Below are 54367 nucleotides of genomic sequence, written 5' to 3' on the forward strand. Positions count from 1 at the left end.
AGACACGTGTCGACCAAGGTCGACACCCACCAACAGCAGTGCAGTACGCAGTCCCGGCAGATCGCGGGAAGCTGTCGAAGGCGGGGTGGGTCCGGTTGCGGGGGCGTGAGCCGCATGGATGCGGCGACCGAGCTTACATGGACGTACTTGCAGCGTCCCCCGCAACCGGCCCCACCCCGCCATCCCACGGATAGCCCGCTTTTGACGTTGCTGTTGAAGCTGCCGGCCAGCGGCCGGCACTACCGCGGGTGCAGGGCGCAGCCCTGCAAACAAACCCCACCCTCAGTAACGAGGCCGGCCTTCTTCCAGCACCTGGCGCAGGAACGGCACGGTGATCCGCCGCTTCGCCGCCAGCGATTCGCGGTCCAGCCAGTCCAGCAGGGTGATCAATCCACCCAGCTCACGGCCGGTGTGCGACAGCAGCCATTCGATGGCCGCTTCGTCGATGGCCAGGCCACGTCGCAGTGCACGCTCGCGCAGCACCGCAGCACGACCTTCCTCATCCAGCGGCTGCAGCAGCACGCGCACGCACTGGCCCAGGCGCGAACGCAGGTCCGGCAGCACCAGGCCCAGCTCGCCCGGCGCCTTCTGCGCCGTGTACAGCACGGTTACACCTGCAGCGCGCGCGCGGTTGTGGAAATCAAACAGCGCGATCTCGTCCTCGCGATTGCCGGCAACCTCGTCCAGCCCGTCCAGCGCCACCAGTTCGCGTGCGTCCAGCCCATCCAGCGCTGCACGGACGCGGCCTGCTGCGCTGGCCAGTGGCACGTACGTCGGCAGGCGCCCGGCCTGCTCGGCGCTGGAGCACATCGCCAGCGCCTGGTGGGTCTTGCCGGTTCCCGCCGCACCTTCCAGGTAGACCCAGTCGTGGCTGGCACCAACCGCGATCGCGCGCAGCTGCGCCAGCGCGCCGTCCGGCGCGCCGATGAAGGTCTCCAGGCGCTGGTCCCGCGGGTAATGCAGGGCCAGCGGCAGTTGCGGCACACCCATCACTTCAGCTCGGGGCCCTTGTCGTTCGGAACGATGATATGGGGGGCGTCCACTACGCCATCAAGCACGATCGCCGGCTTCTCGCCCACGTACAGCTCGCTCTGGCGGTAGCGCTGATGCGCATAGCGCAGCAGCACGTTGGTCACCGCCGCCACCGGCAGCGCCAGCAGCATGCCGAGGAAGCCGAACAGCTGGCCGCCGGCCATCACCGCAAAGATCACTGCCACCGGGTGCAGGCCGATCTTGTCGCCGACGATACGCGGGGTCAGCACGTAGCTTTCCAGCAGCTGGCCCACGGTGAACACCACGCCCACCAGGATCAGCAGCTTCAGGTCGAAGCCCTGCGCCTGCACCAGTGCCGCGATCACCGCCATCAGCACGCCAGTGGTCGCGCCCAGGTATGGGATGAAGCTGATGAGGCCGGCAATCAGGCCGATCAGCAGGCCCAGCTTGAGGCCGACCAGCGACAGACCGCCGGCATAGATCACGCCCAGCGCCAGCATCACCAGGAACTGTCCGCGGATGAACGCCCCCAGCACCTCGTTGGACTCACGCGCCAACGCGCTGATGGTGCCGATGTGGTTGCGCGGAATCACCGACGCCACCCGCTCGACCAGCTTGTCCCAGTCGCGCAGGAAGTAGAACGCCAGGATCGGCAGCAGCAGGATGTTGACCACCCAGGTCACCATCGCAAAGCCCGAACGCGAGACGTAGCCCATGAATGTGGTGGCGAAGCCGCCGGCCTGCTGCCAGTGGCTGCGCACCCATTCGATCAGGCGGTCCGGATCCAGCCACTGCATCACTTCCAGGCCGGTCTTCTGCTCGAACCAGGGGATCCCCTTCTCCATCAGCCACGCCTGTGCCTGCGGCGCGACCGCGATCAGGGTGGTGATCTGGCGCTCGATCATCGGCACCAGCACCAGCAGCAGCGCCACGATCACCAGCACCATCGCCGCGAACACCAGCACCACGCCGGTCATGCGCGAACGGCCGGTGGCCTCGATGCGGTCCACCAGCGGGTCGCCCAGCCACGCCAGCGCCAGCGCCAGCACGAACGGGGTCAGGATCGGTGCCAGCAGCCACACCACCCAGCCGACCAGGCCGGCGAACAGGATGTACTTCAGGCGGCGCAGGAACTGCGCGATTTCGGCTTCCGGGGTCAGGGTCATCGCAAGCGGTACTCGTTGCTGACCGGCGCGGCCACCGGGGCACCGGTGGTGTCATCGATCGGGGTCGGCAGGGCCGGCAGCGTCGCGCTGGGCACCAGCACGCCATTGTCGCCCAGCATGCGGTTGAAGCCGGCCAGGCCGGTGGTCATCTCCAGGCTCAGCTCCAGCTGGCCGGCCGAAGCGTGCAGCGGGGTGACGTTGCGCACCACCGGCACCTCGCGCAGGCCGGCGGCAAGGCGCAGGTAGTCGTCGGCACTGTTGATGCCGGTGACCACCACGCGGTAGGTCCCGGCCTGACCGACGGCGGCACCCGCCTTGGCATAGCGCTTGACCAGCGCGTCGGCGGCGCCATCGGCACCGGCGGCCATCGCACGCATGGCGTTGGCGTCCTTGCTGGTCCACTTGTTCAGCTCGCGGCCGTTGTCGACGAACACCCAGTCCGCCTGCCAGCCGCCGTTGGCGCGGTAGAGCTTGCCGATCAGCTGCATCGGCGGCGAGTAGCGTGACGAGGCGCGGGCCACGGCGGCACTGTCCTGGCGCCAGATGGCACCGGCCAGCGCCTGTTCGGCGGCACCGCCGCTGGGCAGGCCCAGCTTGTAACCCCGCTCGATGGCGCGGTTCAGCAGCGGGCGGGCGGCGTTGGCCTGCTGCACGCTGACCAGGCGCGGGCCACTGCCGTCGTCGACGGCCAACCACACCACCGGTTTCGGCCGCGGCTGCGGCCACAGCGGCAGGCCCAGCGCCGAGACCAGCGAGTCGACGTCATCCTCGCGGAAGCGGGCCACCAGCAGGGTCCTGAAGCTCGGCGCGCCGCTGGCGCCCACGCTCTGGTCCTGCTTGTAGTCGTAGCTGGCCACGTAGTCCTTGGCGTTGCGCAGCGCCTGCACCACGCCGGGGCGGGACATCACGTTGCGGTCGCCCGACAGTTTGCCCAGCACCACGCTCAGGGCACGGGCCAGGGCGCCGTTGCGATCGGCTTCGGCCTGGCTGTTGACGGGCACTTCGGCCTCGTACGCACCCGAGGCGGTGGCAACATCTCCCTCGGTGCGCAGGCCGCTCTGGGCCATCGTGGCCACCGGCAGGCTCAGTGCAAGGAGCAGGGTCAGAATCAGGCTGCGGCGCATCAGGACATCCATTGGCTCGACGAATCCGGGGGAATTGTTGCCCGAATACGGCCTTTGCGCCAATGCGGCCTGTTAAAATCGCCCGTTCAACCCCTGCCAGCGCCGACGCCCGTGACCAACACCCCGTCTTCCGCCCCCTCCCCCCTCACCTACCGTGACGCGGGTGTCGACATCGACGCCGGCAACGCGCTGGTCGAGCGGATCAAGCCCCTGGTCAAGCGCAGCTTCCGCCCGGAAGTGATGGGCGGTCTGGGCGGCTTCGGCGCCCTGTTCGACCTGTCCAACAAGTACCGCGAGCCGGTGCTGGTGTCGGGTACCGACGGCGTGGGCACCAAGCTGAAGCTGGCCCATCAGCTGAACCGCCACGATACGATCGGCATCGACCTGGTCGCGATGTGCGTGAACGACGTGCTGGTGCAGGGCGCCGAGCCGCTGTTCTTCCTGGACTACTTCGCCACCGGCAAGCTGGACATCGATACCGCCGCGGCGGTGGTGGGCGGCATCGCCAACGGCTGCACCGAGGCCGGCTGCGCGCTGATCGGCGGTGAAACCGCTGAGATGCCCGACATGTACGCCCCGGGCGAGTACGATCTGGCCGGCTTCACGGTGGCTGCGGTCGAGAAGAGCGAGCTGAAGGACGGCGCCAGCGTGGCCGCCGGCGACGTGCTGATCGGCATCGCTTCGTCCGGCCCGCATTCCAACGGCTACTCGCTGGTGCGCCGCATCTACGACCGCGCCGGCCGCCCGGCCGATCTGGAACTGGAAGGTGGCGTGAAGCTGGTCGACGCGCTGATGGCACCGACCCGCCTGTACGTGAAGCCGATCCTGTCGCTGCTGAAGTCGCACGGCGATGCCATCCACGGCATGGCCCACATCACCGGTGGCGGCCTGACCGAGAACATCATCCGCGTGGTGCCCGATGGCCTCGGCCTGGACATCCAGGCCTCGTCCTGGACCCTGCCGCCAGTGTTCCAGTGGCTGCAGAAGGAAGGCGCGGTCGCCGACAGCGAGATGTGGCGCACCTTCAACTGCGGCATCGGCTTCGTGCTGATCGTGGCAGCGGACCAGGTCGCTGCCGTGTCCGAGGCGGTCCAAGCCCAGGGCCTGGACCACTGGACCATCGGCCAGGTGGTCACCGCCGAAGGCGCCGAACGCGTCCGCATCGGCTGAACCCGACCCCGAGGAGCCCGCATGGACGCAACGCCCCCCCTGGCACCCACCCCGGTACCGCCGCCGTTGGCGGCCGTGCCGGTCTTCAGCAGGCAGGACGCCGACCACCTGCGCGCGCTGTCCATCGCGCACTATGTGTTCGGTGGCCTGATCGCGCTGCTCTCGCTGTTTTTCATTCTGTACATCGTGCTCGGCATCAGTGCGCTGAGCGGCCATCTGCCGATGAACTCCGGGGGCCAGCCCTCGTCGCCGGCCGAACAGCGCCTGTTCGGCTGGGTGTTCACGGTGCTGGGGACCGTGTTCGTCGCCGGTGGCCTGGGCATGGCCGCATTCGTCATCCAGGCCGGACGCTGCCTGGCCCAGCGTCGTCGCCACCTGCTGTGCCTGATCGTGGCCGGCCTGCTCTGCCTGTGCGCGCCGCTGGGCACCGTTCTGGGGGTATTCACCCTGGTTACGCTGCTGCGCCCGCAGGTCAAGGCCGCCTTCGATGCAAGGGGTGCAACGACATGACGACACCCGGCGCACCACCGCCGCTACCACAGCAGACCCTGGCGCAGCTGCAGCTGGCCAGCCACCTGCAGACGCTGAAGGTGCTGTTCTACGCGCTGGCGGTTTTCCACTGGATGGCCGCGCTGGCGTTCCTCGGTTTCATCGGCCTGGTCGCCAGCTCACGCGGGCTGGCCGATGGCGCGGTACTGGCCACGGTGTACGGGGTCATTTCGCTGCTGGCTGCCGCGCTTGGCGTCGTGCAGCTGCGCACCGCACGCCTGCTGTCGCGCCGCACCGGGCTGGCCTGGTGCCAGCGCGCGGCCTGGCTGGCGGTACTGGCTGGCCCGCTGGGCATGGCCCTGACCGCCTATGCCTGGGTGTTCCTGTCCAAGCCTGACATGGCCGCACTGTTCGACCGTGGCGACCATCTAAGCGTCTGAGCTTGCCGGCAGACGCCCCCCTCCCCTGATCGACTCCCCATGTCCGCGCCTGCCCTCTCCACGACCGCCTCGCCTGGCGCTTCCCGTTTCACGGGCCCCAAGAAGCTGGCCTTCGCCGCCGTGCTGGCGGTGTTCGCGATCAGCTGGATCCACCCGCTGTGGCCCGCCGAGCAGGCCCTGCACAGCACCCTGACCGTGATCGGGCTGGCCGCACTGCTATGGGTCGACCGCCGGGGTGGCTGGCTGGGCAACGGTGCCTTCATCGCGATCTGCGGCTTCATTGCACTGCACTGCGTGGCTGCGCGCTGGCTGTACTCGAACGTGCCCTACGACGCATGGGCGCAGGCGCTGACCGGCTGGTCGCCGAATGCGGCGTTTGGCTGGCAGCGTAATCATTTCGACCGGCTTATCCACTTCCTGTTCGGCGTCTGCTTCACGCCTGCGCTGCTGCAGCTGGCACGCCATGCCTGGCCGGCGCTGCGCCGCGGCCAGGCTTTCACCCTGGCGGTGATGGCAGTGATGTGCGCCAGCCTGGTCTACGAGTGGTTCGAGTGGGCCATCGCGCTGGCCCTGTCGCCGGACGCCGCCGAGGCCTACAACGGGCAGCAGGGCGACATGTGGGACGCCCATGCCGACATGCTGCTGGCGACCGTGGGCAGCCTGCTGAGCTGGCCGTTGATCCGCCGGAGTGCCGCGCAATGACCGCGCCCACCCGCATCGCAGTGCTCGCCTCTGGGCGCGGCAGCAACCTGCAGGCCATCCTCGATGCCATCGCGGCCGGGCGCCTGCCCGCCGAGGTCGTCGGCGTGTTCTCCGACCGCCCGGCCGCCGCCGCGCTGCAACGGGTCGGCGCCAGCCTGCGCTGGGCACATGCGCCGAAGGAATTCGACGACCGCGCCGCCTACGAGCAGGCCTTGGGCGATGCACTGGCCGCGGCCGCGCCGGACTGGATCGTCTGCGCCGGCTACATGCGCATTCTCGGCGCCGCCTTCGTGCAGCGCTTCAATGGCCGCCTGGTCAACATCCACCCCTCCCTGCTGCCACTGCACAAAGGGTTGGATACGCATGCGCGGGCTTTGGACGCCGGCGATGCCGAGCACGGGGCCAGCGTGCATCTGGTCGTTCCCGAACTGGATGCCGGCGCCGTGCTGGCCCAGGTACGGGTACCGGTGATGCCCGGCGATGACGCCGACAGCCTGGCCGCGCGCGTGCTGGCGGTGGAGCATCCCCTGTTGATCGCCACCCTCCAGCTGCTGTGCGCCGGCCGCCTGACTGAACGGGAGGGGCAGCCGCACCTGGACGGTCACCCCCTGTTTAGCCCACTGGCCCTAGATTCCGCCGGGAACCTGAACCGGTAACGCCCACGCACACGCCCCGCTGACTGCGGGGCTGGCATCCTGCCCCCCTCCTGCAGCTCCTGTCCTCCATGAAGACCACGACCCTGCTGTCCACTTCATTGCTGCTGTCGCTTGTCGTGCTTCCCGGCGTGGGTTGGGGCCAGGTGCAAGCGCCTGCGGCCCCTGCGCAGCCGGCGCCTGCAGTTCAACCGCCTGCGGAACCGGCCGTGCCGATGCCGCCGGCGCTGGCCTGGGAGCCGCCGCCGCTGCAGCCGTTCACCGCGACCTACCAGGCCTTCTACAAAGGCAAGGAGGCCGGCGACGCCAGCATGCAGGTCACCCACACCGGCGGCAACCAGTGGCGGGTGGACATGCAGGTGGTCGGCCGCCGCGGCTTCGCCAGCGTGCTGGGCCTGAACATCGAGCAGAGCACGGTGTTCGAAGAGCGCAGCGGCGTCTATGCGCCGCTCAGCCAGAGCACGGTGCGCAAGGGCCTGTTCCTGGGCAAGAAAGCGGTCGGCACGTACAACTGGCAGGCCGGCACCGCGCAGTGGAGCGGCGACGTCAAGAAGGAACGTGCGCAACCGATCGCGCTGCAGCCGGGCGACCAGAGCGCGCTGCTGATCAATCTGGCGATCATGCGTGATGCCCGCCCGGGCGCCACCATGCACTATCGCTACGTGGACATGGGCAAGGCCCGCCAGCACGACTACCAGGCCGCGCCGCAGACCGAGAATGTCGAGGTCGGCGACCTGTCCTACAACGCGCTGCGGGTCTACCGGACCAACGGCGGCAACAACGAAACCATCCTCTGGATCGCCAACGGTGTCCCCACCCCGGTGCGCATCCTGCAACGCGAAGACGGCGAAGACCGCGTCGATCTGCGCCTGATCGAATACCAAGGAGTCTGAGCATGAGCACCCTGACCCGCCCCCTCACCTGGATCGCTGCAGCCGCACTGTCGGTGGCCAGCCTGCCGGCCATGGCCCTGCAGCCATTCAAGGCCGATTACCTGGCCAGCTACATGGGCATGCAGGCCAATGGCAGCATGACGCTGAGCAGCGAGGGAGCCAACAAGTGGCGCTACACGCTGCAGGTGAAGAACCAGCTGGCCGACCTGAGCCAGAGCACCGTGTTCGAAGAGGTGCGCGGCCAGCTGCGCCCGCTCAGCAGCCAGGACCGTTCGGCACTGCTGGTGAAGAAGCGCAATGTGCAGGCCAACTACAACTGGACCAGCAACCAGGCCACCTGGACCGGCGACATCAAGCCGGACCGTGCGGGCCCCATCGCGTTGAGGACGGGCGACATGGACGCGCTGCTGATCAATCTGGCGATCGCCCGCGACCTGGCCGCCGGCAAGCCGCTGACCTATCGCATGGTCGACGAAGGCCGCATCAAGAACATGACCTACCGCGTGATCGGCAAGGAATCGATCACCGTGGGCGGCAAGAGCTACGAGGCCACCAAGGTCTCGCGTGCCGACGGCAACAAGGAGCTGATCGCCTGGATCGTGCCGGAATTCCCGGTGCCGGCGCGCATGCTGCAGCGTGAGAGCGGCCGCGATGCGCTGGACCTGACCATCAAGGCGATGAACTGAGCGCCCGGGGTCGGATCCCTTCCCAACGGGAAGGGCTCTGACCCCGACAGCGACCCGGCGCCTTCATCCACGCATGGCGTGGATCTACCGTAAAAAAACGCCCGCTTTCGCGGGCGTTGTTCTTACTTCTTTTGCTCGGCCGCGGCCGGCTTGAACTCGGTGCGGCAGTCCACGCGGATCTGTTCGCCGGTGCTGCGCCAGACGAAGGTACGGCAATGGCGGTTGCCGTCCTGGCTGTCGTTCACCGCGACCGCGTAGAACGATTCGATGATCTCGTCACGCGAGACCGTGCCGTCGCCATTCCAGTCCATGTCCTTCTGCTCGATGCCCTGGGTGATGGCGATGTTGGCGTACCAGGCATAGCCCAGCCACGCCAGCACGATCAGCACCAGGGCCAGCAGCGCCTTGCGGCGCGGGCTGAACTTGCCGCGCAGGATCATGGCACGCGCCGGATGGTGGCGCCGAGCGAAGACAGCTTCTCTTCGATGTTCTCGTAGCCACGATCAAGGTGATAGATGCGGTCGATGGTGGTCTCGCCGCTGGCCATCAGGCCGGCCAGGATCAGCGAGGCCGAGGCACGCAGGTCGGTGGCCATTACCGGCGCACCGCTCAGGGTCTCGCTGCCACGCACGATGGCGGTGTGGCCTTCAACCTGGATGTCCGCGCCCAGGCGCAGCAGTTCATTGACGTGCATGAAACGGTTCTCGAAGATCGTTTCGTTGATCACGCCGACGCCGTCGGCCACGCAGTTGAGCGCCATGAACTGCGCCTGCATGTCGGTCGGGAATGCGGGGTACGGCGCGGTGGTCAGGTTGACCGCCTTCGGCCGCTTGCCCTGCATGTCCAGGGTGATGGTGTCTTCGGTGGTCTCGATCTTCGCACCGGCCTCGACCAGCTTGGACAGCACCGCGTCCATGGTATTCGGGCGCGCACGGTTGACCGTGACCTTGCCGCCGGTCATCGCCGCAGCGACCAGGAAGGTACCGGTTTCGATGCGGTCGGGCAGCACTTCGTGGCGGCCGCCGGACAGGCGCTCGACGCCTTCGATGACCAGGCGGGCAGTGCCCAGGCCTTCGATCTTCGCGCCCAGCGCGATCAGGCAATGCGCCAGATCGGTCACTTCCGGTTCCATCGCGCAGTTGTCGAGGATGGTGGTACCTTCGGCCAGCACCGCGCCCATCAGCACGTTCTCGGTGCCGGTGACGCTGACCATGTCGAAGGTGAAATGGCCGCCCTTCAGCCGCTTGGCGCTGGCCTTGATGAAGCCGTTCTCGACCACGATCTCGGCACCCAGCGCCTGCAGGCCCTTGATGTGCTGGTCGACCGGACGCGAACCGATCGCGCAGCCGCCGGGCAGCGACACTTCCGCCGCGCCGAAGCGGGCCAGCAGCGGGCCCAGCACCAGGATCGAGGCGCGCATGGTCTTGACCAGCTCGTACGGCGCAACGTGCTGGTTGACCGAACGCGGGTCGACCACGATCGCACTGCCACGCGACAGCGTGCCCTGGTCGATGGTGACCTTGGCACCCAGCTCGCCCAGCAGCTTCACCGTGGTGACCACGTCGTGCAGGTGCGGCACATTGGTGATCTCCACCGGCTCATCGGCCAGCAGGGTCGCGCAGAGGATGGGGAGGACGGCGTTCTTGGCGCCGGAGATGCTCACTTCACCGTGCAGCGCAGCGCCGCCGGTCACAACGATCTTGGCCATGTATTCGGGATCTTCTGCGGTTCAGCCGGCTTCGGCCGGGGTCACGGTTTTCAGCGCCAGCGCGTGGATCGCGCCGCCCATCAGGTCGCCCAGCGTGGCATAGACCATGCGGTGGCGGGCCAGCGGCATCTTGCCGGCGAACGCCTCGCAGACCACGGTCGCTTCGAAATGCACGCCATCATCACCCTGCACATCGGCGCGGGCGCCAGGCAGGCCGGTTTCGATCAGATTGCGGATGGTGTCGGCGTCCAACGGGCTTTCCTAATAAAATGTGCCTCCATTCTACTTCCGCTGCGTGGCGTCCGCATGGCCGAATCCCTGTTGCCCCCCCGTTCCGTCGACCCTGCCGGCCTGGTCGCCAGTGGCCGCCGCGTGTTCGAGATCGAGCGGCAGGCGCTGGATGCCGTCGCCGACCGCCTTGGCGAGGCCTTCCAGCAGGCCTGCGAGGCGATCCTGGCCAGCCGCGGCCGGGTGGTCGCCACCGGCATGGGCAAATCCGGCCACATTGCCCGCAAGATCGCCGCCACCCTGGCCTCCACCGGCACACCGGCGTTCTACGTGCATCCCGGCGAAGCCGGCCACGGCGACCTGGGCATGATCACCGAAGCCGACGTGGTACTGGCCCTGTCCTATTCGGGCGAGTCCGATGAGGTGCTGATGCTGCTGCCTGTGCTCAAGCGCCAGGGCAACGTGCTGATTTCCATGACCGGCCGCCCGCAGTCGAGCCTGGCCACGGCGGCCGACATCCACTTGGATGTGAGCGTGCCGGCCGAGGCCTGCCCGCTGGCGCTGGCGCCGACCTCCAGCACCACCGCCTCGCTGGCGATGGGCGATGCGCTGGCCGTAGCCCTGCTTGACGCGCGCGGCTTCACCGCCGACGACTTCGCCCGCTCGCACCCGGCCGGCAGCCTCGGCCGTCGCCTGCTGCTGCACATCACCGATGTCATGCACACCGGCGAGGACCTGCCCAGCGTGGGCGCCGATGCCAGCCTCAGCGAGGCGCTGGTGGAAATGAGCCGCAAGCGGCTCGGCATGACCGCCGTGGTCGACGCCGATGGCGTGCTGATCGGCCTGTTCACGGACGGCGACCTGCGCCGGGCGCTGGACAGCGCGCTGGACGTGCGCACCGCGAAGATCGCCGATGTGATGACCCGCAACCCGCGCACCATCGGTGCCGACCAGCTGGCCGTAGAGGCCGCGCGGCAGATGGAGACCCAGAAAATCAACGGCCTGATCGTGGTCGATGGCCAGGGCCGTGCGGTCGGCGCCCTGAACATTCATGACCTGTTGCGGGCCCGGGTGGTTTAACCGACAGTCCGTAGACCCCATTCAGTCTGTGATGCCCCACACGCCCCCACCGAGCCTGATCGCCTGATGCCCTGGTCCCCGCTGCCCGCGTTCCCCGCCCACCTGCATGCCGCTGCGGCCCGCGTCCGCCTGGCCTGCTTCGACGTGGACGGTACCCTCACCGACGGTCGGCTGTACTACGACAAGGACGGCAACGAGAGCAAGGCGTACTTCGTGCAGGACGGTCTGGGCCTGAAACTGCTGCAGCAGCACGGCATCCACCCCGTGCTGATCACCGCGCGCAACAGCCAGTCCGCGCTCAAGCGCGGCGCCGACCTCGGCATCGACACCCAGATCGCCGTGGGCGACAAGCTGGCCAGCGTGCAGGCGCTGTGTGCGCAGCATGGCATCGGCCTGGAGCAGGTGGCCTTCATGGGCGACGACCTGCCGGACCTGGCGCCGCTGGGCGCGGTCGGCCTGGCGGTGGCGCCAGCCAACGCCCACCCGTGGATCGCCGAGCGCGTGCACTGGCAGACCCGCGCCGATGGCGGACGTGGCGCCGCCCGTGAACTGTGCGACATCCTGCTGGCCGCCCAGGGCCATGTGGACGCGGTGCTGGCGAGGTTCGGCGCATGAACCTGCCCACCCTGAACTGGCGCACCGTGCTCGGCATCGGCCTGCTGCTGGCGGCCCTGCTCAGCAGCTGGGCCGCCCTGCGCAACCGTGACAAGGGCCCGGCCACTGCCGGCCAGGACGCCGGCGTGGACTACATCCTGCACGACTTCCAGATCGTCGCACTGGATGAGCAGGGCAAGGAATCGACCACCCTGCGCGCACCGCGGCTGGAACGGCAGCGCGGCGACCAGACCATCAACATCGCCACCCCACTGTTCGAGATGCCGGACAAGGATGGCAAGCACTGGACCCTGCGCGCCGAGACCGGCTGGCTCAGCGCCAAGGGCGACGAGATGAAGCTGCGCGGCAATGTCGCTGGCGACAGTCCGGCCGATCCGGGCGTGGTGCCGACCACGTTCCGCACCGACCACCTGGACGTGTTCCCGAAGGAGAACCGTGCCCGCACCGATGCGCGGGTCACCATGACCCGTCCCGGCATGGAACAGTCCGGCGTCGGCTTCGAGGTGGATTCGAAGAACAACACGTATCATTTCCTCAGCCAGTCCAAGGGCCGATACACGCCCCGACGCTGATTCCGCCCCCCTCCTGCGACGTCCCCGGACCGGCGCAAGGAAGGCGGCCCACCCACCCGCCGCCGGTTTCCCGGACGGCCCCACCGGTAGAACGGACCCCGATGAAGATTCCCTTTGCAGCCGTACTCGCGCTCGGTCTCCTGGTTCCCAGCGCTGGCTTTGCCAAGTCCACCGACCGCAACGAGAACATGAACATCGACTCGGGCGCCCAGTCGGGCGTGCTCACCGGCGATGGCAAGACCGTGCTCTCGCAGGGTGTAACCGTTACCCAGGGCACGCTGGACATCCGCGCGTCCGAAGCGGAGATCTACCTCAAGGACGGCGAGGCCGTGCGTGCGGTATTCACCGGCAAGCAGGCCACGATGAAGCAGCAGCTCGACGATGGCACCTGGATGGACGCGGTGGCCGATCGCATCGACTACGACATCAAGACCGAGATCATCACCCTGACCGGCAACTACAAGGTCACCAGCGCGCGCGGCACCAATGCCGGCCAGCGCATGGTCTACAACACCCGCACCGGGGAGATGAACTCCGGTGGTGATGGCAGCCGTGTGCGCACCGTCATTCCGCCGAAGAACAAGAACGCGGCAGCACAGCCGGCCGCCGCAGCCAAGGCAGCGGCTCCGGCCAGCACGCCGGCCAAGCCGGCGGGGAGCAAGAAGTAATGCTCGTCGCCAAGGGCCTGCGCAAGCGCTACAAGCAGCGCGAAGTCGTCAAGGACTTCGGGCTGACCCTCGACGCCGGTGAAGTGGTCGGTTTGCTCGGCCCCAACGGTGCCGGCAAGACCACCTGTTTCTACATGATCGTCGGCCTGGTCGCCGCCGATGCAGGCAGCATCGTGCTCGACGGCAAGGACATCACCAGCGACCCGATGTACACCCGTGCCAAGCAGGGCGTGGGCTACCTGCCGCAGGAGCCGTCGGTGTTCCGCAAGCTGACCGTGGCCGACAACCTCCGCCTGGTGCTTGAACTGCGCGAAGACCTGGATTCGGCCGGCCGCGAGCGCGAATTGAACAGCCTGCTCGACGAGCTGCAGCTGGGCCATGTCGCCGACCAGCTCGGTGCCAGCCTGTCCGGTGGCGAACGTCGTCGCTGCGAGATCGCCCGCGCACTGGCCGCGCGGCCGCGCCTGATCCTGCTCGACGAACCGTTTGCCGGTGTCGACCCGATCTCGGTGGGCGAAATCCAGCGCATCGTCACCCATCTCAAGCAGCGTGGCATCGGCGTGCTGATCACCGACCACAACGTGCGCGAGACCTTGGGAATCTGCGACCGCGCGTATATCCTCGCCGAGGGCACCGTGCTGGCCCAGGGTTCGCCGGAGGCGATCCTGGACAACGCTGACGTACGTCGCGTCTACCTTGGGGATTCCTTCAAGCTGTGACCGCAGGTGCTGGGTCCCTTTCCTTCCGTTCGGCACAGGCATGAAGACTCGGCTGCAGACATCGTTGGGACAGCAGCTGGTGCTCACCCCCCAGCTGCAGCAGGCGATCAAGCTGCTGCAGATGTCCACGACCGAGCTGGAGCTTGAAATCGCCCAGGCCGTGGAAAGCAATCCGCTGCTGGACTGGGCCGACAGCAACGACAGCAGTGCCGCCAATGAAGGCGGCGACAACACGGACGCCGACACGCCGGCCGAACGCGCCGACAATGGCGACGACTGGACACCGGCCGAGCTCGACTGGAGCGCTGCCGGCAGTGGCGGCAGCTTCGACGATGATGATGACACCGGCAGCGCCGCCGAGCGCGTGGCCGAAACCGAGACGCTGGCCGACCACCTGCTGTGGCAGCTGCACCTGTCGCATCTTTCCATGCATGACCGCAGCATCGGCGCTGCGCTGATCGATGCGTTGGACGATGACGGTTACCTGCGCGAACCGCTGGCCACCATCGCCGAAACCCTGCTGCCGTCGGTCCATGCCGATGAGGATGAAATCCTTGCGGTGCTGCATCGCATCCAGCGCTTCGACCCGGTCGGCGTTGCCGCGCGCACGCTCGGCGAATGCCTGCAGCTGCAGCTGGATGTGTTGCCCGGTGACACCGCGGGCCTGGCGCTGGCGCGGCAGATTGCCGCAGGCCCGCTGGAACGGCTGCCACGCAGTGGCGTCGCCGGTCTGGCCCATGAACTGAAACAGCCGCTGGACGAGGTCGAGGCAGCGGTCGCCCTGCTGCGCTCGCTGGACCCGCGCCCGGGCACGCAGATCGCACCGCTTTCGCAGGATACCTACGTGGTGCCCGACGTGGTGGTGTGGCGGCAGAACGGCATCTGGCGCGCGGCGCTGGCCGCCCATGCCGGGCCAAAGGTGGTGATCCACCGTGGCTACGAACAGCTGATCCGCCGCTGTGGCGAGGCCGACGCCGGCTACCTGCGTGGCCAGTTGCAGGAGGCGCGCTGGCTGCTGAAGGGCCTGCAGCAGCGCGGTGAAACCCTGCTGCGGGTGGTGCGCAGCCTGATCCACCAGCAGGCCGGTTTCCTCGAGTTCGGCGAACAGGCGCTGCGTCCGCTGACCCTGCGCGAGATCGCCGCCGAACTGGGCCTGCACGAGTCGACGGTGTCGCGCGCGATCGCCCGCAAGCATGTGCGCACGCCGCGCGGCACGCTGCCGCTGCGTGCCTTCTTTGCCTCGGGCATCGATACCGAAGGCGGTGGCGAGGCGTCCAGCACCGCCATCCAGGCGATGATCCGGCGCCTGATCGACGACGAAAACCCGCGCAAGCCGCTTTCTGACGCCAAGCTGGCTGACCTGCTCAAATCGTCGGGAATTCCAGTAGCGCGGCGCACCGTGGCGAAGTATCGTGAAGCCATGAACATCTCCGCCTCGCACGAAAGGGTCAGAATCGCTTGACGCGCCGCCGCGCCCGGCGGAGAGGTTCATTGGCACATCCGAACACAGGAGAAACCCGATGCGCATCGAAACGTTTGGCAAAGACGTCGAAGTCACCCCGGCCCTGCAGTCCTATGTGGAGGAGAAGCTGGCCCGGATCGGAAAACACTTCGACCAGCACTGCGAAGCGCGGGTGACCCTCAAGCTGCAGAAGACCGAACACCACGTCGACGCCAGCCTCAACATCCCGGGGCAGACCCTGCACGCCGAGGCCGGCGGCCAGACCATGTATGCCGCGATCGACCTGCTTGCGGACAAGCTTGACCGCCTGGTCATCAAGCACAAGGAGAAAAAACAGCAGCACGCACCGCTGCCGGTGGGCGACAATGGTGGCTGATCGCCACCGTTCCCCGCAGACATGCCCCTGACTGACCTCCTGGCGGCCGTGCAGACCCAGCTCTGCACGGCCACCGACCGTGACAGCGTCCTGCAGGCCGCCGCCGGGTTGCTGGCCTGCCGCCAGGCCAATGCCGAACAGATCTACCTGAACCTGTGCCAGCGCGAAGCCCTGGGCAGCACCGCGATCGGCCACGGCATCGCCATCCCCCACGGCCGCGCGCCTACCCTTGATCGCCCCCGTGGCGCCCTGCTGCGATTGGCCGCCCCGGTCGATTTCGGCGGCGACGAACCGGTGGACCTGGTGTTCGCCATGGCCGTCCCCGCCCACTACACCCACCAGCACCTGATGCTGTTGTCCGAGCTGGCCGAACTGTTTTCCGCGCCGGACATCCGCCAGGCCCTGCGCGAAGCGGGCGATGCCCGGGCGCTGCGCGAGGCGCTGGACATGACCCCTCCTGCGAGTGCCGCATGAATACCAGCATCACCGCCCGTGAACTGTTCGAACAGCAGCGCGAGCGGCTGGGGTTGCGCTGGGCCGCCGGCAAGTCCGGTGAGAAGCGCGAGCTGGAGGCCGGCAATACCGTCTCGCGGCGTCCCTCGCTGGCCGGCTACCTCAACGCGATCTATCCCAACAAGGTGCAGATCCTGGGCACCGAGGAACTGTCCTGGCTGGATGCACTGGAACCACGCCAGCGCTGGGAGACCATCGAAAAGATCATGCAGTCGCACCCGCTGGCGCTGGTGCTGACCCGCAACCAGCCCTGCCCGGAAGACCTCCGCGCCGCTGCTGACGAATCCGGCACGCCGCTGTGGCTCTCGCCCAAGCGCGGCCACGAACTGCTCAACCACCTGTCCTACCATCTGGCGCGTACGCTGGCGCCGCGGGTGATCCTGCACGGCGTGTTCATGGAGATCTATTCCATCGGCGTGCTGATCACCGGCGAGGCCGGATCGGGCAAGAGCGAGCTGGCGCTGGAGCTGCTCACCCGCGGCCATCGCCTGGTCGCCGACGATGCCCCCGAGTTCACCCAGATCGCCCCGGACGTACTCGACGGCACCTGCCCCGAACTGCTGCAGGACCTGCTGGAAGTGCGCGGCCTGGGCGTGCTCAACGTGCGCGAGATGTTCGGCGACACGGCTGTAAAGAAGAACAAGTACCTTCGGCTGATCGTCCACCTGACCAAGCCGATGACCGAACCCACCCCACATGGCTACGAACGCCTGACCGGCGATTCGGGCACCCGCCATGTGCTGGACCTGGACGTTCCGCTGATCACCCTGCCGGTGATGCCCGGCCGCAACCTGGCCGTACTGACCGAAGCCGCGACCCGCCTGCACATCCTGCGCACCAAGGGCATCGACCCGGCGGCTATGTTCATCGCCCGCCACAGCAACCTGCTGGAACGGCGAACACCCTGATTTCCCTGCCCCTCGAAGAGCCTGTCCATGAGCACCGTCACCCCCTCCGCCCCGACCCTGATCATCGTCAGCGGCCTGTCCGGCTCGGGTAAATCCGTCGCCCTGAAGACCTTCGAGGACCAGGACTACTACTGCTCGGACAACCTGCCGATCAATCTGCTGCCCGACTTCGTGCGCAGCCTGCTGGCCAACCATGACGGCAGCGCGCCCCGCCGCCTGGCCGTGGGCATCGACGTTCGCGGACAGGCCGATCTGAGCCAGCTGGGCAACTGGCGGCAGCTGGCCACTGACGCCGGCGTGGAAGTGAAGGTACTGTTCTTCGAGGCCAGCGATGAGGCTGTGCTCAAGCGCTACGCCGACACCCGGCGCCGTCATCCGCTGAGCCAGCTGGGCCTGTCGCTGCCCGAAGCGATCGCACGCGAACGTGAATTGACGGCACCGCTGCGCCGCGAGGCCGATGCGGTGATCGATACCAGCAACCTCAACGTGCATCAGCTGCGGCGGCGGATCATCACCGAGTTCACGCTGGACCATGCCACCGGACTGTCCCTGCTGTTCGAATCGTTCGCGTACAAGCGCGGCGTGCCGGCCGAGGCGGACTTCGTATTCGATGCGCGGGTGCTGCCCAATCCACACTGGGACCCCGATCTGCGTGCGCTGAGCGGCCGCGAACCGGGCGTGCGCGACTATCTGGAAGCACAGCCGGACGTGCAGCGTTACCTGGCCCAGCTGATGGATTTCCTCGATACGTGGCTGCCGAAACTGGGGGATGGCACCCGCAGCTACGTGACCGTGGCGTTCGGCTGCACCGGCGGCAAGCACCGCTCGGTGTTCCTGGCCGAGCGCATGGCCCGGCACGCCCGCGAGATGGGCTGGCAGGACGTGGCCACCTACCACCGCGAACAGGATTGAGGGTGGTCGGCCGGGCTGCGCCCGGCACCCACCGGTAGTGCCGGCCGCTGGCCGGCAACAGCAACAGCAACAGCAAAAGCGGCATTCCGTGGGATGGCGGGGCGGTGTGGATAGGCAGGACACGCCGTGAACCCGTCCATGGGGGCTCGATGGCGCCATCCATGGCGCCAACGGTCCTGCCTACCCACACCGCCCCGCCTCTGACAGATTCCGTGCGCTGTTGGTAGGTGTCGACCTTGGTCGACACGGTAGATCCACGCCATGCGTGGATGAATCGCTGCCAGGCATCGAAAAACGCATGGGGTCGGATCCCTTTTTCAATGAAAAAGGGCCCCGACCCGAGCAACACTGAATACGGGACACAGTACCCCTCATCTGCTGCTATCGCCGATTCACCTTGACCTGTTAACGTGCAGTAATGACCTGTGGCATTCTCCTCGTAACACATCCCGGGGTCGGGACCGCCCTGCTTGACGTGGCGACCCGGCTCCTGCGGCAGTTGCCGCTGAAAACCGAAGCTTTCGAAGTACCGTTCGACGCAGACCTGGACGCCCTGCTCCCGCTCGCCTCGGCCGCTTTGCGGCGGGTCGATGGAGGTGACGGCGTGCTGATCCTGACCGACCTGTACGGCGCCAGCCCCGCCAACCTTGCCGGGCAGCTGGCCCGGCTGGGGACCCCGGTTCGCCGGGTATCGGCGCTGAGCCTGCCGATGTTGCTGCGGGTGATGAATTATCCGGAACAGGGACTGGATCAACTGCCCGCCACAGCCGCGGCGGGTACCCGTAATGGAGCGATAGTCGACGATGCTTGAACGAGAACTCACCGTCAGCAACCGCCTGGGCCTGCATGCCCGGGCCACCGCCAAGCTGGTGCAGACCCTGGCACCGTTCCGCTGCAACGTGACCATGGCCGCCAAGGGCCGTGAGATCAACGCCAAGAGCATCATGGGCGTGATGCTGCTGGCCGCCGGCCAGGGCACCCCGGTCACCGTGCGCATCAACGGCGAGGATGAAGCCGCCGCGATGGAAGCGGTGGTCGGCCTGTTCGAACGCCGCTTCGACGAGGACAGCTGAGCGTGCCGCGCGCACGCGCCAGCCAGGTCCCTTCCGGCCAACGGCCGGTACAGCTGCTGGCCGGCCACGGCGCCGCGCGCGGAACGGCGATGGGCCGGGCACGCGTGCGGCTGCCGCATGCGCTGGAGGTGGCCGAGCAGCGCGTGGCCGCCCACCAGGTCGAGGCCGAACTGGCGCGCCTGCACCGGGCGCTGGATGCCGCGCGTACGGAAATGCACGAGCTGCGCCAGCGCCTGCATGGCGCCCTGAACCAGGAAGTGGGCGAGTTCCTCGACCTGCACGCGCTGCTGCTGGACGACCCCGAGCTGCTGTACGGCCTGGACGAGCTGATCCGCAGTGGCCCGTACAGCGCCGGCTATGCCTTGCGCCTGCAGCGCGACCGCCTGGCCAAGGTCTTCGATGGCATGGACGATGCCTATCTGAAGAGCCGCATGGACGATCTCGACCATGTGATCGGGCGCATCCACGCCTTCCTGCAACCCGAACGGCCGTCGGCAGTGAAAGGCCTGGCCGGCGAGATCCTGGTCTGTGACAACATCGCGCCCTCCGAGCTGGCGCAGCTGCAGGCACAGGGCGTGGTCGGCATCGTCACGGCCGCCGGCAGCGCGCTGTCGCACAGCGCGATCCTGGCGCGCAGCCTGCACCTGCCCCTGATCGTCAACGTGCCGCAGCTGCTCAGCCGCATCGCCGATGGCGATGTGCTGATCATCGATGGCGCCGACGGCAGCATCACCGTCAACCCGCAGGCCGACAACCTGCGGGACTACCGCGTCCGGCTGAAGGAGCACGCGCGCGAGCAGCGCGAGCTCAGCCGCCTGCGCAGCAAGCCCAGCCGTACCCGCGACCAGGTCGACATTGCCCTGCTGGCCAATGCCGAATCACTGGAAGACGTGACCCAGGCACATGCACTGGGCGCGCAGGGGCTCGGCCTGTACCGCACCGAATTCCTGTTCCTGCAGCGCAATGAGCTGCCGGACGAAGAAGAGCAGTTCCAGACCTACCGCGATGCCGCGCTGGGCATGAGCGGGCGGCCGGTCACCATACGCACGCTGGACCTGGGCGCGGACAAGGCCGACCGTACCGGCCTGACCCTGAGCAACGAAGAGAACCCTGCACTCGGCCTGCGCGGGGTGCGCCTGTCGCTGGCACGACCGAAAGTGGCCGACACCCAGCTGCGCGCGATCCTGCGCGCGTCTGCATACGGCAAGCTGCGCGTACTGGTGCCGATGGTCAGCACCCGCGAGGAGCTGCTGGCCGTGCGCCGGCGCATGCTCAAACTGACCGAACAGCTGCGCGGCGAAGGCCACATGGTGTCCGACCATGTACCGCTGGGCGCGATGATCGAAGTCCCCGCCGCTGCGCTGGCGCTGGAGAGCTTCATCGACCTGGTCGATTTCCTGTCGATCGGCACCAACGATCTGGTGCAGTACCTGCTGGCTGCCGACCGCAACAACGAGGCGCTGGGCGAGTTGTATTCACCGTTGCACCCGGCCGTGCTGCGGCTGCTGCAGATGGTGATCGAGACCGGCGCGCGTCACCGCGTCCCGGTGGCGGTCTGCGGCGAGATGGCCGGTGATGCCCGGATGACCCCGCTGCTGCTGGCGCTGGGCCTGAGCGAGTTCAGCCTGCACCCGGGTACGTTGCTGGAGGTACGCCGCGCGATACGCGAAGCCGATCTGGGTGCGCTGCGCGCCCGTGCCCCTAAGTTGCTGGCCGCGCGCGACCGCCGCGCCATCGAACGCTGGCTGGCGCTGGTGGCGGACGCGTCCTGATTTGCGCGCTACGCGCTCGCCTGGCATTGCCCGGCGGAACATGTGGACCCGCTGGCCGCTGGCCCGACCCAGATTCGATCCGCAGAAGCAGCCCCTTGTTGTTCAAGGGGCGCGCCGACAGGCGGGGGATAAGGTTGAATGCGTGGACCCCAGTGGCCGCAGGCCAGCGGGGTATGCGCTGAAACATCGCCTTGCGATAATGACGCGCTGAACACCCCTGTTGCCGCATCCTTGCCGGGATCGCGGCTTTTCTTATCCCGCGGGAGCTGCGATGGCTGAAGCTGTACGCCACGACAAGACTGCGCGCCAACTGCGGATGCTGTCCGATGCACTGGACAGCGGCCGGCTGGGCCCGGTACGTCGCCTGGTCAACACCCTGGCCCCGGCCGAGATCGGCAACCTGCTTGAATCGCTGCCGCCGGGCAAGCGCGAGGTGGTGTGGGGCCTGGTCGATCCTGAAGACGACGGCGAGGTGCTGGTCCACGTCGGCGAAGACGTGCGCGAAAGCCTGCTCGCGGACATGGACCCGGACGAGATCATCGCCGCGGTCGAAGACCTGGACATCGACGATCTGGCCGACCTGGTCGAAGACCTGCCGGATACGGTCATCGATGAAGTCCTCAAGTCGATGGACCGCGAGAACCGCGAGCGGCTGGAACAGGTGCTGTCCTATCCCGAGGACAGCGCCGGCCGCCTGATGAACCCGGACGTGGTGACCGTGCGCGCCGACGTCAACGTCGACGTGGTGCTGCGCTACCTGCGCCTGCGCGGCGAATTGCCTGACCACACCGACCACCTGTTCGTGGTCAGCCGGCGGCACCAGTATCTCGGCCGGGTGTCGCTGGCGGCACTGGTGACCCACGAGGACACCACCCCGATCAACCGCCTGATCGACGACGAGCAGCCGGCCATCGACGTCGGCGAGAGCGACCAGGAAGTGGCACGGCAGTTCTCCGACCATGACTGGATCTCCGCACCGGTAGTCGACGAGAACAACATCCTCGTTGGCCGCATCACCATCGATGACGTGGTCGACATCATCCGCGGCCAGGCCGAGCACCAGGCGCTGGGCGCCGCCGGCCTGGACGAGGACGAGGACCTGTTCAGCCCGGTCTGGCGCGCCATGCGCCGCCGCCTGATGTGGCTGTCGATCAACCTGTGCACGGCCTTCCTGGCCTCCAGCGTGGTCGGCCACTTCGAGGGCACGATCGACAAGCTGGTGGCGCTGGCGGTGCTGATGCCGATCGTGGCCGGCCTGGGCGGCAATGCCGGTACCCAGGTGCTGGCGCTGATGGTGCGCGGCCTGGCGTTGGGCCAGGTGGGCGCCTCCAACGCGCGCACGCTGCTGTGGAAGGAAGTGCGGGTGGCCGCGCTCAACGGCCTGCTGCTCGGCTCGATACTGGGGCTGATCGTGCTGGCCTGGTTCCACTCGCCCGGGCTGTCGGCGGTGATCGCCATCGCGCTGACCTGCAACCTGCTGTTCGCTGCACTGGCCGGCGTACTGGTGCCGCTGACGCTGAAACGCTTCGGCTTCGACCCGGCGCTGGCCAGCGGCATCTTCCTGACCGCCGTGACCGACTCGATGGGCTTCTTCACCTTCCTCGGCCTGGCCACGCTGGTGCTGCTGCACTGATCCCTGCCGGGCCGGATCCCCGCAACGCGGAGCTCCGACCCACGCCAAAACCCAGGGTCGGATCCCCGCGGCGCGGTGCTCTGACCCGATTCCAACTGGACCCTCATGGCCACCACGATCGAAGACTATTTCCAACCCGGCTGGCGCGACCAGCAGCACACCTGCCCGGCCTGCGAATGGAAGGGCAGTTCGCGCGCCATGGAGATGGAACTGGACGAGGACGCGACCGAGTACGCCTGCCCGGTCTGCGAAAACCCGTTGCTGGTGGTGCTGCACCCGGACATGGCGCAGGTGCAGGCTGCGGCGGCGGCAGGCAATGCCGAAGCGCAGGAACAACTGGACATCATCGCCAGCTTCCCCCGCCCGCAGTGATGCGGCGCAAGATGCCGCGTTGACCTGCGGCGGACTAGGATGCGGCTGAACCCACCGCTCTTGGAACGTCGATGGCCCGTACGATGATGCGCTGGCTGCCAATGCTGGCGATCCTGATGATGGCCGGCTGCGCCTCGCACCCGGACAGCGCACGTGGCCGCTTCGAATCGCGTGCGGTGAAAGTGGATGGCCGCACCGCCTATTACCAGGTGTTCATTCCGGCAACCGCGGCGCGCACGCCTGGCGCGCTGCCGGTGGTGCTGTTCCTGCACGGATCCGGCGAGCGTGGCGGCGACGGCGTCAAGCAGACCCATGCGGGGCTGGGGCCGCACCTGCGCAGGCACGCGGCCGACTTCCCCGCGTTGGCCGTATTCCCGCAGGTGCCGGGCCGCCAGGAATGGAGCGGGCGCAACAACCGGGTTGCGCTGGCCGCCCTGGACGCCACCATCGCCGAGTTCGGTGCCGATCCCTCGCGGCAGTACCTGACCGGGATGTCGATGGGCGGCTATGGCAGCTGGAACATCGCGCTGGATGACCCCGGCCGCTTCGCCGCGATCGTGCCGGTATGCGGCGCGGTGCTGGCGCCGCGCGCGGTGCGTCCGACGCTGTTCGTCGAACAGGTGGCCCAGGAATCCGATCCGTATGCCGCGATCGCCAAGCGGCTTCGGCACACACCGATCTGGATCTTCCATGGTGCGCTGGATGATGTGGTGCCGCCGGACGACGACCGCCGGCTGCACGCCGCCTTCCAAAGCGCCGCCGCACGCGACGTGCGCTACACCGAGTACCCGGAGGGCAACCACAATGCCTGGGACGCCACCTACGCGGACCCGGCGATGTGGGCATGGCTGTTCGCGCAGAAGCGCTGAACCGCGGCTTCTGCTGGGAAACATCTGTTGGTGGATACCTACCGTTGGTCGGCTTGGGTATTGGTGGGTGCCGACCGTTGGTCGGCACTATCTCTCCGCTTCGGGGTAATCCATTGCTTGGTACCTCCCATCAATCTCCCATCGGCACCAGGCATACGGATACTCTCCCACGCAGCTCGCCAAGTTCGCCCTGACCGGGTTGGCGACGATGTACATCGCATGGCGAAACAGTGATTCTTCAGAACGAATGGCGTGATCGTGATAGCTCGATTGCCAAAATGGTCCTGTCTTGCCCAGCATGCGGTTGATCCGCAATGCACTGCTCGATTTGAAGCGTTGCATGATGTAGTCCAGCGAGAACGCACGGATCTCCACAAGCCAATGGATGTGGTCCGGCATGACCACATAGGCAAGTGAGTGCGTCAGGCCATCATCATCAATGCGACGGAACACATCCATCACCTCCTGTGCCGCAGTGGCATCATCGAAGTAGCGTCGACGTTCCTGGGTGACGGTGGTCAGGATGTAGGATTGCCCGATCCGGGAATGGCGGCCAAGGCGTAGGCGTGCGCGGTTCATGGGCCCAAGCGTGCGCCTGCCGGTATCTCTCTTCTATCGGGCAACACGTCAATACAGGTAGGCCCGAAACCATTCAATGGCCAGGCCCGCACTTCACCGCACTGATGGTTCAGTGCCGACCAACGGTCGGCACCCACCAAAGGGGTCAGCCCAGCAAGGTTTCCAGCACGGCCATGCGCACCGCGACGCCGTTGGCGACCTGGCGCAGCACCCACGATTGCGGGCCATCGGCCACGTCGTCGGTCACTTCCACGCCGCGGTTGATCGGCCCCGGGTGCAGTACCGCAGCGTCCTTGCCGGCACGCGCCAGGCGCTCGCGGGTCAGGCCGTACTGCGCGTGGTACTGCTCCAGCGACGGCACCAGGCCTTCTTCCATGCGCTCGCGCTGCAGGCGCAGCATCATCAGCGCGTCGACGCCTTCCAGCATCGCGTCGAAATCATCGCCGACCACGCAACCCTTCAGGGTCTCGTCGTCCGGCAGCAGCGACTGCGGGCCGCACACGCGGATCTCGCCCACGCCCAGCGTGCGCAGCGCATGCAGGTCGGTGCGGGCCACGCGCGAGTGCTTCACGTCGCCGACGATCACCACCTTCAGCTTCGAGAAATCCGGGCCCTTGGCCTGGCGCAGGGTCAGCATGTCCAGCAGGCCCTGGGTCGGGTGCGCGCTGCGGCCGTCGCCGGCATTGATCAGCGCGGTGCCCTCGCCCGCAGCGTCGGCAAGCGCGGCCACGGCGCCGTCATCGGGGTGGCGCACCACGAAGCCGCGCACGCCCATCGCTTCCAGGTTGCGCAGCGTGTCGCAGGCGGTTTCGCCCTTGCGCGTGGACGAGGTCGAGGCATCGAAGTTCAGCACATCGGCCCCGAGGCGCTGCGCGGCCAGCTGGAACGAGCTGCGGGTGCGCGTGGACGGCTCGAAGAACAGCGTGCACACCGCCGAACCAGCCAGCACGTGGCGCTTGTTGCCGACACGGCCGACTGCGGCGTCGCGGATCTGCCCTGCCCGATCGAGCAGCTGCAGCAGGGTTTCGCGTGGCAGGCCCTCCAGGGTCAGCAGGTGGCGCAGGCGTCCGGAGACATCGATTTGCTGGGCAGTCATGGCGGGAGTCGTGCAGTCAGGGAATGGGGGTGGCGTCGTCGGGGGACGACAGCCAGCGGTCGATGATCACCGCCGCGGCCACGGCGTCGAGGGCGGCCGCATCACGGCGACGCTTGCGCCCTTCGGCGCGCTCGACGGCGAAACGGCGGGCAGCCTCGACCGAGCTGGAACGCTCGTCGATCATCACCACCGGCAGCTTGAAGCGCTCCCGCAGCTGGCGGGCAAAGCCCTGCGCACGCTTGCGGTTGGGCTGGTCCTGGCCGTCCAGGGTCAGCGGGTCGCCGACCACCAGGCCGTCGGGCTTCCATTCCTTGAGCAGGCGTTCGATCGCGGTCCAGTCCGGGCCGTTGCCGTGCACATCGACCACCGCCACCGCGCGCGCATGCGCGGCAAAGGCACTGCCGATGGCCACGCCGATCCGCCGCGAGCCGACATCAAAACCCAGGACCGTGCCGTCACGACGGATGGCCGGGGCAGCAGAATCCGGTGCGGGCGTGATGGGCTCAGACATGGCCGCTGTAGTCAGTCAGCCGGAACAGGTCCACGCCGATACGCGAAGCCGCACCCTGCCAGCGCTGCTCCAGCGGCAGCTGGAACACCAGCTCGGCATCGGCCGGCACGGTCAGCCAGCTGTTCTCGGACAGCTCGCTTTCCAGCTGCCCTGCGCCCCAACCGGCACAGCCGAGGGTGACCACCGCATTGGCCGGGCCTTCGCCGCGCGCCATCGCTTCGAGGATGTCGCGCGAGGTGGTCAGGTACAGGCCGTGGCCCACGGTCAGGCTGGAATCCCACGCGCGCGCGTCGTCATGGATGACGAAGCCGCGTTCGGGATGCACCGGACCGCCATTGAGCACCATGCGCGCCTGCAGCTCGCCATCACCGGTGGTGATGTCCATCTGCGCGAGCACTTCACCCAGCGTGTATTCGGAAGGCTGGTTGACCAGCACGCCCATCGCCCCGTTCTCGTCGTGCTGGCAGATCAGCGCGACGCTGCGGGCAAAGGTCGCGTCGAGCAGCGACGGCAGCGCGACGAGCAGGTGATCGGCAAGGGAGGTCGGCATTACAGGCATGGGCCCATTCTACCTGCTGGGGGCGGGATGGTCGCGCGATGGCGCCGAACCACGATGGGCTAGGATGGTGCTTTGCCACGGAAGGTCATTGATGCCGTCTTCTTCGCCCCTGACCCTGCCGGCACGCAGCGCCATCGTCCTGCTTGCCCTGCTGCAGGGCCTGATGCTGTATGCCGCGCAGGAGCTGTCCGATGCGTGGCCGTTCCGCGATATCGGCTGGCGCTATTGCTGGTACGCCTGGGTGCTGGCCATTCCCAGCGCAGTGGCGCTGAGCCTGGTCGAGCTGGGCCAGCGCCGCCTGTGGCTGCAGGCCGTGCTTGGCTCGACGGTGGTGCTGGCGCTGGCCGGCTGGATCGGCTGGAACCTCAATGGCGAAACCGCACTGGAATCGGGCGCGCTGCAGTTTCCGTTGACCCTGGGCATGGCCGTGGCGGTGTTCGTGGCCCTGCCCTGGTGGCAGTTCCAGCTGCTGCATGGGCACTGGCGCGCCAGCTACCCCGAGTTGTTCGAGCGCGCCTGGCAGAACGGTTTGACCCTGGCCCTGGCGGCGCTGTTCACCGGGCTGACCTGGCTGCTGCTGTGGCTGTGGGCAGCGCTGTTCCAACTGCTGGACGTGAATGTCTTCCGCGACCTGTTCCGGCAGGACGCTTTCATCGCACTGGCCACCGGCAGCCTGGCCGGGTTCGGCGTGCTGATCGGGCGCACCCAGCACCGCGCGATCCAGATCACCCGCCAGGTGCTGTTCGCGATCTGCCGCGGGCTGCTGCCGCTGCTGTCGTTCATCGCCGTATTGTTCGTGCTGAGCCTGCCGCTTACCGGGCTGGAGCCGCTGTGGAAGACCCGTTCGGCCGCCAGCCTGCTGGTGGTGGTGTCGCTGCTGCTGGTGACGTTCACCAATGCGGTCTACCAGCAGGGGGAAGACAGTGTCTCCTACCCTCTGGTGCTGCGCAGGCTGGTCGAAGCCAGCCTGCTGACACTGCCGGTTTACGCCGCGCTGGCACTGTATGCATTGGGCCTGCGCGTGGCGCAGTACGGCTGGACCCTGGATCGCTTCTGGGCGGTGCTCGTCGCATTGGCCGTGGCCGGCTATGCCCTGGGCTATGCGCTGGCGGTACTGCGTCGCCAGGGCCGCTGGCTGCAGGCGCTGGAACCGGTCAACCGCTGGATGTGCTGGGTGGTGCTCGCACTGGCCCTGCTGGGCAACTCGCCCCTGCTGGACCCGGTGCGGCTGACCCTGTCCAGCCAGCTGGCGCGCCTGCGTGCGGATCCGCCGGCGATCACCAGCAGCGACGTCAACGTGCTGCGCTTCGATCTGGGGCGCCGTGGCGTGCGGGCGCTGCGCGAACTGCAGCGCGATCCGGCCATCACCGCCGATGCCAACGCGCCACAGGTGGTCGCGGCAGCGCTGGCGCGTACCTCCCGCTGGGACGACGGCCACCGCCTCGACAAGGGGCCGCAGGACGTCGCCGCCCTGCGGCGCGCGCTGAAGCTGGCCGCCGGATCCAGCTCGCCACCGGACGACTGGTGGAAAGCTCTGGCCACCCGATCGATCAATGGCGAATCCTGCGCACAGAGCGAGCGCGACTGCCTGATCGTGCATCGCGACCTGGACGGTGATGGTACCGGCGAAGTGCTGCTGTGCGAGCTGTACACCCACCGTGGACCGGACTGCGTGCTGTACGCACGTGGCAAGGATTCCCAGTGGCGCCGGGCCGGTGCGCTGTTCGGCACCGTCAGCGGCCAGGCCGAGACGATCAACCAGGCCCTGCGTGACGGCAGACTCACGCTCATTCCACCGCGCTGGCCGATGCTGTCCATCGGCGGGCACCCTGCGGTGGCCATCGATCCCGAATCCGAATCCGAATCCGAATCCGATTCCAACGAGCCTTCCCCATGAGCGGCTACTGCCTCATCGCCCCGGGCCATCCGGTGCACGACTATTACCACGCCAACGAGTACGGCTTCCCGCAACGTGACGAGCGCGAGCTGTTCGAGCGGCTGGTGCTGGAAATCAACCAGGCCGGCCTGAGCTGGGAAACGATCCTGAAGAAGCGCGAGGGCTTCCGCGCGGCCTACGACGGCTTCGATGTGGACCGCGTGGCCGCGTATGCCGAGCAGGACATCGAGCGCCTGCTGTCGGACGCGGGCATCATCCGCAACCGGCTGAAGGTGCTGGCGGCGATCCACAACGCGCAGGTGATCCAGCAGCTGCGGGCCAGCCATGGCAGCTTCGCGGCGTGGCTGGATGCACACCACCCGCGCAGCAAGGCCGACTGGGTGAAGCTGTTCAAGAAGACCTTCCGCTTCACCGGCGGCGAGATCACCGGCGAATTCCTGATGAGCCTGGGCTACCTGCCCGGTGCGCACGCCGAGGATTGCCCGGTGCATGCGCGGCTGCTGATGCTGTCGCCGCCGTGGTTGAAGGCCGCCGCCCGCTGATGGATCTCCGCGCGTGGGTGCCGGTAGTGCCGGCCGCTGGCCGGCAACCCCGTTGAACGGTCACACGCCCATGTAGCGGCCAGGGCGGTGGTTGAACATCAGCACGAGGCTGAGCACCACCGCGCCGATGGCCGAGTACAGCACCTTCGACGGCGACAACACGAAGAACGCGGCCACCATCAGGCAGGCGTCGTAGGACATCTGCACCTTGCCCGCGCTCCAGCCACGGGTGCGCTGCAGGTACACCGCCAGGATGCCGATGCCGCCAAGGCTTGCACGGTGGCGGATGAAGAACAGGATGCCCAGGCCGGACAACGCACCGCCGACAATCGCCGAGTACAGCGGGTTGATGTGCGAGAAGTCGATCCAGCGCGGCAGCAGGTCGGTCAGCACGCCACAGGCGGTGACCGCGGCGAAGGTCTTCAGGGTGAATTCCCAGCCCATGCGCCGCAGCGCCACCCAGTAGAACGGCAGGTTGACCAGCACGAACACCAGGCCGAAGTTCCAGCCCATCGCGTAGTGCAGCAGGAAGGCCATGCCCGCCATGCCGCCGATCATCAGCCCGCCCTTGGCGAAGATGGCCAGGCCCAGCGAGGCCACCATCGTGGCCAGCACCATGCCCTGCACGTCCTCGGTGATCGAGTGACGCAGCGCTTTGTCGTCGGCGGTGGTGCCGGCGCTGTCGGGCGGCGGGGTCAGCGGACCGGCGGTGACCAGGTGGCCGTCAGCGTCGTCGCACGGCGCGGGGCCATGGGAGGGAAGGGACATGCGGGTGGGGGAACAGCAGGTGGGGAGCGCTATTAGACACGATCCGCATGACAGTTGCAGATGAAATCGTTCAGCTGAATGCGCCCCAGCCCGCCTCCGCCGGCCGCCGGTCACCCCTTGCGGGCCAGATGGTGCGCCACCAGCGCGTTGGCGTGCCCATGGCCCAGGCCGTGTTCGCTCTTCAGGAAGCTGACCAGTTCCATGTGCTTGAGGCCCTTCCTTTTCGACAGCAGGCCGAACCAGTGCGCCACCGGCTGCCCGTAGGTCTTCTCGATGGAGGGGAAGTACGAGGCCGGGCCTTTCAGCTTGGTGTCAGTGCTCATCTGCAGCTCCCGTTGAAGTCATGCATTCGACGAACCACAGTCCCTGAAATCGACATCCCTACACGCCCGACCCAGTGCCGACCAACGGTCGGCACCCACCAAAGCAGAATGCCGTTCCAACAGCTCGCGGGAAACTGTCGAAGGCGGGGTGGGTCCGGTTGAGGGGGCGTGAGCCGCATGGGCCCGAGGCATGCCTCGGGCGGGTTGGGCAAGACGCCCAAACCCGGTCTTGCCGTATGCGCAGGACAGCGCACACGAGCAAGCGGCGACCGAGCCACACGGACGGCGTCCCCCTCAACCGGACCCACCCCGCCATCCCACGGAATGCACGCATTTGACGTTGACGTTGCCTTGGCTTGAAGCAGGTGCCGGGCGCAGCCCGGCCGTATCATTCCCGCATGCCCCGCGAAAATCTCAACGACCTGCAGGCCTTCGTCCACGTTGCCCGCGAGGGCAGCTTCACCAAGGCTGCCGCCCAGCTGGGCGTGTCCCAGTCCGCGCTCAGCCATGCCATGCGCGGACTGGAGCAGCGCCTGGGCGTGCGCCTGCTGACCCGCACCACCCGCAGCGTCTCGACCACCGAAGCCGGTGCCCGCCTGCTCGATACCCTGGCCCCGCGCCTGGCCGAGATCGAGGACGGGCTGGCCGCGCTGGCCGAGTACCGTGAACGCCCGGCCGGCACCATCCGCATCAATGCTACCGGCCACGCCGCCGAGTACATCGCCTGGCCCAGGCTGGCGCCGCTGCTGCAGCAGTATCCGGATTTGAAGGTGGAACTGGCGGCCGACTACGGGTTGGCCGACATCGTGGCCGAGCGCTACGACATCGGCATCCGCCTGGGCGAGCGGCTGGCGCGCGATATGATCGCCGTACCGATCAGCCCGCCGCTGCGCATGCGCGTGGTCGGGGCGCCCAGCTACTTCCGCCAGCACGTGGTGCCGCGGCATCCGGACGACCTGGCCGGGCACAACTGCGTGACCCTGCGGCTGCCTACGCATGGTGGGCTGATGCCGTGGGATTTCGGCCAGGACGGCAATGAACTGAGCGTGCGCGTGAGCGGCCAGTGGACGTTCAACACCATGGGCATGACCCGCACCGCTGCGCTGGCCGGCAGCGGATTGGCCTGGCTGCCGCAAGACCAGGTGCAGCCGATGCTGGACGATGGACGGCTGCAATCAGTGCTGGACGACTGGTGCCCGCACTTCGATGGTTACTACGCGTATTACCCTTCGCGCCGCCACGTGACCGTGGCGATGCGGACGGTGCTTGATGCGCTGCGCGGGCCGATGGGGCGTTGAGGAGTGCGGACCAACGGTCCGCACCCACCACCAACGGTCCGCACCCACCTGGTGATCAACCCTTGGCCTGTGCCGCACGCTGCGGGTTGTAGCGCTCGCCAACGATCGACACTTCGTCCAGCGCCTGCGCGATGCGTTGCAGTTCTTCCGGCGCCAGCTGCAGGTCGGCCGCGCCCAGGTTTTCTTCCAGGCGATGAACCTTGGTGGTGCCCGGAATCGGCACGATCCACGGTGCCTGCGCGAGCAGCCAGGCCAGCGCGACCTGCGCAGGCGTCGCACCGCGCGCTGCCGCAATCGTGCTGATGCGATCCACCAACGCCTGGTTGGCGCGGCGCGCCTCCACTTCGAAACGCGGCACGGTATTGCGGAAGTCGTTGGCGTCGAAGGTGGTATCGGGGTTGATCGCACCGGTCAGGAAGCCGCGGCCCAGCGGGCTGAACGGCACGAAGCCGATGCCCAGCTCCTGCAGCGTCGGCAGCAGCTCACGCTCCGGCTCGCGCCACCACAGCGAATACTCACTCTGCACGGCGGCGACCGGCTGCACGGCATGCGCGCGACGCACGGTGGCAGCACTGGCCTCGGACAGGCCGAAGTGGCCGACCTTGCCCTCGGCGATCAGGTCGCGCACGGTGCCGGCCACATCCTCGATCGGCACGTTCGGGTCGACGCGGTGCTGGTAGAACAGATCGATATGGTCGGTACGCAGGCGCTTGAGGCTGGCTTCGGCCACGGCACGGATGTTCTCCGGGCGGCTATCCAGGCCGGCATCGGTGCGCGCGTCCCTGAAACCAAACTTGGTGGCGATCACCAGCCTGTCGCGGTGGGGCGCCAAGGCCTGGCCGAGCAGGTCTTCGTTGGTGTAGGGGCCGTACACCTCGGCGGTGTCGAAGAAGGTCACGCCGCGCTCGACGGCGGCATGCAGCAGGGCGATGCCCTGGCTCGGTTCAACCGGCTGGCCGTAGGCATGGGTCAGGCCCATGCAACCCAGGCCCAGAGCGGAAACCTTCAGGCCGCTGCGGCCGAGTTCACGTGTCTGCATCGTCGTACTCCAGAGGGGGAGCGCTGACGATACGCCTGCGGTGGCGATGGATTGAGCCGGCTGGACCGCAGTCGGTCATGACTGGAATTCATCAATCCGGTCATGACCGTTGCCGGCCAGGTCAGCGGATTTCGGAGATCTCCACCCCATCCAGCCCCTGCGACAGGGTGCGCGCGTCGCCGCCCTGGCTGAGCTTGATGCGCAGGCGCACCTCGTTCTGCGAATCGGCGTAACGCAGCGCGTCCTCGTAGCTGATCTCGCCGGCCTGGTACAGCTCGAACAGGCTCTGGTCGAAGGTCTTCATGCCCAGCTGGACCGAGTCCTTCATCACTTCCTTCAGCTTGTGGATCTCGCCGTCGCGGATGTAGTCCTGTACCAGTGGCGTGCCCAGCAGGATCTCCATCGCCACCTTGCGCGAGCGGCCATCGGGCGACGGCACCAGCTGCTGCGCGACCACGCCCTTGAGGTTCAGCGACAGGTCCATCAACAGCTGGTTGCGGCGGTCTTCCGGGAAGAAGTTGACGATGCGGTCCATCGCCTGGTTGGCATTGTTGGCATGCAGCGTGGCCAGCACCAGGTGGCCGGTTTCGGCGAATGCGATGGCGTGGTCCATGCCTTCGCGGGTACGCACCTCGCCGATCATGATCACGTCCGGCGCCTGGCGCAGGGTGTTCTTCAGCGCAGCTTCCCAGCTGTCGGTATCGATGCCGACTTCGCGCTGGGTGATGATGCAGCCCTCGTGCTTGTGCACGAATTCGATCGGGTCTTCGATGGTGATGATGTGGCCGGTCGAGTTCTGGTTGCGGTAACCGATCATCGCCGCCAGCGAAGTCGATTTACCGGTACCGGTGGCACCGACGAACAGGATGATGCCGCGCTTGGTCATCGCCAGCGTCTTGATGATCGGCGGCAGGCTCAGCTCTTCCACGGTCGGAATGCGCGTCTCGATGCGACGCAGCACCATGCCGACCTGGTTGCGCTGGTAGAAGCAGCTGACACGGAAGCGCCCGACACCGGACAGGCCGATGGCGAAGTTGCATTCGTGGGTCTTCTCGAATTCCTCGCGCTGCGCCGGGGTCATCACGTTGAGGACCAGGTCGCGGCTCTGCTGCGGCGTCAGTGGCGTCTGCGTGATCGGCGAGATCTTGCCGTTGACCTTCATCGCCGGCGGCATGCCCGCAGTGATGAACAGGTCCGAGGCGCGCTGGTGCGCCATCAGCTTGAGGAACGAAGTGAAATCGATGGTGGTCGCGGTGGTGTTCACGGCGGGCTCCCGGAAAGCGGTTTACCAGGTAACGGTCGGTGGAGGAAACAACACGGAGCGGCCGCGCCATTGCGCGCGCCGCCCGTCGCTGTCCCGCCTTACTCGAACAGGCGCTTGTCCTTGGCGTACTCGCGGGCCTGGTTGCGGGTGATCAGGCTGCGCTTGACCAGGTCCTGCAGATGCTGGTCCAGGGTCATCATGCCGTACTGCTGGCCGGTCTGGATGGCCGAGTACATCTGCGCCACCTTGTCCTCGCGGATCAGGTTGCGGATGGCCGGGGTGCCGACCATGATTTCCCACGCTGCGGTACGGCCGCCACCGACCTTCTTCAGCAGTGCCTGCGAGATCACCGCCCGCAGCGACTCGGACAACATCGAACGCACCATCGGCTTTTCGCCGGCCGGGAACACGTCGATGATACGGTCGATGGTCTTGGCCGCCGAGCTGGTGTGCAGGGTGCCGAACACCAGGTGGCCGGTTTCCGCGGCGGTCAGTGCCAGGCGGATGGTTTCCAGGTCGCGGAGTTCGCCGACCAGGATGATGTCCGGGTCCTCACGCAGTGCCGAGCGCAGTGCTTCGTTGAAGCCATGCGTGTCACGGTGCACTTCGCGCTGGTTGATCAGGCACTTCTGCGAGGTGTGCACGAATTCGATCGGATCCTCGACGGTGAGGATGTGGCCGTATTCGTTCTTGTTGATGTAGTCGATCATCGCCGCCAGCGTGGTCGACTTGCCCGAGCCGGTCGGGCCGGTCACCAGGATCAGGCCCTGCGGTTGCTGGATCACCTCGCGGAACAGCGGCGGGCAGGCCAGGTCCTCGAGGGTGAGCACCTCGGACGGAATGGTACGGAACACCGCGCCGGCGCCGCGGTTCTGGTTGAACGCGTTCACACGGAAGCGCGCCAGCGACGGGATCTCGAAGGAGAAGTCCACTTCGAGGAATTCCTCGTAATCGCGGCGCTGCTTGTCGGACATGATGTCGTACACCAGCGCGTGGACCTGCTTGTGGTCCAGGGCCGGGATGTTGATCCGGCGAACGTCGCCGTCCACGCGGATCATCGGCGGCAGGCCTGCAGACAGGTGCAGGTCGGACGCTTTGTTCTTTACGGAAAACGCCAGCAGTTCGGCGATATCCATGAGCGGCTACTCCCCAATAACGGCTTCGACTGGAAGGATCTTTCCCCGGGCGGCAGTATAGCCTCCTGATTCAACGGAACGCGTTACGTGGCCACTCCCCTGCCCCAGATCCTGAGCAACCTGCATGCCGCCGCCGAGGCGGCCGGCCGGCCCGATCCGCGCCTGCTGGCCGTTTCCAAGACCCAACCGGCCGAGGCCGTGGCTGCGCTGGCCGCACAGGGCCAGCAGGCCTTCGGCGAGAACTATGTGCAGGAAGCGCTGGCCAAGATGCAGGCGCTGCAGCACCTGGCGCTGGAGTGGCACCTGATCGGCCACCTGCAGTCGAACAAGGCCGAGGCGGTGGCCACCCATTTCGACTGGGTGCAGAGCGTGGACCGGCCCAAGCTGGTAACGGCGCTGGCGCGCCATCGCCCGGCCGCACGCAGCCCGCTGAATGTGCTGATCCAGGTCAACATCGACGATGAATCCAGCAAGCACGGCTGTGCACCGGAGGATGTCGAGGGGCTGGCCGCTGCGATTGCCGCCGAGCCCTCGCTGTGCCTGCGTGGCCTGATGGCGATTCCCGCGCCATGGCCCGAGGCCGAGCGTCGCCGCGATGCATTCGTGCGCATGCGCACACTTTTCCAGTCGCTGGCCGCCCAGCGCGCGCAGGTCGACACGCTGTCGATGGGCATGAGCAGCGACTACGCCGAAGCCATCGCCGAGGGCGCCACCCTGGTGCGCATCGGCACCGCCCTGTTCGGCGCGCGCGCGCGACCGGCCTGATTTTCCAAGGAGACATCCATGGCAGCTGATTCCATCACCTTCATCGGCGGCGGCAACATGGCGCGCAGCCTGATCGCCGGCCTGATCCGCCAGGGCGTGCCGGCCGCACACATCCATGTGGCCGAACCGGTTGCAGCGCTGCGCGAGTCGCTGGCTGGCGACTTCGGCGTGCAGGTGCACGACAACGCCACCGATGCCGGCGCACAGGGCAGCACCTGGCTGCTGGCGGTGAAGCCGCAGGTGCTGCGTGAGGTCTGCCAGTCGCTGCTGGCACTGGCCCAGGCAAACCGGCCGCTGGTGGTGTCGATCGCCGCCGGCATCACCAGCGCGCAGCTGGAACGCTGGCTGGGTGGCAACCTGCCGGTGGTGCGTGCGATGCCCAATACCCCCGCTCTGCTCGGCGCCGGCGTGACCGGCCTGTATGCCACTGCATCGGTGGATGCGCAGCAGCACGCGCAGGCCGAACAGGTGCTGGCCAGCGCTGGGCGCACGGTGTGGATCGAACGCGAGGCACTGATGGATTCGGTCACCGCCGTGTCTGGCAGCGGGCCGGCCTATGTGTTCCTGCTGGCCGAAGCGATGGAAGCGGCGGGCATTGCCCAGGGCCTGCCGGCCGACGCCGCGCGCACGCTGGTGGTGCAGACCCTGCTGGGCGCCTCGCGCATGCTGGATGAGGCCGGTGAGAGCCCCGCAGAGCTGCGCCGCCGCGTGACGTCACCCAACGGCACTACCCAGGCCGCGATCGAGAGCTTCCAGGCTGGCGGCTTCGAGGCACTGGTGGACAAAGCACTGCGCGCCGCGCAGGTGCGTGGACAGGAATTGTCTGCGGCGAATGATTGATCCCCTGGGGTCAGACCCCTCTGCCGAGGCAATGGGATCTGACCCCATCTACCCCGATGATCACTGCCCCAACGTGGCCATGACGAAATCGACGAAGCACTGCAAACGCGGGCGCGGGCGTCGATCGGGCAGGTAGATCAGGTGCATCGGCCGCGGTTCGGGCAGGTAGTCGCGCAGCAGCGGCTTCAACCGCCCCGCTGCGATCTCCGCCGCCAGCAGTGCGGTGGGCTGCAGTACCAGCCCGGCCCCGGCCACGGCGGCTTCGCGCAATGCGAATCCATCGTTGCTGCTCAGCCGTGCCTCCCAGTCGACCTGTTCGCCGTTGGCCAACTGCCAGCCATGCCCGCCGCGCCAGGCCAGGTGGCTCAGGCAGTCGTGCCCCTGCAGGTCATCCGGTGTTCGCGGCGTGCCGCGCCTGCGCAGGTAAGACGGCGCCGCGCACAGGCTCATCGCATACGGCGGCAGCGGCCGCGCCACCACCTCCTGCGATGGCAACGGCCCGACCCGGATCGCCGCGTCGAAGCCATCTTCGATCAGGTCCACGCGGCGGTTGCTCAGGTCCAGCTCGATATTCAACTGCGGCTGCGCACGCAGCAGGCCAGCCAGCTGCGGCGCCAGCACGCAGCTGCCCCAGGTGGTGGGCGCGCTGACCCGCAACAGGCCACGCGGCTGTACCTGCAGGCCGGCCACATCGGCCTCGGCCTGCTGCACTTGCTCCAGCACCTGCCGGCACCCGGCCAGGTAGGCGCTGCCGGCTTCGGTCAAGCGCTGGCGGCGGGTGTTCCGTTGCAGCAACGCGGTGCCCAGATGTGCTTCCAACTGCTGGATGTACTTGCCCACCATCACCGCCGACACCTGCAGCTGTTCGGCGGCGCCGGCGAAGCTGCCGCGCTCGGCCACTGCCACGAAGGCCTGCATGCAGCGAAGGGTATCCATTGCTAATCCAGAGTTAGGAATCTGCGAATCATACGCCGCTTACCTAACCCCACTGTGACGACGCAGACTGCGCTCACTCCCTCACGCAAGGAAAGGCCATGAAGATTCTCCTCGTCGGTGCCAGCGGTACCCTCGGCCAGGCAGTCGCCCGCCAGCTCGGCCAGCAGCACCAGATCCTCGCCGCCGGTCGCCACAGTGGCGAACTGCGTGTGGACCTGACTGACGACGCCAGCGTTGCCGAACTGTTCGCGCGTACCGGTGCAGTCGATGCGGTGATCTCCACCACCGGCTCGGTGCATTTCGGACCGCTGCAGGAGATGACGCCGGCACAGTTCAACAGCGGCCTGCAGGACAAGCTGCTGGGACAGGTGCGGCTGGCACTGGCCGCGCAGCACCACCTCAATGCCGGCGGCTCGATCACCCTGACCAGCGGCATCGTCAGCGCGCAGCCGATCCGCGACGGCGTCAACGCCACCGCAGTGAATGCCGCACTGGAAGGCTTCGTGCGCGCTGCCGCACTGGAGCTGCTGCCGCGCGGCCTGCGCATCAACGTGGTCAGCCCGAACGTACTGATCGAATCGATGGCGGCCTACGGCCCCTACTTCCCGGGCTTCGAAGCGGTAAGCGCGCAACGCGCGGCGCTGGCCTTCCAGCGTGCAGTGGAAGGCATCCAGAGCGGCGAGACGATCACGGTCTGGTAAGAAAAAGGGGACGGAGGGGATCAAGTCGTTTTCGTCCGCCGGGCATGGCCCGGCGCGACCGGGAGCGCGTCCCCTTTTTCATTCCCAGCGCATCGGGCCATCGCCGCGTTCGCCGAGAACGTCGCCAGGGTTGGCCAGGCGGCAATGCTGCAGTGACAGGCAGCCACAGCCGATGCAGCCGGTCAGCTCATCGCGCAGCAGCTGCAGCATGTGGATGCGCTCTTCCAGCTCGGTGCGCCAGCGCGCGGACAGCTTGGCCCAGTCAGCCTTGGTCGGTGCACGGCCTTCAGGCAGGCTCTCGAAGGCGCGGCCGACCGCTTCCAGTGGCATGCCCACCCGCTGCGCAACGCGGATCACCGCCAGCCGGCGCAGCACGTCGCGGCTGTAACGGCGTTGGTTGCCCGAGGTGCGCAGGCTGCTGATCAGCCCCTTGCGCTCGTAGAAATGCAGTGCGGAAACGGCCACGCCACTGCGCTGGGAGACCTCGCCAACGCTGAGTTCCTGGGATGCCATTGCTTGACCTCAACTATAGTTGAGGTGGCATGCTGCTATCTTCGCCGCCCGATGACAAGCGCGGCCCGCCCCTGACCGGTATGACCCCGACCCTCTCTCCCGCCGACACCCGCCTGCCGGCTGACACATCGATCCTGTCCGCGCGCTACCGCGCGACCACCCTCGGCATGGTCGCGCTGGTCGCGCTGCACGCCTTCGAAGCATTGGCCGTCGCGGCCGCGATGCCCACGGTGGCCGAAGCACTCAGTGGCCTGCGCCTGTATGCGCTGGCCTTCGGCGGCACACTGGCCACCAGCGTGATCGGCATGACCCTGGCCGGACGCTGGGCCGACCGCCAGGGCCCGGCACGGCCGCTGTGGTACGGCCTGGCCTGCTTCGTTCTGGGCCTGCTGCTGGCCGGCTTCGCCGTGCGCATGGGCATGCTGGTGGCCGGGCGCCTGCTGCAGGGCCTGGGTGCGGGCGCGATTTCGGTCTCGCTGTACGTGATGGTCGGCCGCAGCTACCCCGAGCACCTGCGGCCGAAGGTGTTCGCGGCATTCTCGGCGGGCTGGGTGGTGCCCTCGATGGTCGGCCCGGCGCTGAGCGGCCTGATCGTCCAGCATCTCGGCTGGCGCTGGGTGTTCCTGGCGGTGCCGCTGCTGGCAGTCCCTGCTGCCCTGTTGCTGCGGCCTGCGCTGGCGCGCATGCAGCCTTCCGCAGACAGCAGCAACGACGAGGGCCGCGGCAACATCGTGCGCTGGGCAAGTGGTGCATCGCTGGCGGCGCTGCTGCTGTACTTCGGCGGCCAGCAGCACGGTCCGACCGCCCTGCTCTGCATCGGCGTGGCGATGCTGGCGCTGCTGCTATGCGTGCATCGCCTGCTGCCGGCCGGAACGCTGATCCTGCGCAGGGGCCTGCCCAGCGTGATCGCACTGCGCGGCATCGCCGCTGCCGCATTCTTCGCCTGCGAAGCCTACCTGCCGCTGCTGCTGCAGCGCGAACGCGGGCTCCCGCCCAGCTGGGCCGGCGCGGTGCTCAGCCTCGGCGCACTCGGTTGGTTCGCCGGCTCCTGGCTGCAGGGTCACCAGCAGCGCGGCTGGTCACGCCAGCAGCTGCTGCGCGTCGGCACGGCGATGATGACGGTGGGCATCGCCGCAACGCTTGCGGTGTTGTTCAATGCAGTGCCATTGCCGGTGGCCCTGGTGGGCTGGACGGTCACCGGTTTCGGCATGGGCATGATCTACGCCAGCCTCTCGGTACTCACGCTTTCGCTGTCAGCAGCGCATGAGCAGGGTGCCAACACGTCGGCCCTGCAGCTGAGCGAGGCCCTGTCGGTGACCACCGCGCTGGCGGTCTCCGGTGCGTTGTTCGCGCTGTTCGTGGAAAGCGCGCCGCACACCGGCTACCTGCTGTGCCTGGCGATCACTTTCGGCCTGGCGGTGCTGGCCGCGGCGATCGCACGGCGGGTGTAGCGCCGCCGGGTTTCGGCAGTGCCGGCCGCTGGCCGGCACCATTACGGAATTCCCGCGTGCGCGGAGAGTGCCGGCCAGCGGCCGGCACTACCGGGTCCCCGTCCCCACGTCATCGATATCCCGGTGCAGGATGCGCCGCACTTCCAGCACCGCTTGCGGGGTCTCCTGCACACTGTGGCCGGAAATGATGACCTTCTCCGACTGTGCACCCGGCAGGTGCGCACTCCAGTACGGCACCAGTCCGTCATCGGACTTGTCCACCGGCAGCTCCGGCTTGCGCTGGGCGATGATCGAGTGGTACTTCAGTCCCGCTTCGATCGGCAGCTGCGCTGCGGCCTTGACGAACGGGTCGCTGGCCTTGAGGTTGTCGATGCTGTTGGGAATCTTCGGCTTGGCCGTGCCATCGACCTGCTGCTCGGCCTGCGCCAGCGCCATGAACACGTCCTCGAACTTGCCGAGGATGGTCAGTGGCAGGCGTACCAGGCGACCGATCAGGCGCCCGACCTTGTTGCCGGCAATATCGGTGCCCTGGTGCGGCGCAGCGATGAAGATTGCGCGCTCCACGTTCGGCTGTGCCTTGAAATGCAGCAACGGCCCCAGCTTGTTCTGCACGCGCTTCAGACGTTCGCCCTTCAGGTCATAGTTGGCCAGCAGGTCGTTCCACAGCACGTCACCGGAATCGCTCACCAGCAGCCGCGCGAGCACGCCGCCCATGCTGTGGCCGATGTAGACCATGTCCTTCGATGCACGCGTGCTGCCATTGGGATCGAAGTGCTTCAGCGTGTCGTTGAACGCATTGGCGATCTCGTAGCGGTTCAGCGCGATCGGTGCGTTGGTCGGGTAATAGACCTGCCACACCTGGAACTGCTGGCGCAGCTCGGGGTCGCCCATGATCTCGTTGGCCAGGTTCACCCAGGCTTCCGGGCTGCTGGCCAGGCCGTGCAGCATGAAGATGATGCGGCGGTTCGGGTCCCACGGCTGCATCAGGTAGATGTGTGGCTCGCCGATGCCCTCGCTCATGCCGAACAGGGTGCGCAGTGACTGCCGGGCGAAACCGCTCTGGGCAAGCCATAGGCCGTAGGCCGCGGTGAAATTGCCGGCCAGCGGCACCTGTTCGCCGTGCAGGGTGATGCTCTCGGTAGCTTCCGGCGAATAGGCATCCAGTTCAACCCGGCGCGTCCGCATCACATCGTCCAGGCTGCTGCCTTCGAAGCGCAGCAACGCGGTGACGTTGATCGAGGACATCTCGCTGAACTCGGGCACCGAATCGTCATGCCGATGACGGCGGCCACGGCGTGCGCCCTCTTCGTCATCCTGCGGTGTCTCCGCCTTCGGGCCCTCAGGCGCGATCACCGGTGCGACCAGCTTCGGCGGGTCCATCACCATCACCAGCTCGGCACCGAAGCCATCACGGCGATAAGTACTGCGCAGCCCGACGAAGCTGACCGTGCCGGCCGGCACCAGCTGCGCGGGAATGCTCTTCAGGTTCAGCTGCTGGTAGTTGGAAGCCAGCGACCAGCTGCCAACCGAGATCGGCTTCGTGTAGTCCTCGCCAGCCAACGCAGCGGCGCGCGCGCGGACGAACAGCACCACCGCCGCCTTCTCGGCCGCGTAGTTGTAGTAGTCACGCACCTGCGTCTGCCGGTCTTCGAAGGCGCGATCCGATGGTGAGCGGCCGCTGTAGAACAGGTAGGCATAGGCGTAGCGCGCGGCTTCCAGCCAAGCGTCCAGCGCTGCGTCGCTCATCGGCGGGTCGCCGGCTGCGGTCTTCTTCGGCGTCAGCGCCAGCGCGGCCTTCACCCACAGTTCGGACAGCGCAGACAGCCGCTGCTCGACATTGAGATCGTCGGTCATCAGCAGCGTGCTGCGGCAGACCAGGAAGTCCTTCTCGCACTGCGATTCGTCCAGGCCTGCCGCGCTTAGCGTCTCGCGCGCAGCGGGGCTGAGCTTGCCGGTATTGAGCACGTCGGCACGCTTGTTGACCAGCGAATCGCTGGATTTGACCTGCTTGACGGTGACCATCGCGCAACCACTGCTGCCCAGCAGCAGGAAGGCGGCGAACAACACCGGCAGCGCACGCTGCCAGCGGATCAGGAGGAGTCGAGTCATTACTGCGGGTCCTGCTCGGTGCCAGGTACGCCCTGGCGGATCACGGTGGAGAAGTGGTCGCCGCTGCCCAGGTCCAACGCACGCTGGGTGATGCGGCCCTTGTCATGCAGCTCGGCATAAGGCACGCCTGGGGTGAGTGCGCCGACCGCCTGCGCATACTCGGCCAGATACCCGGACAGCAGCAGGCGGTAGTCCAGCGGCAGGCGCGGCGCGATGTGGCGGGCCAGGTCGAAGACGATGGTGGTGCAGTTGCTGGTGAGCGTGTTGTAGAAGCCCGGCTTCGCATCCAGTTCGCGCGCCTGCGCGATGTACGCGGCAAACAGTTCCTTCAGCTGCGCGTGGTCCATGCCGTGCAGGCGGTACAGATAGACATCCTCGCCACGCGCGTTGGTGCGGGTGCGGATGATGTCGGTCTCTTCCGAGGCCACCAAGGTCATCTCGAACTTGCGGAAGAACCCGCCCAGTGCCGAAAACGATTCGCCGCGCTCCTTGCGGATCTCCAGCGAGAACACCACGTGGCGACCGTCCTCGAAACCGAACGAGATGAGGGTGTGGGCGATCGCCGGGCCCATCCAGTACGACAGCACCAGATCGGCCGAGCGCAACTGGTCCAGGTCGTATTCGCGGCGCACCCAGCGCGCGTCGTAGTCGGTTTCGCTGCGCCAAGTGAAATCGCGCACGTTGTCGAACGCCACGTGGCGCCCGTCGAAGGACACCACATGCAGGCGCTGGGCCACGTCATCGGCCCACACGCGGTCCTGGCGTGGGGTCAGCAGCAGCCACCACAGGCCGGCCAGCGCCAGCGAAGCGCCGAACGCCAGGCCCAGGCGACGGCTGCTGCGACCACGCGCGACCTGCCACGACGCCCACAGCGCAAACAGCAGCCACAGCACCGCAATGCCGTTCGCCAGCCAGCCCGGCCCCGGCATCTGATAGGCCAGCAGCCCGGCCACCCACAGCGCTGCCAGCGCCATGGCACTTCCTGTCATCCAACGTCCTGCGGCTTTCACTGGCATCCTGTCGCGGTCCCGAAGCCGCATAGTTAGCCACAAGCGGGTTCACCGTGGCACCTACGGCCTGTTCAGGCACGCCGGCGCACCGTCTGCGGCGGTCCATGCGGCCAGGTTCACTTCACAGGAGCAACGATGGGCATCACTTCCGTGGCCGGCGTTCCGGTCCAACCCCGGCACCGCGCCACCTGCCATTGCGGCACGGTCGAACTGCTGCTGGACCTGCCGGATGGCATCGTCGATCCACGCCGCTGCGACTGCTCGATGTGCCGGCGCCGTGGCGCCATCGCCGCCAGCGTCCCCCGCCAGGGCCTGCAGGTGGTGCGGGGGCAGCATCACCTGCAGAAGTACCAGTTCAACACCCATGTGGCCGAGCACTACTTCTGCGGCGTGTGCGGCATCTACACCCACCACCGGCGCCGCTCCAACCCCGACCAGTACGGCTACAACGTGGCCTGCCTGGAGGGCATTGATCCGTTCGCGCTGGGGGTCATTCCGGTCAGCGACGGGGTCAACCACCCGTCAGACCGCACCGGCTAGTGGCGCGCGCGCCGCAGCGGCGTGGCGACCTTCTGCCAGGGAGCCATGCCGCTGCGCCCGGCCCGCACAGGGCGTTTCAGCCAGGGGCGGCGCGGCGGTGCCTGAGGCGCGTCCGCAACCGGGGGAGGAAGCGGTCTACGGCCGGGCCAGAGATGGTCGAGCAGCCACATGGCGGGTCTCCGTGGGGGACGGGGACGTCAACATTAGACCTGGGTGGGCATGGGCGGCGTGAGCGGAAGACGACAACGGGATGACGGTAGGGCCCGGAGTGGGGCTTCCTTGCTCGACGGTGCACGACGGGAATCACCGGAGCCTGGTTCCATGGTCATGCATTGCCGCCGGCGAACGCACAGGCGGCGTCAGGCCCCGGCCGCCGCCTCCAGGAAATTGCGCAGCAGCGGCGACGGTTGCTCTGGCCGCGTGCAGAACGGCAGATCGAAGCGCGCGGCATCGCTTTCCAGCGCGCGATAGACGATCTCCTGCGGGCGGAAGCTGGCCATGCTGGCTGGAACGATTGCCACGCCAGCGTCCACCGCCACCAACGACAACACCGCATGCATGCCCTGCGCTTCCTGCACCACGCGCGGGGTAAAGCCCGCAACGGTGCACAGGCCCAGCACCTGCGCGTGGAAGCCGATGCCCTCGCCCGCTGGCCATGAAACGAACGGCTCGTCGGCCAGCATCGCGATGTTGAGCTCCGGCGCATCGGCGAGCGCATGGGCACGTGGCAGCGCAATTGCCAGGCAATCGTGGTCGAAGTCGTGCAGCACGAGCTCGGCGGCGGGAATCGGTGGAATCAGCACGCCGACGTCGATGCGCTGCTCACGCAGCCACAACTGCTGCTGACGCGACGTGGCTTCCTGCAGGTGCAGCTGTACCTGCGGGTACTGCTGGCGGAAGCGGCGGATCAGGCCAGGCAGGCGCCCATACAGCGCACTGCCCACATAGCCCACGCGCAGGCTGCCGGACTGCCCGGCGGCGGCGGCGCGGGTGCGCTGCAGCGCCTGCTCGGCCTGCTGCAACGTTGCCCGCGCCTCCACCAGCAACGTCTGCCCGGCCACGGTCAGGCCCAGGGTGCGATTGCCGCGCACGATCAGTTCGCTGCCCAGTTCGTCTTCCAGCCGTCGTATCGCCGCCGTCAGCGGGGGCTGCGACATGTGCAGGCGCGCTGCCGCGCGGTGGAAATGCAGCTCTTCGGCCACGGCCACGAACTGGCGAAGCAGGCGCAGGTCGATCATCTCGGTGCCGGCAGTGGAAACCTGCCTAGGGTACGCCGTCAGCTGCGCGCGTCCACACTGGCGCGGGCGATGGCCGGCCACTGCAGTGCGACCGATTCGATGCTGTCAGCAGTCACCGCACGCAGATCGCGCGGGTACGCCACATGCTCGGCTTCCTGCAGGCGCAGTGCATGGAACTGCCCGTTGCTGGCACGCAGTGCCCACCCACCTTCCTGGCAGCGCGTGGATGCCAGATAGGCCACCCCTTGCGCAACAGCTTCCGGATGCAGTTCGTCGGGCTCGCCTTCGATGCCCCACATGCGTGTCTTCGCCACCGGCGAAACAGCGTTGACCACGATGCCATGCTCGGAGCCTTCCAGCGCCAGAACATTGACCAGGCCAAGCGCGGCCAGCTTGCCCATTGCATAGGCGGACAGTCCACGCTGTGCGTACTGCGGATACAACGCGCGATCCGACGTAGTGATGACGATGCGTCCACCACCGGCCTCGCGCATCGCCGGCCATGCCGCCTGCGCCGCCCACAACGGCGTCTTCGCCGCCACGCACAGCATCTGCTCCAGCGCCTCATCCTCGATCGCTTCCAGCGGCTGGTACTCGACCCAGCCAGCGTTGTGGATCAGGAAGTCGATGCGGCCGTGCGCCTGCAGCAGCTCCTGCACCAGCGCATGGCAACCGTCGCGATGGCCGATGGGGCCGCTTGCGGCCTGCACCTGCAGACCCTGCGCCTGCAGCACTTCGACGCTGCGCAGGATGCGCTGCGGATCTGCGCCTCGGCCATCGGTACCGGCACCGACGTCATGCATCAGTACCTGCGCACCGCGCTCGGCCAGCAGGCGGCTGTAGGCCAGGCCGAGTCCACCGGCGGCACCCGTCACCAGGCCAACCTGACCTTCAAAGGAAATTCGGGAAATCGGCTGCATCGGCACAGCTTCGGCCATGCACCCAGGTTGCGGCCAATACCATTGACCACGCCGCACGATACGCCCGCGCTATCACCGAAAAAGGGGACGGAGGGGATTAAGTCGTTTCAGGCACAGCAGGGCCAGTTACGACTTAATCCCCTCCGTCCCCTTTTTCCTAGCGACTGAAGCGGCGGGCGCCTGCCACGCAGATCACCGCGACCGCGGTCACCAGCACCATGCTGAGGCTGACCGATTCGTGCAGCAGCAGCGCGGCCAGGGCCAGGCCGAAGAACGGCTGCAGCAACTGCAACTGGCCGACAGCGGCGATGCCGCCCTGCGCCAGCCCGCGGTACCAGAACAGGAAGCCGATCAGCATGCTGAACACCCCCACGTAGCCCAGCGCCCACCACGCCGAGGCACCGACCGCAGTGAACGAGGCCGGGCGCATCAGCACCGTCAACGGCAGCATCACCGGCAACGCCAGCAGCAGTGCCCAGCTGATCACCTGCCAGCCGCCCAGATGACGGGCGAGCCGGCCGCCTTCGGCATAGCCCAGCCCGCACACCACGATGGCCGCCAGCATCAGCAGGTCGGCCTGCAGCGAGGCCTCGATGCCGTTGCGCACCGCATAGCCGACCACGCAGGCACTGCCCAGCAACGAGAACAGCCAGAAGGCAGGACGCGGCCGCTCGCCACCGCGCAGCACGCCGAACAGCGCAGTGCTCAGCGGCAACAGGCCGAGGAACACGATGGTATGTGCCGATGACGCGTGGCGCAGCGCAAGCGCGGTCAGCAGTGGAAAACCGACCACAACGCCGAGGCTGACCACCACCAGCCCAGGCAGGTCACCGCGCCGCGGCCACGGCTGGCGCAGCATAAGCAGCAGGCCCAGGCCAAGCACGGCGGCGATGGTGGCGCGTGCGGCGGTGACGAACCCGGCATCCAGCTGCAGCACCGCCAGGCGGGTGGCCGGCAACGAGCCCGCGAAAATCACCACCCCGATGAAGCCATTGATCCAACCGCTCGCCGACCGTTCCACGCCTGTGATCCTGAAGTGCCAGGCGACGCCTGGCGGAGCCTGTATGGAAGCATCCATGGCGGAACCGCCCCAGCTACAATCCAGTACAGTCGCAAAGAACTGTATTGCCCACACTTCCACTACAGTGCTGACATGCCACGTCCGCTTACCCGCATCGAATCGGTCATCCAGGCCGTCCGCAACCGCATCACCGCGCGCGTGGATGGCCCCGGCTCCCGCCTGCCTTCGGTGCGCGCGCAGGCGGCAGCGATGGGCGTGTCGGTCTCCACCGTGGTCGAGGCCTACGAACGCCTCGCTGCCGAAGGGTTGATCAGCGCGCGGGCCGGTTCCGGCTTTTACGTCAATGGGCCGGCCGCACCGCTGGCACTGGCCGAGATGGAACCGCGGCTGGACCGCGCGGTGGACCCGCTGTGGGTGTCGCGGCAGTCGCTGGAAACCCCGCCGGGCCACCTCAAGCCGGGGTGCGGCTGGTTGCCCAGTGACTGGCTGTATCACGATGGCATGCGCCGCGGCCTGCGTCGGCTGGCGCGTGCCGATGCAGTGCATCTGGTCGACTACGCCGGACCACTCGGGCTGCCCGCGTTGCGCCAGCTGCTGCAGAGGCGCAGCGCCACGCTCGGCATCGATGCACCGATGGAGCAGATCCTGCTGACCGAATCCGGGACGCACGCGGTCGACCTGATCTGCCGTTTCCTGCTCAAGCCCGGCGACTGCGTGCTGGTCGATGACCCGAGCTACTTCAACTACCACGCGCTGCTGAAGGCGCACCAGGTACAGGCAGTGGGTGTGCCGTACACGCCCACCGGCCCGGACCTTGAAGCGTTCGCGCAGGCGCTGCAGGCACATTCGCCACGGCTGTACATCACCAACTCGGGCCTGCACAACCCGACCGGTGCGGTGCTCTCGGCCAGCACCGCGCATCGGCTGCTGGGGCTGGCCGAACGCAGCGAACTGATCATCGTCGAGGACGACATCTTCGCCGACTTCGAACTGCAGCCGGCGCCCCGGCTGGCCGCGCTCGACGGGCTGTCACGGGTGATCCACGTCGGCAGTTTCTCCAAGACGCTGTCGGCCGCTTCGCGCTGCGGCTACATCGCTGCACGTCATGACTGGATCGAAGCATTGACCGACCTGAAGCTGGCGACCAGCTTCGGCGGTGGTCATCTGGCCGCGCAGCTGATGCACATCGCGCTGACCGACAGTGGCTACCGACGCCACATGCAGTCGATACGCTCGCGGCTGGCCGACGCGCGCCGGCACACACTGCGGAAACTGCAGACGCTGGGCATCACGCCGTGGCTGCAACCGGAAGCCGGCCTGTTCCTCTGGTGCCAACTTCCCGATGGTCGCGATTCCGCCGCGCTGGCCCGGCAGTGCCTGCGCGAAGGCATCGTGCTGGCACCGGGCAACGCGTTCAGCCAGTCGCAGCGCGCGGCCGACTATCTGCGCTTCAACGTATCGCAGTGCCAGGACGCACGGATCTGGCAAGTGCTGGCGCGGGCATTGCGCTGAGCTGGATGCAAGCCGGTCAACGCAGCTAGGAGTGTCCCGCGGCAAAGGCACTTGCATGCCACGGTACAGTGGTATGTCCCCTGCTGCAGGAATCCGCGCATGTCCACGTTCTCCGACCCACAGGCGGTGGCCCGCTATGCCGAAGCGCCACTGCGCCAGGTGCCTGGGTTCCTCGCGTTGCAGCAGATGAGCCGCCTGCTGCTGGCCGAACGTGTTCCTGCGCAGGGCCGCGTACTGGTACTCGGTGCCGGTGGCGGGCTGGAGCTGAAAGCCTTTGCCGAGGCGCAACCGGGCTGGCAGCTGCTGGGTGTGGATCCGGCCGCGCCGATGCTCGCGCTGGCCGAGCAGACACTGGGCCCGTTGAACGCACGCGTCGAACTGCTGGAAGGCTACATCGACGATGCCCCGGACGCGCGCTTCGATGGTGCCAGCTGCCTGCTCACCCTGCACTTCCTAGATGCCGCGCAGCGCCTGCACACGCTGCGCGAGCTGCACAGGCGCCTGCAGCCCGGCGCGCCGCTGGTGGTGGCGCACCACAGCGTGCCGCAGGATCCGGCCGGCAAGCTCCGCTGGTTGCAGCGCTACGCCGCGTTCGCCCATGCCTCGGGTGTTGCCCACGCCGATGCGCAGCGCGCGATCGAGGCCATTGCCGAGCGGCTGCCGCTGCTGGCGCCCGAACAGGAGGTCGCCCTGCTGCAGGAGGCCGGCTTCGACGGCGTGGAGCTGTTCTATGCAGGCTTCAGCTTCAGGGGCTGGGTGGCGTACGCCGGGTGATGCCTACGGCACCACGGTGATGCCGATGCGCTGCATCAACAGCGCCACCTGCTGCACGTCCAGCGTGGCGCCACGCAGGTTGGTGCTGCGCAGGTCCAGCTCACCGAGCTCCGAGTGGGTCAGGTCGCAGTCGGTGAAGTTGGCGCTGTTCCAGTCGATGCCCTCGAACTGGCCACCGGACAGGTCCGAGCCGGCAAAGCTGGCGCCACTCACGTTCGCACCGTCCCAGCGGTTCTCCCACAGTTCGCATTTCTCCAGCGTGACCCGCGAGAAATTGGCATAGCGCAGGTTCGACTTCTTGATGAAGGCACTGCAGAACCCGCTGCGCGGGGTGATCTGGTTCATGAAGCTGGCGTTGCTGAAATCCGCGCCCTGCGCGCGGCACTCGCTGATTTCCAGGCCCAATGCCTTGACGAAATTGAAGTGGCACATGCTGATGTCGCAGCTGCGGAAGCTGGCTTCCTTCAGCGTGGCGCCGTTGAAGCGGCAGCCACTGCGGCTTTCGGCGTCATAGAAGCTGCAGTTGATGAACTCGGTGGCAGTCAGGTCCACGCTGGAAAAATCGCATTCGTGGAACTGCTGGTCGACCACTTTCTGGCCGGTGTACTGGTCCGCGCCGATGCGCAGCTTGCGGTGAACGGTGGGGGACATCGTGGATTCCATGCCAGGTGCCCCGCCATCATGCCGGGCCGCGAGGGCGATCCATAGACGTGGGCGCGGGAGGATTCACCGGCAGTCCAGCCGCGCTGTGCCCCCGATGCCAATTGCACGTTGTTGCACATTTATGCACGAACGTGCAGACTTATGGCATGAACTCAGACCCCAGCCCCCTCCCCGCCCAGCGCACCCGGCAGATCCTGGAGGAACTGCGCCAGCAGGGCCGCGTGGTCGCTGCCGAACTGGCGCGCCGCTATGCCGTCTCCGAAGATTCGATCCGCCGCGACCTGCGCGAGCTGGCCGCACAGGGCCTGTGCCAGCGTGTCTACGGCGGCGCCGTGCTGCCGCCGCCCAAGGAACGCCCGCTGCGCGAGCGCCTGACCCGCGACCGCGGCGACAAGGCCGAGCTGGCCGCACGCGTGTGCGCGTTGCTGCAACCCAATCAGGTTGTACTGCTCGATGCCGGTTCAACCAACCTGGCGATCGCCCAGCAGCTGCCGCCCGCTCTCGGGCTGACGGTGATCACCAATGCCCCGCAGATCGCCACCGCCGCCAGCACGCTTGAAGGCACCCTGGTGCAGCTGATCGGCGGCCGCTTGGCCAGCGGCGGCGGCGCGGTCGGCGCAGAAGCACTGGGCCAGGTGCAGCGCCTGCGCGCCGACGTGTACCTGCCCGGCCCCTGCGCGGTGGACGGCGATACTGGTGTATGGGCAATGGATGCAGAAGAGGCCACGCTGAAGCGCGCGATGGTCGCGTGCAGCAGCCGCGTCATCGTCGCCGCCACTACTGAAAAGCTCGGTGCACGCGGCAACTGGCAGATTGCCAGCCTCGACGAGATCGACGACCTGGTGCTCACCACCTCGGCCCCGCCGGCGCTGGCGGCACGCTTCCGCGCCGCAGGCATCGCGGTACACCCCACTCCGCCCTGACCGTACCGCTCATGTCCCTTGCCAACCGCGCGCGTGCCGAACAGCACGCGACCCGCGCTGCGTTCTTCATTCCCGGCTTCGCCACCGCGCTGTGGGCCACGCTGGTGCCGTTCGCCAAGGCACGCACCGGGATCAACGACGCCACGCTGGGGCTGGTACTGCTCTGCCTCGGTGCCGGTTCGCTGCTGGCAATGCCGTTGTCCGGCGTGCTGGCCGCGCGCCTGGGTTGCCGGCGGGTGATGGTGGCCAGCAGCCTGCTGATCTGCCTGACCGTGCCCGGCCTGGCGCTGGCCGGTTCGGCTTGGACACTCGGGCTGGTCCTGTTCGTGTTCGGTGCCGCCGTGGGCGCAATGGACTGCACGATGAACGTGCAGGCCGTCATCGTCGAGCGCGAAGCACGGCGCGTGATGATGTCCGGCTTCCATGCCTTCTTCAGCATCGGTGGTTTCCTCGGCGCGGCCACCATGACCGTGCTGCTGTCCGCACAGCTGCCGCCCTTGGCATCGGTGCTGATCGGCGTTGGCGCCATGCTGCTGGTGATGCTGTTGTCGGCAGCGCACTGGCACAGCGAACGCATGCCGCACGACACACCGATGCTGGCCCTGCCGCACGGCATCGTGTTGTTCATCGGCGTGCTGGCGTTCGTCGCCTTCCTCGGCGAAGGCGCGATGCTGGATTGGAGCGCGGTCTTCCTCAGTGACGTTCGTCGCGTCGATGCCAGCCTGGCCGGCGTCGGCTACGTGACCTTCACCCTGACCATGACCGTGGCGCGCCTGTTCGGCGACGCACTGGTGGCGCGCGTGGGCCGCCAGCGCGCGATCGTCTTCGGTGTTCTGCTTGCCGCTGCGGGCGTGCTGGTGCTGACCCTGGTCACGCCGTGGCAGGCGTCGCTGGTCGGCTACGTGTTGGTCGGCCTCGGTTGCGCCAACATCGCGCCCGCGCTGTTCTCGCTGGCCGGTCACCAGACCCGCATGCCCGGCGCGCTGGCGATCACTGCCGTGTCCACGCTCGGCTTTGCCGGCATCCTTGCCGGACCGGCACTGATCGGCTTCGCCGCAGACCATTTCGGCCTGATCGCCGCGTTCGTCGGCGTGGCCACGGCCTTGTTGCTGGTGGCGGTGTCCACGCGCTGGCTGCGGGTGTAGCCCAGGGCATCAGCGCCGCCTGCGGCGCAGCTTCATCCGCACGCGCCGGTAGCCGATCACCGTCGCCGTGGCACACAGCGCGGTGCCAGCAGCGCTCAGCAGCAGCAGCACCGCCAGCCGGGCACCTTCCTGGCGCAGCATCGCCGGCAGGTCCCAGCTGTGCAGGAAGTAGAACAACCAGCGCCCCACCCGCTCGCGATGCCCCATCGTCAGCAACGGATCGCCGGTCGCCAGATCGAGATAGACGCGCGTCGCCTCCGCATCGCCAAAGTCCACCACTGCCACCGGGAAGCGGCGCACTGCTGCGCCGTTCATGGCCTCGGGCGCACGCGGATAGAAATAGGCATCCGCTGCCTGCTGCACCACGAAACCCTGCATCGGGGCATCGGACAGCGCGCGTGCCTTCTGCTGCAGCCATGCGGTCGGCAGCCACCGTGCGACCTGCAGGTGCCCACTGCCGCCGGACACGATGCGAGTTTCACCCCGGCCGTCCAGCAGTACCGCGAACAGTTCACCACTGATCCGTCGCCACTGAATCTCCACCGGCCGGAAGCACTCAGCATCGGCCACCGCCAGAAGCTTCGCCGGATCGCCCAACGCGCCATCCACCGCCACCGCGCCGCCACGATAGCGCCCACCGTCGATCGCAGCATGCGTGCTGCTGAAGACGCCCAATGGATTCATCGACATCAGGCCACTGAAGATCCAGGTGAACACGAAGGCCGCTGCCACCAGACCGATCAGATGGTGCCAGCGCATCCACGGCTCGACGTACGGTGTCTTCGCACCGGAACGATAGTGCCCACGGAAACGCCAGCGCCACACACCCACCACGATGCCGCTGACCGCCGCCAGCGTGCACAGTGCGGACAGCACGATCACCCCCCACGTCCACACCGGGTCCACCGACTGCATGCGCAGGAAATACAACCAGTGCAGCCAGGCGCCCACATAGTTCCAGCGCTGCTGCATATGCGGCGCGTCCAGCACGACTTCACCGGTACGCGAGGACACATACAGGTCGCCCGGTTGCTCACCGCCCACCTCGACGCGATACAGCGGCCGATGCGCGTCCAGTGCACGCGAATGCGTCCAGCGGTCCTCGTCCACGCGCATCGCACCCACGAAGGCCGGGCCTGCGGCGAACTGTGCAGCGGACGCTTCGGCACGCTGTGCCGACACCGGCAGCAGCGCCTGGCCGGTCACGGCAGACCAAGCGCCCACGTTGCTGCCACTTCGCACCACATACGCCGGCTCGCCGCGTAGCGTGGTCAATGCCACAGCCTCCGGCTCGGCCTGCACGGCGGCAGGCAGTACCGACAGCCCCTGCAGGTCGCGGGCCTCTCCCAGCACCGGCAACGCCGCCAGCCGCTCGCCGGGCGTCAGCTTCGGGTAACCAATGAACAGCATCACCATGCCGCTGACGAACCACAGCAGCATCAGCAGGCATCCGCCGATGCCCAGCCAACGATGCACCAGGTAGGTCCAGCGCTTGGCGGTGGATCGCAGCGACATCGCCGGCGTCCTCAGAAGCGGTGGTCGAGCGTGAACTCGACGCGGCGGTCCGCACCCAGCAACCACTGTGTGCTGGTGTAGTACGCCGTCGCGTAGTACGCCTTGTCGAACACGTTGAACAGGCGCGCGCTCACCCGCGTGCGCGGTGTCGCCTGCCAGGTCAGTGCCAGATCGGTGGTGCTGTAGCCGTGCAGCTCCAAGGTGTTGGCGTTGTCGGCGTAGCGCTTGCCGACGTAACGCACGCCACCCGCCGCACTCCAGTCCGGTGCGAACTGCCAGCTCAGCCACACACTGGCCAGGCGCTCGGCCACGTTCGGCGGCACGTTGCCATCACGCGATACCAGCACCGCCGGCGAACCCGTGGTTTCCAGGAAGTCCTCGAATTCGGCCTTCAGCACCGTCGCGTTGGCATCCAGCGTCCAGTGCGGCGCGACATTCCAGGTCAACGACGCTTCAATACCGCGCGACGCCTGCGCGCCCACCTGTACCCGGCGATCCGGCACCAGCGGATCGCGGCTGAGCAGGCCGGTCTTGCGGATGCGGTACGCCGCCAGCGTCCACTCGCCACCGTCGAACGCCTGCTTCAGGCCCACCTCGATCTGCCGCCCCTTGGCCAGGTCGAACGCTCCATTGGCGGGGCTGATCATCAGCAGTCCGCTGACCGGATCTGCCGCCTGCGAGTACTGCGCATACAGGCTCAGCGTCGGCTGCAGCACAAATACCGTGCCGGCGCGCCAGCCGGTGCTGCTGTAGGTTTTCGAGAACGCGTTCTGGCCGCTGATCAGATCGGTGCGATCAATGCGCGCGCGGTCGTGGCGCAGCCCACCCAGCACCGACCAGCGCTCGCTCAGCGCCAACCGGTCTTCCACGAACAGCGCGTACTGCTCGGCGGCGTTGCGATAGCGCGGCAGGTTCGGCGCGCCGCTGGCAAACTGGCCCGGCACCGGCTGGAACGGATCGACCGGGCCCGAGCTGCCGGCATA

General features: G+C 67.6%; 59 protein-coding genes and 1 pseudogene (1 of these 60 cut by a window edge). 35 read left to right on the top strand and 25 right to left on the bottom strand.

Going from position 1 to position 54367, the window contains the following annotated elements; all coding sequences use genetic code 11:
- Positions 1–282 precede the first annotated feature (282 nt).
- Genes hda through AC10QF_RS12185 form a run of 3 tightly spaced genes read right to left on the bottom strand, consistent with a single transcriptional unit; the run spans position 283 to position 3295 of the window.
- Complete coding sequence (hda, locus tag AC10QF_RS12175; RefSeq protein WP_053500213.1) at positions 283–990, bottom strand: DnaA regulatory inactivator Hda; 708 nt, start codon at positions 988–990, stop codon at positions 283–285.
- Positions 990–2159 (bottom strand): AI-2E family transporter, encoded by a 1170-nt coding sequence (locus tag AC10QF_RS12180; protein ID WP_111175577.1) that lies wholly within the window; start codon positions 2157–2159, stop codon positions 990–992. Before AC10QF_RS12180 ends, hda begins: the two co-directional genes overlap by 1 nt.
- The gene (locus AC10QF_RS12185; RefSeq protein ID WP_032953985.1) at positions 2156–3295 is read right to left on the bottom strand and encodes a DUF2066 domain-containing protein; all 1140 of its coding nucleotides are present in this window, start codon (positions 3293–3295) and stop codon (positions 2156–2158) included. Before AC10QF_RS12185 ends, AC10QF_RS12180 begins: the two co-directional genes overlap by 4 nt.
- Positions 3296–3394: 99 nt before the next feature.
- Between AC10QF_RS12185 and purM the strand changes: the two genes are divergently transcribed.
- The 7 genes from purM to AC10QF_RS12220 all read left to right on the top strand — a co-directional run bounded on the left by purM (position 3395) and on the right by AC10QF_RS12220 (position 8316).
- Complete coding sequence (gene purM / locus AC10QF_RS12190) at positions 3395–4453, top strand: phosphoribosylformylglycinamidine cyclo-ligase (protein WP_494542274.1); 1059 nt, start codon at positions 3395–3397, stop codon at positions 4451–4453.
- A 21-nt stretch (positions 4454–4474) separates the two neighbouring features.
- On the top strand, positions 4475–4963 hold the full coding sequence (locus AC10QF_RS12195) for a hypothetical protein (RefSeq protein ID WP_005415570.1): 489 nt from the start codon (positions 4475–4477) through the stop codon (positions 4961–4963).
- On the top strand, positions 4960–5382 hold the full coding sequence (locus AC10QF_RS12200) for a hypothetical protein (protein WP_494542275.1): 423 nt from the start codon (positions 4960–4962) through the stop codon (positions 5380–5382). The genes AC10QF_RS12195 and AC10QF_RS12200 overlap by 4 nt, the downstream gene beginning before the upstream one ends.
- A 39-nt stretch (positions 5383–5421) precedes the next feature.
- The gene (locus AC10QF_RS12205) at positions 5422–6084 is read left to right on the top strand and encodes a DUF2238 domain-containing protein (protein ID WP_111175585.1); all 663 of its coding nucleotides are present in this window, start codon (positions 5422–5424) and stop codon (positions 6082–6084) included.
- Positions 6081–6740: a phosphoribosylglycinamide formyltransferase gene (purN, locus tag AC10QF_RS12210; RefSeq protein WP_065185831.1), complete on the top strand. Its 660-nt coding sequence runs from the start codon at positions 6081–6083 to the stop codon at positions 6738–6740. The genes AC10QF_RS12205 and purN overlap by 4 nt, the downstream gene beginning before the upstream one ends.
- A gap of 68 nt (positions 6741–6808) precedes the next feature.
- Complete coding sequence (locus tag AC10QF_RS12215; protein ID WP_494542276.1) at positions 6809–7630, top strand: DUF3108 domain-containing protein; 822 nt, start codon at positions 6809–6811, stop codon at positions 7628–7630.
- Between the two features lie 2 nt (positions 7631–7632).
- Entirely contained in the window at positions 7633–8316 is a 684-nt protein-coding gene (locus AC10QF_RS12220) for a DUF3108 domain-containing protein (protein WP_494542277.1), read from the top strand.
- Positions 8317–8438: 122 nt separating this feature from the next.
- On the opposite strand, the gene AC10QF_RS12225 is transcribed toward AC10QF_RS12220, so the two are convergent.
- From AC10QF_RS12225 to AC10QF_RS12235, 3 genes are read right to left on the bottom strand one after another with little or no spacing between them, the layout of a single operon-like run.
- Positions 8439–8756 carry a hypothetical protein gene (locus AC10QF_RS12225; RefSeq protein WP_053500219.1) on the bottom strand — a complete coding sequence of 106 codons (318 nt, stop codon included), beginning with the start codon at positions 8754–8756 and terminating at the stop codon, positions 8439–8441.
- The gene (gene murA, locus AC10QF_RS12230; RefSeq protein ID WP_329915652.1) at positions 8753–10024 is read right to left on the bottom strand and encodes a UDP-N-acetylglucosamine 1-carboxyvinyltransferase; all 1272 of its coding nucleotides are present in this window, start codon (positions 10022–10024) and stop codon (positions 8753–8755) included. Before murA ends, AC10QF_RS12225 begins: the two co-directional genes overlap by 4 nt.
- A gap of 21 nt (positions 10025–10045) precedes the next feature.
- A complete protein-coding gene (locus AC10QF_RS12235; protein ID WP_005408396.1) occupies positions 10046–10276 on the bottom strand; it encodes a BolA family protein in 231 nt (76 codons plus the stop codon).
- Positions 10277–10330: 54 nt separating this feature from the next.
- On the opposite strand from AC10QF_RS12235, the gene AC10QF_RS12240 reads away from it, so the two are divergent.
- The 16 genes from AC10QF_RS12240 (at position 10331) to AC10QF_RS12315 (ending at position 23796) form a co-directional block, all read left to right on the top strand.
- Positions 10331–11332 carry a KpsF/GutQ family sugar-phosphate isomerase gene (locus AC10QF_RS12240; RefSeq protein WP_005415562.1) on the top strand — a complete coding sequence of 334 codons (1002 nt, stop codon included), beginning with the start codon at positions 10331–10333 and terminating at the stop codon, positions 11330–11332.
- Positions 11333–11398: 66 nt separating this feature from the next.
- A complete protein-coding gene (locus tag AC10QF_RS12245; protein ID WP_049415164.1) occupies positions 11399–11947 on the top strand; it encodes a KdsC family phosphatase in 549 nt (182 codons plus the stop codon).
- Positions 11944–12519: an LPS export ABC transporter periplasmic protein LptC gene (lptC, locus tag AC10QF_RS12250; RefSeq protein ID WP_005415560.1), complete on the top strand. Its 576-nt coding sequence runs from the start codon at positions 11944–11946 to the stop codon at positions 12517–12519. The genes AC10QF_RS12245 and lptC overlap by 4 nt, the downstream gene beginning before the upstream one ends.
- 101 nt (positions 12520–12620) lie before the next feature.
- On the top strand, positions 12621–13187 hold the full coding sequence (gene lptA, locus AC10QF_RS12255) for a lipopolysaccharide transport periplasmic protein LptA (protein ID WP_494542278.1): 567 nt from the start codon (positions 12621–12623) through the stop codon (positions 13185–13187).
- A complete protein-coding gene (gene lptB / locus AC10QF_RS12260; protein ID WP_494542279.1) occupies positions 13187–13906 on the top strand; it encodes an LPS export ABC transporter ATP-binding protein in 720 nt (239 codons plus the stop codon). The genes lptA and lptB overlap by 1 nt, the downstream gene beginning before the upstream one ends.
- Positions 13907–13946: 40 nt before the next feature.
- Entirely contained in the window at positions 13947–15368 is a 1422-nt protein-coding gene (locus AC10QF_RS12265) for an RNA polymerase factor sigma-54 (protein ID WP_494542280.1), read from the top strand.
- Between the two features lie 58 nt (positions 15369–15426).
- Positions 15427–15744, top strand: coding sequence for a ribosome hibernation-promoting factor, HPF/YfiA family (gene hpf, locus AC10QF_RS12270; RefSeq protein WP_005415556.1), 318 nt, complete (start codon positions 15427–15429; stop codon positions 15742–15744).
- A gap of 21 nt (positions 15745–15765) precedes the next feature.
- Positions 15766–16218 (top strand): PTS sugar transporter subunit IIA, encoded by a 453-nt coding sequence (locus AC10QF_RS12275; protein ID WP_019659451.1) that lies wholly within the window; start codon positions 15766–15768, stop codon positions 16216–16218.
- Positions 16215–17165 carry an HPr(Ser) kinase/phosphatase gene (gene hprK / locus AC10QF_RS12280; protein WP_019659452.1) on the top strand — a complete coding sequence of 317 codons (951 nt, stop codon included), beginning with the start codon at positions 16215–16217 and terminating at the stop codon, positions 17163–17165. Before AC10QF_RS12275 ends, hprK begins: the two co-directional genes overlap by 4 nt.
- Positions 17166–17192: 27 nt before the next feature.
- On the top strand, positions 17193–18077 hold the full coding sequence (rapZ, locus tag AC10QF_RS12285; RefSeq protein ID WP_494542281.1) for an RNase adapter RapZ: 885 nt from the start codon (positions 17193–17195) through the stop codon (positions 18075–18077).
- A 418-nt stretch (positions 18078–18495) separates the two neighbouring features.
- Positions 18496–18888 carry a PTS sugar transporter subunit IIA gene (locus AC10QF_RS12290; RefSeq protein WP_005408386.1) on the top strand — a complete coding sequence of 131 codons (393 nt, stop codon included), beginning with the start codon at positions 18496–18498 and terminating at the stop codon, positions 18886–18888.
- On the top strand, positions 18881–19150 hold the full coding sequence (locus AC10QF_RS12295; RefSeq protein WP_005408385.1) for an HPr family phosphocarrier protein: 270 nt from the start codon (positions 18881–18883) through the stop codon (positions 19148–19150). The genes AC10QF_RS12290 and AC10QF_RS12295 overlap by 8 nt, the downstream gene beginning before the upstream one ends.
- 2 nt (positions 19151–19152) lie before the next feature.
- Positions 19153–20922, top strand: coding sequence for a phosphoenolpyruvate--protein phosphotransferase (ptsP, locus tag AC10QF_RS12300; protein ID WP_111175591.1), 1770 nt, complete (start codon positions 19153–19155; stop codon positions 20920–20922).
- A gap of 271 nt (positions 20923–21193) precedes the next feature.
- Positions 21194–22555, top strand: coding sequence for a magnesium transporter (mgtE, locus tag AC10QF_RS12305; RefSeq protein ID WP_005415552.1), 1362 nt, complete (start codon positions 21194–21196; stop codon positions 22553–22555).
- A gap of 105 nt (positions 22556–22660) precedes the next feature.
- Complete coding sequence (locus tag AC10QF_RS12310; RefSeq protein WP_111175593.1) at positions 22661–22927, top strand: hypothetical protein; 267 nt, start codon at positions 22661–22663, stop codon at positions 22925–22927.
- 71 nt (positions 22928–22998) lie between these two features.
- Complete coding sequence (locus tag AC10QF_RS12315) at positions 22999–23796, top strand: carboxylesterase family protein (protein ID WP_111175595.1); 798 nt, start codon at positions 22999–23001, stop codon at positions 23794–23796.
- Between the two features lie 87 nt (positions 23797–23883).
- On the opposite strand, the gene AC10QF_RS12320 is transcribed toward AC10QF_RS12315, so the two are convergent.
- From AC10QF_RS12320 to AC10QF_RS12335, 4 genes are all read right to left on the bottom strand, one after another.
- Positions 23884–24375 carry an REP-associated tyrosine transposase gene (locus AC10QF_RS12320; protein WP_111175597.1) on the bottom strand — a complete coding sequence of 164 codons (492 nt, stop codon included), beginning with the start codon at positions 24373–24375 and terminating at the stop codon, positions 23884–23886.
- Between the two features lie 145 nt (positions 24376–24520).
- Complete coding sequence (locus tag AC10QF_RS12325; RefSeq protein ID WP_494542282.1) at positions 24521–25471, bottom strand: aspartate carbamoyltransferase catalytic subunit; 951 nt, start codon at positions 25469–25471, stop codon at positions 24521–24523.
- Positions 25472–25487: 16 nt separating this feature from the next.
- The gene (ruvX, locus tag AC10QF_RS12330) at positions 25488–25982 is read right to left on the bottom strand and encodes a Holliday junction resolvase RuvX (protein ID WP_005408378.1); all 495 of its coding nucleotides are present in this window, start codon (positions 25980–25982) and stop codon (positions 25488–25490) included.
- Positions 25975–26541, bottom strand: a complete 567-nt coding sequence (locus AC10QF_RS12335) for a YqgE/AlgH family protein (protein WP_072168200.1) — start codon at positions 26539–26541, stop codon at positions 25975–25977. The genes ruvX and AC10QF_RS12335 overlap by 8 nt, the downstream gene beginning before the upstream one ends.
- A gap of 91 nt (positions 26542–26632) precedes the next feature.
- Here AC10QF_RS12335 and AC10QF_RS12340 point away from each other — a divergent pair, with 91 nt between their 5' ends.
- Entirely contained in the window at positions 26633–28438 is a 1806-nt protein-coding gene (locus AC10QF_RS12340) for a DUF4153 domain-containing protein (RefSeq protein ID WP_494542283.1), read from the top strand.
- Entirely contained in the window at positions 28435–28980 is a 546-nt protein-coding gene (locus tag AC10QF_RS12345; RefSeq protein WP_072168202.1) for a DNA-3-methyladenine glycosylase I, read from the top strand. The genes AC10QF_RS12340 and AC10QF_RS12345 overlap by 4 nt, the downstream gene beginning before the upstream one ends.
- 60 nt (positions 28981–29040) lie before the next feature.
- Here the strand turns inward: AC10QF_RS12345 and AC10QF_RS12350 are convergent, their stop codons facing one another.
- Both AC10QF_RS12350 and AC10QF_RS12355 read right to left on the bottom strand, forming a co-directional pair.
- Entirely contained in the window at positions 29041–29748 is a 708-nt protein-coding gene (locus AC10QF_RS12350) for a YitT family protein (RefSeq protein ID WP_069139145.1), read from the bottom strand.
- A gap of 110 nt (positions 29749–29858) precedes the next feature.
- Entirely contained in the window at positions 29859–30071 is a 213-nt protein-coding gene (locus AC10QF_RS12355) for a DUF4287 domain-containing protein (RefSeq protein WP_494542284.1), read from the bottom strand.
- A 398-nt stretch (positions 30072–30469) separates the two neighbouring features.
- On the opposite strand from AC10QF_RS12355, the gene AC10QF_RS12360 reads away from it, so the two are divergent.
- Entirely contained in the window at positions 30470–31369 is a 900-nt protein-coding gene (locus tag AC10QF_RS12360) for a LysR family transcriptional regulator (protein WP_329845564.1), read from the top strand.
- 55 nt (positions 31370–31424) lie between these two features.
- On the opposite strand, the gene AC10QF_RS12365 is transcribed toward AC10QF_RS12360, so the two are convergent.
- The 3 genes from AC10QF_RS12365 to AC10QF_RS12375 all read right to left on the bottom strand — a co-directional run bounded on the left by AC10QF_RS12365 (position 31425) and on the right by AC10QF_RS12375 (position 34808).
- Positions 31425–32408, bottom strand: a complete 984-nt coding sequence (locus AC10QF_RS12365; protein WP_494542285.1) for an aldo/keto reductase — start codon at positions 32406–32408, stop codon at positions 31425–31427.
- Between the two features lie 121 nt (positions 32409–32529).
- Entirely contained in the window at positions 32530–33672 is a 1143-nt protein-coding gene (locus tag AC10QF_RS12370; protein WP_005415539.1) for a PilT/PilU family type 4a pilus ATPase, read from the bottom strand.
- Between the two features lie 98 nt (positions 33673–33770).
- Positions 33771–34808 (bottom strand): type IV pilus twitching motility protein PilT, encoded by a 1038-nt coding sequence (locus AC10QF_RS12375; protein ID WP_004147099.1) that lies wholly within the window; start codon positions 34806–34808, stop codon positions 33771–33773.
- 87 nt (positions 34809–34895) lie between these two features.
- Between AC10QF_RS12375 and AC10QF_RS12380 the strand changes: the two genes are divergently transcribed.
- The gene (locus AC10QF_RS12380; protein ID WP_069138982.1) at positions 34896–35573 is read left to right on the top strand and encodes a YggS family pyridoxal phosphate-dependent enzyme; all 678 of its coding nucleotides are present in this window, start codon (positions 34896–34898) and stop codon (positions 35571–35573) included.
- A gap of 18 nt (positions 35574–35591) precedes the next feature.
- Positions 35592–36413: a pyrroline-5-carboxylate reductase gene (proC, locus tag AC10QF_RS12385; protein ID WP_494542286.1), complete on the top strand. Its 822-nt coding sequence runs from the start codon at positions 35592–35594 to the stop codon at positions 36411–36413.
- Positions 36414–36473: 60 nt separating this feature from the next.
- Here the strand turns inward: proC and AC10QF_RS12390 are convergent, their stop codons facing one another.
- Positions 36474–37349: a LysR family transcriptional regulator gene (locus AC10QF_RS12390; protein ID WP_095377013.1), complete on the bottom strand. Its 876-nt coding sequence runs from the start codon at positions 37347–37349 to the stop codon at positions 36474–36476.
- An 89-nt stretch (positions 37350–37438) separates the two neighbouring features.
- Here AC10QF_RS12390 and AC10QF_RS12395 point away from each other — a divergent pair.
- A pseudogene (locus tag AC10QF_RS12395) lies at positions 37439–38050 on the top strand (short chain dehydrogenase); the annotation flags it as partial.
- A gap of 78 nt (positions 38051–38128) precedes the next feature.
- Here the strand turns inward: AC10QF_RS12395 and soxR are convergent.
- Positions 38129–38563, bottom strand: coding sequence for a redox-sensitive transcriptional activator SoxR (soxR, locus tag AC10QF_RS12400; protein WP_005415534.1), 435 nt, complete (start codon positions 38561–38563; stop codon positions 38129–38131).
- 29 nt (positions 38564–38592) lie between these two features.
- On the opposite strand from soxR, the gene AC10QF_RS12405 reads away from it, so the two are divergent.
- Positions 38593–40014, top strand: a complete 1422-nt coding sequence (locus tag AC10QF_RS12405) for an MFS transporter (RefSeq protein ID WP_111175617.1) — start codon at positions 38593–38595, stop codon at positions 40012–40014.
- A gap of 87 nt (positions 40015–40101) precedes the next feature.
- Here the strand turns inward: AC10QF_RS12405 and AC10QF_RS12410 are convergent, their stop codons facing one another.
- The gene (locus AC10QF_RS12410; protein WP_111175619.1) at positions 40102–42123 is read right to left on the bottom strand and encodes an esterase/lipase family protein; all 2022 of its coding nucleotides are present in this window, start codon (positions 42121–42123) and stop codon (positions 40102–40104) included.
- Positions 42123–43097: an Lnb N-terminal periplasmic domain-containing protein gene (locus AC10QF_RS12415; RefSeq protein WP_111175621.1), complete on the bottom strand. Its 975-nt coding sequence runs from the start codon at positions 43095–43097 to the stop codon at positions 42123–42125. The genes AC10QF_RS12410 and AC10QF_RS12415 overlap by 1 nt, the downstream gene beginning before the upstream one ends.
- 171 nt (positions 43098–43268) lie before the next feature.
- Between AC10QF_RS12415 and AC10QF_RS12420 the strand changes: the two genes are divergently transcribed.
- Positions 43269–43673 carry a GFA family protein gene (locus tag AC10QF_RS12420; protein WP_005415530.1) on the top strand — a complete coding sequence of 135 codons (405 nt, stop codon included), beginning with the start codon at positions 43269–43271 and terminating at the stop codon, positions 43671–43673.
- A 359-nt stretch (positions 43674–44032) separates the two neighbouring features.
- On the opposite strand, the gene AC10QF_RS12425 is transcribed toward AC10QF_RS12420, so the two are convergent.
- The 3 genes from AC10QF_RS12425 to AC10QF_RS12435 all read right to left on the bottom strand — a co-directional run bounded on the left by AC10QF_RS12425 (position 44033) and on the right by AC10QF_RS12435 (position 46852).
- Entirely contained in the window at positions 44033–44911 is an 879-nt protein-coding gene (locus tag AC10QF_RS12425) for a LysR family transcriptional regulator (protein WP_069138975.1), read from the bottom strand.
- Positions 44912–44949: 38 nt separating this feature from the next.
- Complete coding sequence (locus AC10QF_RS12430) at positions 44950–45849, bottom strand: SDR family NAD(P)-dependent oxidoreductase (RefSeq protein WP_258391580.1); 900 nt, start codon at positions 45847–45849, stop codon at positions 44950–44952.
- A 139-nt stretch (positions 45850–45988) separates the two neighbouring features.
- Positions 45989–46852, bottom strand: coding sequence for a DMT family transporter (locus AC10QF_RS12435; RefSeq protein ID WP_494542287.1), 864 nt, complete (start codon positions 46850–46852; stop codon positions 45989–45991).
- Between the two features lie 132 nt (positions 46853–46984).
- Here AC10QF_RS12435 and AC10QF_RS12440 point away from each other — a divergent pair, with 132 nt between their 5' ends.
- Together AC10QF_RS12440 and AC10QF_RS12445 are read left to right on the top strand one after the other, a co-directional pair.
- Positions 46985–48364: an aminotransferase-like domain-containing protein gene (locus AC10QF_RS12440; RefSeq protein WP_494542288.1), complete on the top strand. Its 1380-nt coding sequence runs from the start codon at positions 46985–46987 to the stop codon at positions 48362–48364.
- A gap of 99 nt (positions 48365–48463) precedes the next feature.
- Complete coding sequence (locus AC10QF_RS12445; protein WP_005415525.1) at positions 48464–49138, top strand: class I SAM-dependent methyltransferase; 675 nt, start codon at positions 48464–48466, stop codon at positions 49136–49138.
- Positions 49139–49141: 3 nt separating this feature from the next.
- Here AC10QF_RS12445 and smqnr read toward each other — a convergent pair whose 3' ends face one another.
- Entirely contained in the window at positions 49142–49789 is a 648-nt protein-coding gene (smqnr, locus tag AC10QF_RS12450; protein WP_494542289.1) for a SmQnr family pentapeptide repeat protein, read from the bottom strand.
- Positions 49790–49947: 158 nt separating this feature from the next.
- On the opposite strand from smqnr, the gene AC10QF_RS12455 reads away from it, so the two are divergent.
- Together AC10QF_RS12455 and AC10QF_RS12460 are read left to right on the top strand one after the other, a co-directional pair.
- Complete coding sequence (locus AC10QF_RS12455) at positions 49948–50724, top strand: DeoR/GlpR family DNA-binding transcription regulator (RefSeq protein WP_494542290.1); 777 nt, start codon at positions 49948–49950, stop codon at positions 50722–50724.
- 11 nt (positions 50725–50735) lie between these two features.
- Positions 50736–51869, top strand: a complete 1134-nt coding sequence (locus AC10QF_RS12460; RefSeq protein ID WP_494542291.1) for an MFS transporter — start codon at positions 50736–50738, stop codon at positions 51867–51869.
- Between the two features lie 9 nt (positions 51870–51878).
- Here AC10QF_RS12460 and AC10QF_RS12465 read toward each other — a convergent pair whose 3' ends face one another.
- Positions 51879–53384, bottom strand: coding sequence for a PepSY domain-containing protein (locus AC10QF_RS12465; protein WP_494542292.1), 1506 nt, complete (start codon positions 53382–53384; stop codon positions 51879–51881).
- Positions 53385–53395: 11 nt separating this feature from the next.
- Positions 53396–54367: the end of a TonB-dependent receptor gene (locus AC10QF_RS12470; protein ID WP_494542293.1), read on the bottom strand. Its footprint extends 1167 nt past the window's final position; the window shows 972 of its 2139 coding nt (coding positions 1168–2139); the start codon falls outside the window, past its right edge; its stop codon occupies positions 53396–53398.

The sequence above is a fragment of the Stenotrophomonas maltophilia complex sp. Om-AH-Sm3 genome, from assembly GCF_059337855.1.

Bases quoted from the DNA above. Each gene is read 5' to 3' on its own strand.
- AC10QF_RS12205 (WP_111175585.1), top strand. From the start codon at position 5,422: ATGTCCGCGCCTGCCCTCTCCACGACCGCCTCGCCTGGCGCTTCCCGT.
- mgtE (WP_005415552.1), top strand. From the start codon at position 21,194: ATGGCTGAAGCTGTACGCCACGACAAGACTGCGCGCCAACTGCGGATG.
- AC10QF_RS12185 (WP_032953985.1), bottom strand. From the start codon at position 3,295: ATGGATGTCCTGATGCGCCGCAGCCTGATTCTGACCCTGCTCCTTGCA.
- AC10QF_RS12265 (WP_494542280.1), top strand. From the start codon at position 13,947: ATGAAGACTCGGCTGCAGACATCGTTGGGACAGCAGCTGGTGCTCACC.
- AC10QF_RS12405 (WP_111175617.1), top strand. From the start codon at position 38,593: ATGCTGCTATCTTCGCCGCCCGATGACAAGCGCGGCCCGCCCCTGACC.
- AC10QF_RS12240 (WP_005415562.1), top strand. From the start codon at position 10,331: ATGGCCGAATCCCTGTTGCCCCCCCGTTCCGTCGACCCTGCCGGCCTG.
- AC10QF_RS12320 (WP_111175597.1), bottom strand. From the start codon at position 24,375: ATGAACCGCGCACGCCTACGCCTTGGCCGCCATTCCCGGATCGGGCAA.
- AC10QF_RS12200 (WP_494542275.1), top strand. From the start codon at position 4,960: ATGACGACACCCGGCGCACCACCGCCGCTACCACAGCAGACCCTGGCG.
- AC10QF_RS12445 (WP_005415525.1), top strand. From the start codon at position 48,464: ATGTCCACGTTCTCCGACCCACAGGCGGTGGCCCGCTATGCCGAAGCG.
- hda (WP_053500213.1), bottom strand. From the start codon at position 990: ATGGGTGTGCCGCAACTGCCGCTGGCCCTGCATTACCCGCGGGACCAG.
- AC10QF_RS12290 (WP_005408386.1), top strand. From the start codon at position 18,496: ATGACCTGTGGCATTCTCCTCGTAACACATCCCGGGGTCGGGACCGCC.
- AC10QF_RS12275 (WP_019659451.1), top strand. From the start codon at position 15,766: ATGCCCCTGACTGACCTCCTGGCGGCCGTGCAGACCCAGCTCTGCACG.
- AC10QF_RS12315 (WP_111175595.1), top strand. From the start codon at position 22,999: ATGGCCCGTACGATGATGCGCTGGCTGCCAATGCTGGCGATCCTGATG.
- AC10QF_RS12215 (WP_494542276.1), top strand. From the start codon at position 6,809: ATGAAGACCACGACCCTGCTGTCCACTTCATTGCTGCTGTCGCTTGTC.
- soxR (WP_005415534.1), bottom strand. From the start codon at position 38,563: ATGGCATCCCAGGAACTCAGCGTTGGCGAGGTCTCCCAGCGCAGTGGC.
- AC10QF_RS12180 (WP_111175577.1), bottom strand. From the start codon at position 2,159: ATGACCCTGACCCCGGAAGCCGAAATCGCGCAGTTCCTGCGCCGCCTG.
- AC10QF_RS12310 (WP_111175593.1), top strand. From the start codon at position 22,661: ATGGCCACCACGATCGAAGACTATTTCCAACCCGGCTGGCGCGACCAG.
- AC10QF_RS12325 (WP_494542282.1), bottom strand. From the start codon at position 25,471: ATGACTGCCCAGCAAATCGATGTCTCCGGACGCCTGCGCCACCTGCTG.
- AC10QF_RS12365 (WP_494542285.1), bottom strand. From the start codon at position 32,408: ATGCAGACACGTGAACTCGGCCGCAGCGGCCTGAAGGTTTCCGCTCTG.
- lptC (WP_005415560.1), top strand. From the start codon at position 11,944: ATGAACCTGCCCACCCTGAACTGGCGCACCGTGCTCGGCATCGGCCTG.
- AC10QF_RS12455 (WP_494542290.1), top strand. From the start codon at position 49,948: ATGAACTCAGACCCCAGCCCCCTCCCCGCCCAGCGCACCCGGCAGATC.
- AC10QF_RS12360 (WP_329845564.1), top strand. From the start codon at position 30,470: ATGCCCCGCGAAAATCTCAACGACCTGCAGGCCTTCGTCCACGTTGCC.
- AC10QF_RS12355 (WP_494542284.1), bottom strand. From the start codon at position 30,071: ATGAGCACTGACACCAAGCTGAAAGGCCCGGCCTCGTACTTCCCCTCC.
- AC10QF_RS12415 (WP_111175621.1), bottom strand. From the start codon at position 43,097: ATGGCGCTGGCAGCGCTGTGGGTGGCCGGGCTGCTGGCCTATCAGATG.
- proC (WP_494542286.1), top strand. From the start codon at position 35,592: ATGGCAGCTGATTCCATCACCTTCATCGGCGGCGGCAACATGGCGCGC.
- AC10QF_RS12375 (WP_004147099.1), bottom strand. From the start codon at position 34,808: ATGGATATCGCCGAACTGCTGGCGTTTTCCGTAAAGAACAAAGCGTCC.
- AC10QF_RS12335 (WP_072168200.1), bottom strand. From the start codon at position 26,541: ATGCCTGTAATGCCGACCTCCCTTGCCGATCACCTGCTCGTCGCGCTG.
- lptA (WP_494542278.1), top strand. From the start codon at position 12,621: ATGAAGATTCCCTTTGCAGCCGTACTCGCGCTCGGTCTCCTGGTTCCC.
- AC10QF_RS12345 (WP_072168202.1), top strand. From the start codon at position 28,435: ATGAGCGGCTACTGCCTCATCGCCCCGGGCCATCCGGTGCACGACTAT.
- hpf (WP_005415556.1), top strand. From the start codon at position 15,427: ATGCGCATCGAAACGTTTGGCAAAGACGTCGAAGTCACCCCGGCCCTG.
- AC10QF_RS12460 (WP_494542291.1), top strand. From the start codon at position 50,736: ATGTCCCTTGCCAACCGCGCGCGTGCCGAACAGCACGCGACCCGCGCT.
- AC10QF_RS12340 (WP_494542283.1), top strand. From the start codon at position 26,633: ATGCCGTCTTCTTCGCCCCTGACCCTGCCGGCACGCAGCGCCATCGTC.
- AC10QF_RS12390 (WP_095377013.1), bottom strand. From the start codon at position 37,349: ATGGATACCCTTCGCTGCATGCAGGCCTTCGTGGCAGTGGCCGAGCGC.
- AC10QF_RS12225 (WP_053500219.1), bottom strand. From the start codon at position 8,756: ATGATCCTGCGCGGCAAGTTCAGCCCGCGCCGCAAGGCGCTGCTGGCC.
- purN (WP_065185831.1), top strand. From the start codon at position 6,081: ATGACCGCGCCCACCCGCATCGCAGTGCTCGCCTCTGGGCGCGGCAGC.
- hprK (WP_019659452.1), top strand. From the start codon at position 16,215: ATGAATACCAGCATCACCGCCCGTGAACTGTTCGAACAGCAGCGCGAG.
- AC10QF_RS12295 (WP_005408385.1), top strand. From the start codon at position 18,881: ATGCTTGAACGAGAACTCACCGTCAGCAACCGCCTGGGCCTGCATGCC.
- AC10QF_RS12440 (WP_494542288.1), top strand. From the start codon at position 46,985: ATGCCACGTCCGCTTACCCGCATCGAATCGGTCATCCAGGCCGTCCGC.
- AC10QF_RS12245 (WP_049415164.1), top strand. From the start codon at position 11,399: ATGCCCTGGTCCCCGCTGCCCGCGTTCCCCGCCCACCTGCATGCCGCT.
- smqnr (WP_494542289.1), bottom strand. From the start codon at position 49,789: ATGTCCCCCACCGTTCACCGCAAGCTGCGCATCGGCGCGGACCAGTAC.
- AC10QF_RS12420 (WP_005415530.1), top strand. From the start codon at position 43,269: ATGGGCATCACTTCCGTGGCCGGCGTTCCGGTCCAACCCCGGCACCGC.
- ruvX (WP_005408378.1), bottom strand. From the start codon at position 25,982: ATGTCTGAGCCCATCACGCCCGCACCGGATTCTGCTGCCCCGGCCATC.
- AC10QF_RS12350 (WP_069139145.1), bottom strand. From the start codon at position 29,748: ATGTCCCTTCCCTCCCATGGCCCCGCGCCGTGCGACGACGCTGACGGC.
- AC10QF_RS12430 (WP_258391580.1), bottom strand. From the start codon at position 45,849: ATGGCCGAAGCTGTGCCGATGCAGCCGATTTCCCGAATTTCCTTTGAA.
- AC10QF_RS12220 (WP_494542277.1), top strand. From the start codon at position 7,633: ATGAGCACCCTGACCCGCCCCCTCACCTGGATCGCTGCAGCCGCACTG.
- AC10QF_RS12425 (WP_069138975.1), bottom strand. From the start codon at position 44,911: ATGATCGACCTGCGCCTGCTTCGCCAGTTCGTGGCCGTGGCCGAAGAG.
- lptB (WP_494542279.1), top strand. From the start codon at position 13,187: ATGCTCGTCGCCAAGGGCCTGCGCAAGCGCTACAAGCAGCGCGAAGTC.
- murA (WP_329915652.1), bottom strand. From the start codon at position 10,024: ATGGCCAAGATCGTTGTGACCGGCGGCGCTGCGCTGCACGGTGAAGTG.
- rapZ (WP_494542281.1), top strand. From the start codon at position 17,193: ATGAGCACCGTCACCCCCTCCGCCCCGACCCTGATCATCGTCAGCGGC.
- AC10QF_RS12410 (WP_111175619.1), bottom strand. From the start codon at position 42,123: ATGACTCGACTCCTCCTGATCCGCTGGCAGCGTGCGCTGCCGGTGTTG.
- AC10QF_RS12195 (WP_005415570.1), top strand. From the start codon at position 4,475: ATGGACGCAACGCCCCCCCTGGCACCCACCCCGGTACCGCCGCCGTTG.
- AC10QF_RS12465 (WP_494542292.1), bottom strand. From the start codon at position 53,384: ATGTCGCTGCGATCCACCGCCAAGCGCTGGACCTACCTGGTGCATCGT.